This window comes from uncultured Bacteroides sp. (assembly GCF_949298305.1).
GTDB lineage: Bacteria > Bacteroidota > Bacteroidia > Bacteroidales > Bacteroidaceae > Bacteroides.
On sequence record NZ_CASFWU010000007.1, the window covers coordinates 1 to 57,671 of the forward strand.

Sequence of the window (57,671 nt, forward strand, 5' to 3'; positions counted from 1 at the left end):
ATTATATGCTATCGTTTTGATTTTCACACTATAAAGATACATATAATAGAGCATTCTAACTAATTTTCAAGCATATTTCTTATCCAAAACTCAGGTTATAAGTAGTTTGGCGATTACTTATAGGTCGTTTCATCATAACGGCAGGAGCCACTCGGACTTTCGGATGTCCTTGCTTTCACATCGCTTAAGTCCGGGGATGGCAGATGAATTGTTTGTGTTTGATCAATGAAATTCTCCATATTTCTGCACCCCTCAGATTGCTCGCCTGGTGTTAGCCCTGACGGCCTATCTGAACCTGTATGTCTGCCTTTACAATTACCGGGCTAATCTGAACACTTTTGTGCGAAGTAATTCCTGAGGTGCAGGTCGCATCTCTGGTGAACACTTGCATTCTGTTCGGTGGAGGCTTGCATGGTTCACGCTGGACACTTGCACGGAATATGGTGGATGCTTGTATTTTCTAAGCGTTGATTATCAGTAGGGTGATATCCTTCTGTAAGAGTCTGGAGGGACTGCCTGTGCCCTTGCTGGCAAGGAACTGGTTTGGAGGTGAGATGTAAAAGCCTGAATACCGACAGCTTGGGTCGGGGGCTCATGGGAGGCACGGATTCACGCAACGTCCTGGGATGGATTGGGTGTACTCCGTGCCTGTATGGTAATGGTTAGGTGTCTGTCAGAGGAAATTCAGATGCGGTCGAGGACGGTCTTGATGAGCGTGTCGATGGTATTCTTGTAACCCGTGTTGGCTTCGTGTGCCAGACGGTTGGCTATAACCATACAAACGGTGGTTGCCTTGTGTCCAAGTAGGCGGCAGAGGCCGGCGAGGGCTGAACTCTCCATTTCAAAGTTTGTGATGCGTAAGCCTTGATACTCAAAACGCTCTATCTTTTCGTTCTGGTGTGGGTCTGCCAGTGGGATGCGGAGTTCGCGTCCCTGCGGGCCAAAGAAGCCTCCGGCAGCTATGGTGACGCCTCTTACCATATCAGTGCCGGCAATGCGTTCCACCAGCTCGGTATCAGCATCGATGACGTATGGAGCAGGGGCGCAGAGGTTGCCCGTCCATCCCATGTGGTTGAGGAAGGCACGTTCCATGCTAAGGTCGCACACGGCGTTACGTCCTGCATAGAAGTTGAGCAGGCCGTCGAAGCCGATGGATTTGGCAGAGCAGATGAACGTTCCCACGGGTGTATAGGGCTGAAGACCACCACAAGTGCCGATGCGTACTACCTGAAGTTGCCGGAGTTGGGGCTTAACTTCGCGAGTCTGGAAATCTATGTTGGCTAAGGCGTCAAGCTCGTTCATCACGATGTCTATGTTGTCACATCCGATGCCGGTTGATGTTACAGTGATGCGCTTACCCTGGTAGGTACCTGTCACGGTACGGAATTCGCGGCTTTCAACCTCGTATTCTCTGTTCTCGAAGTGGGAGGCTACGAGCGACACACGACCAGGGTCGCCCACAAGGATAACCTTGTCGGCCAGCCATTCGGGTTTCACATGCAGGTGGAAGATAGAGCCGTCTTCGTTGATGATGAGCTCGGATGAAGGAATTTGTTTTTTCATAATGGGACTGGTTTTGGAGATTAGTGAATGATGTCTGGCTAGTTAGCCGATTGATAAGTGGAAGTTAAGGAGTTAAGATGTCCAGTCGTTAAGCAGACACTTGGGGTAAGGGATATTCAATATATGCCCTAACTGATGAAAGTCGTATGCCTTCAATCGTTGTGTCCGCTTAATTGCTGACTTCTTAACTCCTGGCTTATATTTCGGTGTAATCACTTATTCAGCGGCGTGTTGCTTCCGCCCGTGGCGGGACGAGCGATGGTCTCGCGCATGGTGGTGTCGGCCTCGATGTTTTTCATGCGGTAATAGTCCATAATGCCCAGATTGCCGTTGCGAAAAGCTTCAGCCATGGCTTTGGGTACTTCGGCTTCGGCCTCTATTACTTTGGCGCGGGCTTCCTGTGCCTTGGCTTTCATTTCCTGCTCGCTGGCCACGGCCATGGCGCGGCGCTCTTCGGCCTTTGCCTGGGCAATGTTCTTGTCGGCGTTGGCCTGATCCATCTGGAGGGCGGCACCGATGTTTTTGCCTATGTCGATGTCGGCAATGTCGATGGAGAGGATTTCGAAGGCCGTACCGGCGTCAAGCCCCTTGCGAAGTACGAGCTTGGAGATGGAGTCTGGATTCTCAAGCACCGACTTGTGACTTTCGCTGGAGCCGATGGAGGAGACGATTCCTTCGCCTACGCGTGCCAGCACTGTGTCTTCGCCAGCGCCACCTACCAGTTGGCGGATATTGGCACGTACCGTGACACGCGCCTTGGCAATGAGCTGGATGCCATCCTTGGCCACGGCAGTCACGGGCGGGGTATCAATCACCTTGGGGTTGACAGACATTTGTACGGCTTCAAATACATCGCGTCCTGCCAAGTCGATGGCGGTGGCCATCTGGAAAGAAAGGTCAATGTTGGCTTTGGCTGCTGATACCAGAGCGTGTACTACTTTTTCCACGTGTCCGCCCGCCAGGTAGTGGGCTTCCAGACCGTCGCGGGTGATATTGCTCAACCCTGCTTTGTGGGCTTCTATGAGTCCAGGTACAATTACATATGGTGGCACATTGCGGATTCGCATCAGAAAGAGTTGCACCAACGAGATGTTGACGCCCGACACTTTGGCCGAGAGCCAGAGGAAGAAGGGTACGTAGTGGAAGAAGAGCACCAGAAAGATGATACCTCCCACAACGAGGAAACCGGTCAGATAGAGAGAACTTGTGTCCATGGTTTGAGATTTTAAATTTTTGAGATTATAAATTTCTGAGTTGGTTAGCCGTGTGACAACAGGGGCATACGATAGTTACTTGTTGCGCTGGACGAAGACAGTACCGTTGACAATGCGGCTGACCACGACGGGGGTCTTTTCGTCCAGGAAACCGTCGGCAGAAGTTACCTCTACCAGATTCCCCGCTATTTCAGCTTGTCCCACCAAGGCCAGACGTGTTCTGGTGATGCCTGTGTCACCCACCTTGACGTGGCGTTCGGCTGTGCGGTCGACCGTGCTCTTGATGTCTGTTTTTAGTGAGAGGCGGTCCAGGGTTTTGGAACGCATGAACCACACCAGTGAGCCTATGCAGGTCACTGCCGAGACAGCCAGTGTGACGAATCCACCTGTAAGGCCCAGATGGGTGAAGGCATAGTAATTGGCATAGACGATACAGCCGCCTGCCAGGATGCCGGCAATGCTGATGCCAGGTATGACAAAGAGTTCCACTAGAAACAGAATGGCACCAGCAATAATGAGGAGGGTGATAATAAGTATATCCATGATTGGGGCTATTTGAGGTTGGCCTTTTCCAGATTCCGTACCTTTATGGCAGTTTGTTTCAGTTCGGCGGATAGTTGTTCCATACGCTTTTCCAAATCCAAAATGCCCGGGGTCATTCGTTTTTTATCAGCATCTGTTGCACGCATGTATGCATTCCGTTGATTCTTAAGCTTATTTCCGGTCTGTTTGAAATTCCTTTCCAAACGGCGATAGACGTTGAATGTTTCTTTAGCTTCTGCCGAATGGAAATCTGTCAAGTGATAATAAATGGTTTGATCATCTATGATAAACTCAAAGTCATGTTCCTTTTTCTCAACTGACTTTTCGGTGCTCAACAATCGCAATCTTTGTCGGGCGTCAGCCACGGTATTGTTGTCTGTCCAGCTTTCACGGATTGAGTGCAGGCTTGCCAGACGTATGAGCTTATCCTTCTCGGTATGCTCGTAATCGTACACCCGCTTGGATGCATTGGGAACAAAGGTGTATATGCACACTTTTCCTTCTGGTTGATAGCGGTCTGAAGCAAACCAGCCCAAATTGTTATATTCGTCTACTACGTACATGTAGTCGTTAAAGGGTGAATTGAATGGCATACCTACATTTTCAGGGTTCAGATAGGTATCGTTGGATGTATTATAACGTGTTACAAAAATATCATATCCACCGAGCGAACCTGGTCCATCGCCTGCATAGTACACAGTGATTCCATCGCTCATCACATAAGGGTAGTTGGCATTGACACCCTCGTTTACCGCTCCTGGCAATGGGCTCTCTTTACTCCATCCGTCAGCCATTTTGCTGCGGGACAGAATGTTATAGGTGGTGTCTCCTTGAATTTTAGCATAATAGATACGGTTTCGCAGTTCGGTTTCAAACACAGTGCTTTCTTGCTCTGTCTCGTCCTTAAAATAAGCATTGTACATGAATATGTGTCCTGATTCTGGGCCGTTTCGGTAGGCACTTAGGAAATTTTTCTTGTCCACCACTATGCTGTCCACTATACATACTTCTTCTACTCCTTTCAGCAGCCTTTGTGCCTGTTTGCTTTTGGCCAGCAGAGTCTCGGCTTCGTCAGTGGGGCGTTTGCGCCGTATCAGTTCGGCAATGTATTCTTCATACACTTTGACTGCATCGTCGAATCGGTAGACATTGTGATAAGCTTGTGCCAAATAGAGTTGTCCGCTGGGGATGCGTTTTTTTACAGCTGTTTCCAAGGGTTTCACTGCTGCTGCTGGCTCTCCTGTTTTCAGGCAGCACACACCATACCACAGGCAGTAGTTTCCATTGGCAGGTTGTTGTTTAATGAATTTCTTGAAAACGGGTTTGGCTTGGTCGTACCGTCCTTCGTCATACCATTTGCGTGCTTGGGTCAGGGTTTGTCCAATGGCGGTAACGCTTGTCATCAAGGTTAGGATAATAAGGTATATCTGTTTCGTAATCACTTTCATACGTGGATAGTCTTGGTCATTTGCCTCCAAAGATACGAATTTATCGCATATTATTGCGCTTCAGAGGTGCTTTTCTTCCTCAATTCATTCTTTTGCATTACTTTTGCGGCCGCAAAACAGAACATTATGGCAGTATCTACGGAAGAACAACAGCTGATGCGCCGCATTGAGAAGAGACTCATGAAGGGCATTGTGGACTACGGACTGATAGAGGACGGAGACCACATTCTTGTAGCCCTTTCAGGCGGGAAGGATTCCTTGGCTTTATTGGAGCTATTGGCGCGTCGTGCCCGTATTTATAAGCCTCGTTTCACGCTTCATGCTGTCCATGTCGTGATGAAGAACATCTCATATCATAGTGATGAGGACTATTTGCGAGAATATGCAACGTCTTGTGGCGTTCCTTTTATGCAGGTCGAAACCTCTTTTGACCCTGTTTCCGACACCCGCAAGTCGCCTTGCTTTCTTTGTTCTTGGAACCGGCGTAAGGCTCTTTTCACTGTTGCTCAGCAGTTGGGCTGCAATAAGATTGCCTTAGGGCATCACATGGATGATATTCTGGCAACCTTGCTAATGAATCTTACTTTTCAAGGAGCTTTTTCTACCATGCCTCCCCGCTTGGTGATGAGAAAGTTTGATATGACTATTATTCGTCCCCTATGTCTGGTACACGAGGCGGATCTTCGTGAGTTGGCTCACATACGGGGCTACAAGAAGCAGGTGAAGATTTGTCCCTATGAACACTCCTCCCACCGTGCAGACATGAAGGAAGTAATGGAACTTCTGGAACAAATGAACCCTGAAGCCCGGTATAGTCTCTGGGGAAGTATGAGCAATGTGCAGCAGGAGTTGCTGCCGGCCGAAAGAGAACCGGACTTAGGCTCTACCCCTGGCCCCTATGCCAAAGAGAGAAAGGATGCGGACGGATAATCAATAACTTAAAATTCATTGACAAGAACACATGTCATGCCTTAAGGGATTGCTCACATGCCAACTTAAAAAAATAAAAACTCAAACTTATAAACTCAAAACTGATGAAAGCATTCTACACTATCCTGTTACTTGTTATCTCCAACATCTTTATGACATTTGCCTGGTACGGCCATCTCAAGCTTCAGGAAATGAAAGTCATCTCAAATTGGCCTCTTTACGCCGTTATTCTCTTTTCTTGGGCCATTGCTTTGGCCGAGTATTCCTTTCAAGTACCTGCCAACCGCATTGGATTTGTGGAGAATGGAGGCCCTTTTTCCCTGATGCAACTTAAGGTCATTCAAGAGGCCGTTACTCTCATTGTCTTTACTCTTTTCACCACAGTATTTTTTAAAGGTGAGGCCTTGCACTGGAATCACTTTGCTGCCTTCGTTTGCCTCGTCTTGGCTGTTTACTTTGTGTTTTACAAGTGACAATCGCCTTTTTCGAATTGATTCATCTAAAACGAAACGGCTGATACATATTTCGCAGCGCTATCGTGATGAGCAATCTGTGAAATATGTGTCAGCCGGTTTGGGCTTACTAAAAAACAACTAATGATGCAGTTGAGAGCCTTTTGTGTGGTCTGGTAAATACTCGTTGTACGTTTTTTTTAATGGGAAAGGGTCGCTCTACTTTGCGGCATACTGTTTCATACCAGATGTCATGTAGGTTTGATAGCGGCCTGTCGAATCTGCGTATATGAAGTAGGCGTCCAGGTCTGGGCGTGCTTCGACAAATGCCTGGGCGCTTTCCATCCCCATCACCATGAAGGCGGTTGCGTAGGCATCGGCGCTCATACAGTCGGCGGCCACAACGGTGGCCGAGAGGATGCTGTGCTGTACGGGGTAACCGGTTTGCGGGTCAATGGTGTGTGCATACTTCTTTCCGTCCCGATAGTAGTAGTTGCGGTAGTTGCCCGAGGTTGCTATACCTGCGTCAGTGATGCTGAGCACTGTTTGTAATTCTTGGTTGAGGGCCAGTGAGTCGTCTACAGGCTTATTGATACCTATACGCCAGCGTTCTCCTCGTGGATTTTGACCTTTAACCACCACTTCGCCTCCTATGTCTACCATGTAGTTCTTCACTCCTTTGCGGGCGAGCAAGGCAGCTATGGCGTCTACGGCATAGCCCTTGGCTACGGCGCTGCAGGTAAGCATGAGTTGCGGATCTTGTTTGATGATTTTACCGTCTGGGGTAAGCGTAACCTTGTGATAGCCAGTGATGAGTAGCAAACTGTCCACAGTAGACGAATCGGGGAAGGTACCTTGGCGGAATCCGAATCCCCAGGCATTGACCAGAGGTGCCACAGTGATGTCGAAAGCGCCGTGGGTCTCCTCTGATACTTCCATACTGCGGCGGAAAACACGGGTGAAGAAACTATCGACTTTGATGTCTTCGCCGCGGTTGATACGGCTGATGACGGAAGTATCGTTGAATGGCGAAAGCGAACCATCCAGACGCGCCAGTTCGCGGTCTATCTCGTCCTGCAAATTTTCAGGGTGTTGATAGGTGATGTTGTAGAGAGTGCCGAAGATACGTCCGTGATCGGCCTGATAGGGAGCCGGTTGGTTGTGGTGCGCCAATATCCAGACTGTGGCCAGCAACAGAAGGGCCACCCAGAGGAAATTACGTTGTACTTTTTTTTTATCCATAATGTTGTATTAGATGTTCGATGAGTATCTTTGTACCAATAAGTATTAGAATGACACCTCCCCAGCGTTCTGCTTTCAACCGTCGGGCGAAGCCACATCCGAAGCGGATGCCAAGTCCCAATCCGGCCATGGACAGGACAAATGAAACAAAGCCTATGATGCCTACGGGAGAAAGAATAGTCTGCCAATTCTTCATGCCTAAGAAGGCGAAAGATACACCCACGGCCAGAGCATCGATGCTGGTAGCTACGGCCAGCACTAAGACTACACGCAGGCGAGTCGGGTCGAAGTCTTGCCTACAGTCGGCTTCCTTAAATGATTCTCGCACCATGCGCCCGCCCAAGAAGGCCAAGATGGCAAAGGCTATCCAATGGTCTATATTCTCGATGAGGTGACTGAAGGTGCTGGCGCAGCCCCAGCCGATTAGAGGCATCAAAGCCTGGAAGAGTCCGAAGAAAAAGGCCATGGTCAGCATGGGACGCAAAAGAGCCCGCCTGAGCAGAATGCCACTAGCAATGGAGATAGCGAAGCAATCCATAGCCAGTCCTACGGCCAGAAGCCAGATTTCAAGTCCTGTCATAATGTCAGAAGGGGAGTTTATAGGTTATCGTATAAGTTACGCCGATAGTACTGGAACCATACTTGCCGTAACCGGGCACGTACCACGGATCACCGTATTGGCCCGTGGTGGCAGACAACTTGTATTTGAAGCGTATGGCCCAACCCATGTAAAGGCTGGGAGTGATGCGCGCTCTGAGGCCTGTGCAGACCTCAATCCACTTCATGGAGCCTTTCATACCCGGCTGGTTATAGGGCAGGCTGCCTCCCCAGATGTCGTCTTCCAGGTTGGGATTGCCCACAGTACCGCCATAGATGGGATCGTCCAGACCGATGGCTTCTATGTCGTACTTGAAATTGGTAACTCCGTAGCGCAGACCGACAGTTATCATGTGTCCATGTTTGCGCTTGTAGAGGGCGTTGTAATCCAAACCGATGCGAAAGTAGGGAGCTTGGGTCTTGTATCGGGTGCCGATGTCGCCGTCGGCATTACTCTGTGCATATCCTATTTCTGCTGTGGGCAAGAAGCGGTTGTAGAGATTGACGTTCACGCATACTTCTGCACTTAGGTTTTCGCCTCCCAACAGTTTGCTTCCCACGCCCCACAAATCCACACCGACTGATACTCCGTTATAAAGCGGATATTCCATCTCGGTGGGTTCCAGCTTCTTTGGCTCTTTCTTTTCCTTTTTTTGTTCGGGCGAATTGGCCCGATTGGCAGACGATTGAATGCTCTGCCCGAACGCAGGCAAAGAAAGCAGGCAACAGAGCAGCAGACTAATAGAACAGTTTGAGATTCTCCGTGCCATAGATGTCTGCTTCTGGGTTCGAAATGTATATGGAGTCGAGCGTGTGTCGGGTATAGGTGCAACCCGTAATCGCCTGCTTCATCTGGTATCCGCAATCCATTGAAAGGAAATAGGGAGTATTGGTGTGGCGCAAGATGATTGTATCTTCATTGCCTTCGGGATAGTGGAAAACCAGTACGGTGGAGTCCACTGTATAGCGCAGGGGCAGGCTGAGATTCTTCACCTCGGTCTGGTTATTGATGATGACGGAGTCGGTAGCGAAAGCGGTTACGGTGAGCGATGCCAGCGTGTCCTTCAGTACGTTTCCGCTCTCTGGGTCGACGGTGAACAGGTTGCAGTTCAGCATGGCACGGCCGGCCAAGGTGCAGTCGGCTTCTTCGGAACACGATGTTACTGCGTGGATGGTGGGCAGGAGAACAGTGGCCAGCATTAGAAGTCTGATGAGCTGTTTCATAATTAAATTGTTTTCTCTATTTGATACTTGTTGCGTTCGGTGGAATTGCGCGAAATCAGTTCACCCAGAAAACCTGCTACGAACAGTTGGGTGCCGATAATCATCGAGGTGAGTGACAGATAGAAATATGGAGATTCTGTCACCAGACGATAGGGCATTCCATTGTGCATGTAGTATAATTTGCTGATGCCTACGATGAGTACTGCGATGAAACCGAATACGAACATCAATGAACCCAGCAGGCCAAAAAAATGCATAGGCTTAACGCCAAAGGTGGACAGGAACCAGAGTGAGATGAGGTCCAGATATCCATTAAAGAATCGGTTCCAACCTCCAAACTTGGTCTTGCCGAACTTACGGGCCTGGTGGTGAACTACCTTTTCACCAATCTTCTTAAAGCCGGCGTTCTTGGCTAAGTAGGGGATATAGCGGTGCATTTCGCCGTAAACCTCGATGTTTTTTACCACCTCCCGACGGTAAGCTTTCAGACCGCAATTGAAGTCGTGCAGGTTCTTGATGCCTGATACTTTGCGGGCAGTGGCGTTGAAGAGTTTGGTGGGCAGAGTCTTTGAAAGGGGGTCGTAGCGTTTCTTTTTCCAACCCGAGACAAGGTCGTAGCCCTCTTCGGTAATCATGCGGTAGAGTTCAGGAATCTCATCGGGACTGTCCTGCAGGTCTGCGTCCATGGTGATGACTACATCTCCTTGCGCCTGCTCAAATCCGCAGTAGAGAGCTGGTGATTTGCCGTAGTTGCGGCGGAATTTAATACCCTTAACTTGGTTGGATTTTGCGTGCAGTTGCTCAATAATCTGCCACGAACGGTCGGTGCTTCCATCATTGACAAAGATTACTTCGTAAGTGAAGCCATTGGCTTTCATCACTCGCTCTATCCAAGCGTACAGTTCCGGAAGAGATTCTTCCTCATTATATAAAGGTACAACTACTGATATGTCCATGTGTATGCTATGTTTTTTGATATATCCTTTTATTCTATCCGTTCTTCTTATTCTTTACTCTCTGTCTGTCCGGCAACTCCTTCATTTCGTCGCCTCATGACAAACAGGGCGGTGGGTATAGCCAGTAGTGAACCGTAGAATACGTTCTGCGACAAAAGTTGAATGGTTATATCTGTCGGAGTGAGTGCCCCCATCAGGTCTATGGCTTCACTCAATTGTTCAAGATAGGTTTCGACACCTGGTAAGTCGCTGGCGCGTACGTTGGCCAGCATGGTTTGATAGGTGCTGATGATAAAACCCTGGTCAATGAAGCGGAAATAAATGTAATGAGCTATGGCGGTGAGCATGGCAGCGAACAGATAAACCAGCACAGTGAATGCCCAAGCACGCAAGAAACTGATGCTTCCTCCACAGATGCGGTCGCGGAACATCTTGACGTAGTAATAGCCCATGAATGGTACGCAGAGAGTCAAGCCTAAAAACAGCAGAAACAGGAAAGGTGTATTCAGCCCCAAGGGAAAGAATGCAAATTTCATAATCCAAAATACACCCATGTATGTACCGAGCAGCATTGCATAGCGCTGCATGTAACCTCTATTGTCTGCCATTGCGTTGCTTCTAAAGAAAGTAAATAATCGAAAGGAGGTCTACCTATATGGCCTTATTGGAGGCAGGCGGCAGACGGCCTTTCTGAAAAATAATGCCGCAAAGGTATAAAAATATTAGATGTAAAGCCTTGTATTCTTGTTAAAGTTGAAAAAACTTTTGTGATTCTATTGCGAAATTAAAAATAATACCTACCTTTGCATCCGCAAAAACGGGTAAGTCCTATACGGCCAGCTCCCTTCGAATCCTCCAGGGCTTGATCGCAGCAAAGGTAGTTGGTTGTAGCGGCGCGATATAGTAAGCTTACCCACCCGCCTCTTTAGCTCAGTTGGCCAGAGCACGTGATTTGTAATCTCGGGGGGTCGTTGGTTCGAATCCGACAAGAGGCTCAAGATAAGCAGGAAGATTCTTACGGATTTCTTTCCTGCTTTTTTTGTGTTCGGCATGTGTATGCTAATTGAGGGGTCGCAACGTAAACGGTTGAATTTTTCTGTTTGTTTTTTTGTTTGTTCTTTTGATTTGTGTGACTTTTTAACCCGTGTAACGAATGTTGTTGGTAATAATATAATGCATGAAGTTCCTAGTGCTTGGTGGTTGTACTACCACACTCTGAGCAGATGCCTTCTATTTCATCAAGCATTGACTTGCCGGAAAAACGTATGCGCGCATACCGAAGTTTTTTCTTGATACGCCAATGCCGCCAGCCGGGGATATCCGTTCCTCCGTAAATCTTAGGTGCGCCCTTATCAGTTACATTTTTTTTAATATCATTGGGGATGTATAACTATTTGACGGTAAAATAAGCTCTGTCGGCTGTTACTTGTATTCGTTTGATAGCTATTTGTAAGAACTGTGTAGAGTTAATACAGTGATTTCAGGCCAAGCTCCGAGGCGAAATGGCAATCCTACGTACCCGATGCCTATGTTGACATAAAGCGCCCGTTCTCCTTCGTAATACATTCCTGACCATTCAGGGTATTTAAGAGCTGCCAATGAGTGACCGAACAGTTCCATTTGCATGGCGTGAGTATGGCCGGACAGAGTTAGTTCTATGTCAGATTCTGGCAATACCTCGCGTCTCCAGTGTGTCGGGTTGTGGCTGAGCAGGACGCGGAACATGTTGTCTGTGCCCTTCATGGCACGTCTCAAGTCGGCGAATTGCGAAAAGGGCGGTTCGCCGTCGTTTTCCACGCCTATCAGGGCGATGCTGTCGCCGTTGTGGTGCAGAATGTCGTGTTCGTTGTTCAGCAGTTTCCAGCCCATTTCCTCCTGTTTCCTGACCAAATGGTCGATGTTGTAGATTTCGTCCTTCAGGCTTTTCCAGTGGTAGTAGGTGCCATAGTCGTGGTTGCCTAGGATGGAGTAGACGCCGTCCGGTGCGTGCAAGTGGGAGAGTGCTTCCATGAAGCCGTCCAGTTCATCGGCCCTTTGGTTTACCAGGTCGCCTGTGAAGACAATGAGGTCGGCCTGCTGCCGGTTTATCAGTTCCACCAGTTTGGCGATAACTTCGGGTTTCTCTTTCCAACTGCCGAGATGCAGATCGGAAATTTGGACAATTCGGTAGCCGTTGAATCCTTCGGGAAGGTGGGCGGAGGAGTATTCCACTTGTTTCACCTCAAAACGGGTGATACCCACTAGGGCACCGTAGAGAATGTTGAAGAAGCTGACCGTTGCCACCATCATCCCTACCAGGTTGAAAGGCGCACGCGGGCAGCGGCGGATAATCAGGTGGACGATGACGCCTGCCAGCGAGCAAATCATGAACAGTATTTTTGGGGCGGCAAACAGCAGGGTGGCCACGGCCAGGCAGCCGATGCTGTGTGAATGGTCGGACAGGACGTTGTTTCCGCTCAATCCGATGAAAAAACCGTATCCGGCGAACAGCAGGATGGTGGGAACCCAATAGGTAAAGCGGATGAGCTTGTTCTTCGTTCGTTGTATGATGTGTACGAAGTAGATGTATATATCCGGGATGAGGATGAACAGCAGCAGGGAGTATATTATTCGGTACATATATCTTTCAGTTCTTCAATATTTTTTTTGATGTTTTCCAGATGTCTGTAGATGAATCTCTTGTAGAGCAGGTAGATGAATACGGCGCCGATACCCAGAAACAGGGCGATGATGGTGGCCTGCCTGGCGGCGGACGCCAGGTAGTAGTCCATAGCCCAGTAGTCCAGGACGTAGAATGCCACAGCCCAGATGCAGATGGCTATGATTTCGTATTTGAAACATTGCCGGATGGCTGTCATGCGGCGGCTCACTTCCACAATGGGCATTTCGTCTATGCGGATTTGATGTATCCGTCGGCAGATTCTCCAGTCCCACCAGAAGCCGACCAGGATGCTGGCTCCGATGAAGATGAGCAATACCGACATTTTCTTTTGCAGCCTGTCGCTCTCGATAAAGGTGGGCAGGAGCAGGCCTGCGAGCACGAGTGCAATCAGCACGACGACTCCGGTCAGCAGTGAAATGCGCTGCAGGTTGGCCAGACGCCCCATGCTCTTGCGGGTGTTGGTCTTGTAGGCGGCTATAAGCCGCTTTATCTGCTTCTCGTCGGTCACCGCTCCTTTTTGAAGGTGTTCTTCCAAGGCGTTCCACGACTTTTTCAATTCGTCCAGTTCCATATTTTTGTCAGTCTTCTACGTTCATTTTCCTTAGTTTCTCTTTGGTGCGGCTGAGTTTGGTGGCCACGTTGGTCACCGTCAGTCCGGTGATTTCGGCAATCTCTTCATAGCTTTTCTCCTCCAGGTAGAGCAGGATGATGGATTTCTCCAGTTGTCCCAAGCGGTTGATGAGGCGGTAGAGCTTGCGCAGCATGGCTTGGGTGGCGTCCGCTTCGTCCGCGCGGTCGGCTTCACAGGTCAGGGTGACGAACTCCGGGATGTTCTTTTCTTTTCGTATGAAGCTGATGCAGGTATTCAGTACGATGCGGTAAATCCAGGTGGATATCTTGCACTCGCCGCGGAACTTGGGAAAAGCCTTCCACAGATTGATAACTGCTTCCTGATACAAGTCGTTCAAGGTAGCATGGGGAGTGGTGTACAGATAGCATACTTTGTATATGATCCGTTCATATTCCCGTATGACAGATACGAATTCCTGTTCTAAATTTTCCATGCTACTCGTCTTTTCCAACATTTGCCAGTTAGGCTCTGTATGATTGCAGGGTAGTATTTTTTGCTCACCCTCTCAATAAAAATCATTTTTTCTTTTAAAATAATCTGTTGCAATGTTACCAAAAAAATCACAAAGTAATGAGCTTATTTTATTTTTTTATTTATACTTGATAAAAGTGCATGATTAATGCCTGTTGATAGGAGATGGGGCTTATTGGGAAAGGCTGTACTTGATACAGAACAAACATTACTGTCGAATGTTGATGATTCTGCATATTTGTTCGGCTGTCCGTCGTATGTTAGTGCAGGCATTTTCCCGATTCACGGCTTGTTCCAAAGAGATAGGAAAGGGTGTTGTAGAAAAAACAGCGTGAAATCCTGCTTGGTTCAACTCTTCGGTATCTTCTATGCTGCCGGAGAGTAAAATTACTGGAATCTGTTGTCGCCGAGCCTTTGCTAAAATACCGTAAGCTGTTTTCCCCATAAGGGTTTGTCTGTCAGATTTTCCTTCTCCTGTGAATATGAAGTCTGCATCTTTGATTTGTTCTTCAAAATTGAGCATTTCAGCTATCAGGCCGAAACCTGATTTTAGTTCGCTGTTCAAGAATGCCATCATTCCTCCACCCATGCCTCCTGCTGCACCGCTTCCCGGTAGATGGGAGATACTTTTACCTGTACATTTCAATATGGTCATCGAGAGATGTCTTAATCCATTGTCCAGTTCTTCTGTCATGGCTGGGGTTGCCCCTTTCTGAGGGGCAAATACGTATGCTGCACCATTGGACCCAAAGAATGGATTGTGTACATCACACGCACCTGTAAAATGAGCAGAAAATAGCGATGGAAGTGCGGATGAAGTATCGATGAAGTCTATATTTTTCATCATTTTGCCGTTGATGGCCGTATCCAAGCCTAATTCCATTTTATTTTTGCTGAAAAAGCGGAATCCTAAGGCTTGCAGCATTCCCATGCCTGCATCGTTGGTGGCACTACCCCCCAGTCCTATGATGAAGCGGGTGCATCCTTTTTCAAGTGCATCCCGTATCAGTTCGCCGGTGCCATAGCTGGTAGTCAGCAGTGGGTTACGTTTTTCAGGCGGGAGGAGGGGCAACCCGCTGACGGCTGCCATTTCGATGAATGCTGTTTTTTCATCCGCAGCAATCCCGTATCTGGTATCAATGATTTCCATAATCGGATTATGGGCCCGGATTGGAATATATCGGCCTTCTGTGGCCGAGACCAGCGCATCCAACATTCCTTCTCCGCCATCCGCTACGGGCAGGCAGACAGTTTCACAGAAGGGAAAGATCCGACGGATACCTTGTGCTGCAGCCTCTTCTGCTTCTCTGGAACTGAGGCATCCTTTATAGGAATCGATGGCTAGAACTATTTTTTTCATTTTCTATCTTGGTGTGTAGTGGTTATAATGATATGGACAAAGATAGTATTTTGTTTTGATAGGACGTTTATTGTAGAAATGTGAACCTGATTTGTGGGTTAATTTTATTCTGATAATCATATTTTTTAACCGAATAGTTCTTAAAACGTCCATTTTAGTGGGTTTATGGTAAAATAACGTTTTAATTTGTCTTAAAAAGACTCTATTTTTGTCACTGTAATAATCAAAATACAAACGTTATGAAAAAGTTATTTTTAGTAGTATTGTTGGCAATGGTATCAACAGTTACTTTTGCCCAGATTTCTTGGAATGTACAAGCAGGTGTTAACATGAGTAATTTGAGTAACATCGAAGATTCAAAGATGAAGTTTGGTTATCAAGTTGGTGTAGGTATGGAATATGCCATTGATGACATGTGGTCTATCCGTCCTTCTCTGCAATTCATTACGAAAGGTGCAAAGGCTGATTATTCAGAGGAGGGAGCAAGTGTTGAAAGTTCTATGAATCCGATGTATCTTCAGTTGCCGGTTATGGCCGCTGCCGGATTTAATATTTCGGATAATATGAAGGTCGTTGTAAAGGCTGGCCCTTATTTCGCATTTGGTATTGGTGGCAAGAGCAAAGATTCTTATTCTTATGAAGGTGTATCGCAGGAAGAGGAATATGACATCTTTGGTGATGACGGTGCAAAACGCTTTGACTTTGGTTTAGGAGTTGGTGCAGCTCTTGAATTTGGAAAGATGTTTGTAGGACTTGATGGCTTGTTCGGTCTTACAAAAATGTATGATGGTGACGGAGCACCCAAAAACACTACAATTGCTTTGTCTGTAGGTTATAAATTCTAATTGGGTATGGTGTAAGAAAGGAGAAGCTTGCCTTTCTTCTCTTTTACCAAATTATGATTTGTAGTTCGAACCTTATCGACGATGAGAAACGGACTGAAATAATTTATAGCCCGTGAGGGGTTCTACTTTTGAATACTGTGTTTTACAGAGACTGTCCCAAATTTAATTTGAGACAGTCTCTATTTTTTAAGGTTTTTTTTAAAGTTTCTCTCCTGTAATCAAAGTCTGTACGATGCGTTCAGCTGTCCGTCCGTCCCAACGGTCGGGTAGTGTGGCATGTTTCCATTCGCCGTGCAGTAATTTATCCAGTGAGGCGGAGAGTGCGAACAGGTTTTCACCTACCAGCTCGTTGGTGCCGATGCGCCATGTTTCGGGATGTTCGGCGTAGGTGTTCAGGGTGATGCAGGGAACGTCGAGGAAGGTGGCCTCTTCCGCAATATTGCCCGAATCTGTCACAATGCCTTTGGCCTGATTAATCAGAAAACCAAAGTGCAGGTAGCTTTGCGGCGGCAGGATGTGCAGGTTGGGGGCTTCAAACTCCAGTGCCTTGATGGCTTTTTCTACGTATGGATGCAACGGCGCCACGACAGGCATCCCATTCGCTTTTTCCAGTACGGTCTGAACCAGCGAGTGCAGTACAGCTTTCTTTTCCAAAAGATCGTGGCGGTTGAGAGTGAGAAGCAGGTAGTTGCCTTTTTTCAGTCCCATGGTAGAGAACCATACGGGTTGCAGGAAGCGGTGGCGGTTGAAGCGGATGGTGTCTATCAGAATATTGCCCACATAGTGGATGTAGTCGGGTATCATGCCTTCCTGATTCAGGTTGCGGTTGGCTACCATGCCCGCCGTGAACAGGTAGTCGGAGATGGCATCTACGATGGTGCGGTTCACTTCGCGTGGCATGTTCATGTCAAACGAGCGTGTACCTGCAATGACGTGTGCCACTTTCAGTCCCCGTTTCTTGGCCACGATGGAGCAACTCATGGTGGCAGTCAGGTCATCCACAACCAGTATTATCTGCGCAGGGTGTGCATCCAGCTCTTTTTCAAAGGCCAGCATGATGGCGGCGGCCACTTCGGAGTGGTTGTGTCCGCTCACTCCCAGATAAGCATCGGGTTTTCTCATGGCCAGATCCGAGAAGAGGGAGGCTTCCAGACTGTTGTCATTCTGCAGTCCGGTATAGACAACTCGGTAAGACAGATTTTTTCCACGTTCTTTGGCTGCGTCAATGGCGCGGCAGAGTGGGGCAATTTTCATGAAATTGGGACGTGCACCCGCTACAATAGTTATTTTCATGTTTGGTCAGAAATGAAAAATGATGAGACAAAAATACGTTTTCTTAGGGAAATTATTTGTTACTTTGCTGATAAAAATGTTTTTGTGCTCCTGAGTTTTTGAGTTTTTAAGTTTTTAAGTTGAAGTAAGGCACAGACTTATGAGCCCATAAACACAAAAACTAAAGAACTAAAAAACTCAATAACTAAAGAGCTTAAAAACTCAGAAACTCAAAAACTCAAGAACTCAAAAACTTAAAACTCAAATTCTTATGCCAACATTCGTTCAAATACTTGATTTTGTGGGCACCTTCGCCTTTGCCATCAGTGGTATCCGTCTGGCTTCGGCCAAGCGCTTTGACTGGTTTGGGGCATATGTTGTGGGTTTCGTGACGGCCATCGGAGGTGGTACCGTGCGTGATTTGTTGCTCGATGTCACTCCGGGCTGGATGACGGACCCCATTTATCTGATATGTACCGGTTTGGCTTTGTTGTGGGTAATTTTGTTCGGAAAGCATCTGATTCACCTGAACAACACGTTTTTCATCTTCGACAGCATCGGCCTGGCTTTGTTTACTGTGGTTGGTGTGGAAAAGAGTGTTGCGTTGGGTTATCCGTTTTGGGTGGCTATCATTATGGGTAGCATTACCGGAGCGGCGGGCGGTGTCTTTCGCGACGTGTTCATCAACGAGATTCCGCTCATTTTCCGCAAGGAAATCTATGCGGTGGCCTGTGTGGTGGGCGGTACAGTCTATTGGCTTTGCAACCTGCTGGGGATGGAGGCCTACGTATGTCAGCTGACAGGAGGCATGTCGGTCTTCCTGGCCCGCATCCTGGCGGTGAAGTACAAAATCTGTCTGCCCATTCTTTCGGGTGCCGGCAGTGAAGAGGCAAAGGAAGGGCGGCAGGACTGACGCCGAGTATATGATAGGATAGAGATTTACGGACGCGGATAGCGGGGACTTCTTGTCGCGCTATTCGCGTTTGTTGTGTCTGGTGGCGGTGGACGTTTGCAGTCCGTTCGGTGGATGCTTGCACGGCCCGCGGTGGATGCTTGCATGGCCCGCGGTGAATGCTTGCATGGCTCGCGGTGAATGCTTGCACGGTCTGGTGGGGTATTGCAGCCTTCTGAAAATAGTTCAGGCACGGAATTACATGGAGTTCCATAGGGCTTACTCCGTGTCAATCCGTGCCTGAATTAGGTTGGGATGTCTGGGGCATCCTCCCCTTGGATTAGAACAACGTGTCTTTCGTGTTGAACAGCTTGCGTTCGTTCACTCTTACGACTTTGCCGTACTTTTCCAGCTTTTTCACGTCGATGTCTTTGGGGTTACCCATGATGCCTATGCAGTAGGGTTTGCCTTTGATGTTCTCTTCGTAGAACTTCACGATGTCGTCGAAGGTAAGTGCATCAATCTTGGGCAGGTTCTCCTTGGCTGGGTCATCCGTATAGCCGATGCGTTCAAGGGCGTCAATCGTTTCCGCCTTGTTGCGGAAGGACGGGTGAGTGGTCAGCGCCTCTTGCCGCATGTAACTCTTGATGTTGTCTATGCGCTCGGCGTTTTTAGGCATATCCGTTACCAGTCCCATGAATACGTCCAGCGCATCGTTGGCCTTGTCGTTTTGCGTACCGATGTTGCCGAACAGATAGGTCGGGTTGCCGGGCAGGGCCGGAGTTCCGATGTAGGCTCCTGCGGAGTAGGCCATGGAACGCTTTTCGCGGATTTCGTTCATCACCAGTCCGTTGAATCCGCCCGAGAAGTATTGGTTGAAGGCATCGCGAAGCACGTCGTCCTTCTTGTCATAATTGCCTATGGGCATGAAGAACCAGATTTGAGCCTGTTCGGCATCCGAGTTGGGCAGGAAATAGACGGTATTCTCCGTAACGGGTGCCAGAGGCTTGTCTTGAGGCGAAGTGGACGGCTTTTCGTTGGCTACAAGCGGCAGGTTCTGGCTCAAAATGGTGTAGGCGTTGTCGAAGGGCATGGTGCCGCAATAGAAGATTTCGGCTTCGTAGTTAGCGGCGCGGTTAATGTCGCCGGTCAGTTCGGAGATGGACAGTTCATAGATTTCCTTGTCTGTCAGTTCGTCTATGTAGCTTGACTTGTCCTGGTAGACCATGTATTGCATGAGGGCGTTGGACAGGGTGTTTACATTGTCTTTGCGCTGCTGGCGTGCGCCCAAAAGCGACCCCTTGATACGTGCCAGCTGCTTTTCGTCCAACTGCGGCATCAGTATCTGGCGCGACAGCAGCTGGCAGGCTTGCGGCAAGGTTTCTTCATAGCCTTCCATGGTGATGTAAAGGTAATTGTCGCTGGCGCTCACGCTGCAGGTTGCGTTCAGCTTGCTCAGTTCCTCCTTCAGTTGCTGGGGTTCGTAGGCGCCCATGACGCCTGCGTCATTCATCAGCTGTGCGGCGATGCCCAGCTTAGGGAACTCGCGTTCACCCACGCCGTATCTCAAGGTAAGGCTGAATACGTTGTTTTCGGGGTTGGTGGAATAATACATTTTGGAGCGGTCATTCAGCTGCTTGGTCTGTACGTCGGCAAAGTTGATGAACTTCTCTTCTACCTGGCCGATGGGCAGGTTCTTGAACTGCATGGCATAGAGTGACTGCTTGCCTACGGGCGGCTCGATGGGCTTATATCCCGGTTTCTTGATTTTAGCATCTTTGTCCAGTTTCCCTTTTTCTATATAGATGGCCAGATAGTTGTCCGTCAGGTATTGTTTGGCCACCCGCTTGATGTCGTCGATGGTGATGGCCATGATTTCGTCCTTGTAGTTGAGCACTTTGCCCAGATCTTCTTCGTTGACGAAGGCATCCATCAGAATCATGGCCTTGTTGGTGTTCGATTCCATCATCAGGTCGTAGTCACGGCACATGTTGGTCTTGATGGCATCAATCTGCCAGTTCTCAAATTCGCCGTTGGCAATCTTTTCGATGGCTTCCAAAGCTTTCTTTTCGGCACTTTTGTTCGATTCGAAGCGGCGCTGGTTCTCGTCGTAGAGAGGGATGGCATACACCATGTTACGTCCCTGTTCGCGGCGGAAGTCGGTGCTGGCACCGCAGCTGGTCAGTTCACCGTCCAGGGTCAGCTTGTCCAGTGTGCCGGTGTTGCTGTTGTTGTGCAGCAGCGACATGGCTATCTCAAGCGGCTTCTCGTCAGGATGTCCCGAGGGTACTCCCTTGTAGGCCAGGCAGACCATGGGGTAGTAGCCTACCTTCGCAGTATATTGCTTGCGGCCTTTTATGTCGAGGTCGGGGTAAGTCTTGCGTTCGGGGGTGGGGCGTTTGGGCAGGCGTCCGAAGGTGGCGTTGATACGTCCGCTCACCTGTTGGGCGTTGACGTTGCCAACCAGGATGAGTACCATGTTTTCGGGCGTGTACCAGTTGTTGTAGAATTCAATCAGCTTGCTCAGACGCGGGTTCTTCAGGTGCTCGGGCAGGCCGATGATGGGGCGTGCGTAAGGGTGTCCTTCAAACGCCTTGCTGGAGATGAATTCGTTTTGTACGCTGTTTGGGTCGTCCTGATACATGTTGTATTCTTCGTACACGCTCTCCAACTCTGTCTGGAAAGTGCGGAAGACGGGGTTAATCATACGTTGCGAGTAAATTTCCAGCCATTTGTTGATTTGGTATGGAGGAAACGAGTTGTGGTAGAAAGTGACGTCGTAGCTGGTTCCTGCGTTCAGTCCCTTTCCTCCCATGCTTTCTATCAGATTCATGAATTCGTTGGATACGCTGATTTTTCCCGCTTCGATGGTCAGGTCGTTGATTTCCTTTCCGATGGCTTCTTTTTTGAGGGGGTCAGCTTCTTCGGCCATTTCGTCATACTTGGCGATAATCTGTTCATAGATGGGTTTTTCTTTTTCCCAGTCCAAGGCTCCGATTTTGTCCGTTCCCTTAAACATGACGTGCTCCAGATAATGGGCCAGGCCGGTATATTCGGCAGGGTCGTTGACCGAACCTGTGCGGCATGCCACGATGCCAAACACGTCCGATTTACTGTTGTCTTCCCATATATATACGGAAAGGCCGTTCTTCAGCTTGAATGCTTTCAGGCCTTGTGCCGAGGCGGGTAATGCCAGGAACACAAGAGCCAGCAGAACGATTGACTTTAAATTGAGTAGTCTCATAATAAATGTGTTTTTATAAAAATAGTGTTTTCTTAGTTTGTGGGCAAAGCTATGAAAAAATCACAGAACGGCTACGATAATTTCGGAAAAAAGTGGCGGGCCCGAATGGAAAAGAACGCTGCAAGGAAGGTGGTGCTGACAATATGATATATAACATATCTTTCGGGCCAAAGAAAGCTCCCTGTTTGTTGTCGATATGTCAGAACAATCTGCTATATTTGTCTATTGCAAGTTAACCGAACAAATAATACTTCAATTCCTTAGACATTATGAAAAAAGAAATCAAATTCAGTCTTGTCTATCGTGACATGTGGCAGTCTTCCGGCAAATATCAGCCGCGGGTGGATCAGTTGGTCCGCATTGCTCCAGTGATTGTAGAAATGGGATGTTTCGCCCGCGTGGAGACCAATGGCGGTGCTTTCGAGCAGGTGAATCTCCTTTATGGCGAAAACCCAAACAAGGCCGTCCGTGCGTTTACCAAGCCCTTCAATGAAGCGGGCATACAGACTCACATGCTTGACCGCGGGCTGAATGCCTTGCGCATGTATCCCGTGCCGGCCGATGTGCGCCGACTGATGTATAAGGTAAAGCATGCCCAGGGCGTGGACATCACCCGAATATTCTGCGGACTCAACGAGACGCGCAACATCATTCCCTCCATCCGCTATGCGCTCGAGGCGGGCATGATTCCCCAGGCTACTCTTTGCATTACCCATTCACCTGTCCATACAGTTGAGTATTATACGGGTATCGCCGACCAGCTGGTCGAGGCGGGTGCACCCGAAATCTGTCTGAAAGACATGGCCGGTATAGGCCGTCCGGGCATGTTGGGGCAGCTGACCAAGGCCATTAAGGAACGCCATCCCGAGGTCCTTATCCAATATCACGGCCATAGTGGGCCGGGCCTTTCCATGGCTTCCATCCTAGAGGTGTGCGAGAATGGGGCCGACATCATTGACGTGGCCATGGAGCCTCTGTCGTGGGGCAAGGTGCATCCCGACGTTATCTCCGTCCAGGCCATGCTGCGCGACAAGGGCTTCCAGGTGCCCGACATCAATATGAAGGCCTACATGAAAGCCCGCTCGCTGACACAGGAGTTCATCGACGACTTTCTGGGTTACTTCATGGATCCCACCAACAAGCACACTTCGTCCCTGCTGCTCAAGTGCGGACTGCCCGGCGGCATGATGGGTTCCATGATGGCCGACCTGAAAGGCGTTCATGCAGGCATCAACCTGATACTGAAGGGAAAAGGAAAATCAGAAATGAGCATTGACGACCTGCTGGTGATGCTCTTTGACGAAGTAGAATACGTGTGGCCCAAGCTGGGGTATCCTCCACTGGTCACTCCGTTCAGCCAGTACGTGAAGAATGTGGCATTGATGAATGTCATGTCGCTGGTCAAGGGTGAGGGACGCTGGACGATGATAGACAACAACACCTGGGGTATGATTCTGGGCAAGAGCGGACGCCTGCCCGGTAAGCTGGATGACGAGATTGTGGAGTTGGCACGGCAGAACAACTACGAGTTTACCGAGGCCGATCCGCAATCCTATTACCCCGATCAGCTGGACGAATACCGCAAGGAAATGAAGGAGAATGGCTGGGAGACAGGCGAGGACGACGAGGAACTTTTCGAGCTGGCCATGCACGACCGCCAGTATCGCGACTATAAGTCGGGGGTTGCCAAGAAACGTTTCGAGGCCGACCTTCAGCGCGCCAAGGAGGCAGCTTTGTTAGGCAAGGGATTCTCCGAAGAAGACGTAAAGAAACTGAAACGAGCCAAAGCCGAACCCATCATGGCTCCCGTGAGAGGACGCATTATTTGGGAGCTGGACGTGGAAACTCCCTCTATGCCGCCTGCCGTTGGCCACAAGTACGAGCCCGAAGACACTTTCTGCTACATTACCACTCCTTGGGGTAGTCATGACAAGGTGACGGCTAATTTCAGCGGACGCATTATCGAGGTATGTGCCAAGCAGGGCGCACTGGTCAATAAGGGCGATGTCCTGGCCTACATCGAAAGGGGTGAGGAGCCGGCATAGTGGCCCGATCTTCGCGATTTTTCCCACGTACCGTTTCCACCGTGGCGGCCGGCGAGGTAATTCATACCTTTCACGGCACAGAGGTTCATGAAGAGGAAATAATAGGGGATAAACAGAAATCGGTTCTTAATCCGTTTCCTTGCCAGATGCCGTCCCCGAGCCGCCATGAGGTAAAACAGCAGTTGCCCGGTCCACAAGAGGGTGTAAAGAACTGTTCCCTCCGTGCCGAAAATAAGAATGGCGTTCAGGGGAAGCAGGGCAAGCAGCAGGAGAGGAGCCGGAAACCAGCGCAACACGCGGTGGGAGATGTATTGCAGGCTGAAGACGCCGTAGCGCAGGGGATTCATCAGTTTCCGCAGGCGCCACACGGCCTGCAGGCCTCCCGCTGCAATCCGTACCTTGCGTTTTGCTTCCTCGTGCATGTCGGCCGAGCCTGTTTCTGTGGCGTAGGCATCGGCGCAGTAGGCGGTCTTGTAGCCGCGTGTTACTGTGCGTAGCGACAATGTGAAGTCGTCGAGCAGCGTGTCTTCGGGCAGCTGTTCGTACAGTTCTCTGCGGATGGCAAACAGTTCGCCTGCCGCTCCAACAGCCGAGTACAGGCGTCCGTCGAGGTCCTTGAGATACGACTCGTATTTCCAGTAGATGCCTTCTCCGCCATTGGCTGCGTCGGCCTTGTCCGAAGCCTCTATACGTTTTTCGCCCGCTACGCATCCCACTTCGGGCGTTTCGAGCATTTCTACCATCCGACGCAATGCCTCTGGATTGAGGTTCGTATTGGCGTCCGTAAAGACTACGATAGGAGTCTTCACGTATTCCATGCCGCGGTTCATGGCCGCTGTCTTGCCACGTCTTTCTGACTGGTGGACCACGATAGCTTCTTTCCATCGTGCCAGGCGTGTCAGGGTACCGTCGTCGCTGCCATCTGTCACCCATAGGATGTGCAGCTTCTCCGCCGGATAGTCCAGACGGAGGCAGTTGTCCATTTTCTCGTCTACGGCGTCTTCTTCATTATAGGCCGTGATGAACAGGGTGAGGTGGGGGAGTTCGGCTTCAGCGAGGGCGGGACGAGCCTTTTGCGGGCAGAAAAACTCTTTGATGCCCACCAGCAGGTGCAACAGCAGCCCATAGCCTATGTACGTGTAGAAGAGGACGGACAGGCTGAGCCAAAATAACAGTTCGAGCGTTTTCATGAAAATGGGGGGGGTAGCAGGTTGTTGTTATAGGAAGTTATCACTTCGTTGAAGTTAGAGCCGATAGGGGCGTAAAAGAAGAACAGACTGTTGCAAGTTCTATCGGCCTTTAACTTCCAATCCTGCTTCCGGGTGATGATTCTCTTTAATTTCTTCAGGTTAGGCTTGGCCGATTTCCATTCGGCCAAACCGAAACCCGACTAAAATGCCTCTGTCATGTTGAAGTAGAACAGCGTCTGGTTGTTGACCGTGTTCTTGCCCAAATCCAGACGTACGTTCATCCGTGGCTGTACCTCGATACGCAGTCCAACACCGTAGTTGGGCAACACGCCTTCTATCTTACCCATGGTGGGCCCCATGAATCCGCACCCTGTCCATGCTACGAAGCCCAGGTGGTGAATCATGCGTTTCAGCCACGTGCTGCGGTCGGTGTTGAACATCTGGCGGTACTCGGCCATTACCACGTGCGACGAATTGTCGCGATACTGCCCCATGTAGTATCCCCGCAGGTCGAAGGGAGTCCCCGTCAGGGCATATTGGGTCAAGGGTACGTCGCCGAAGACGTTTTTCGTCTGTGCCGTCCAGGCCAGCACCTTTCGGTTGCCGAGCGATTTATACTGGCGGTAGTCTATCTCCAGACGGTAGAAGTTCTGCTGGCTGCCTATGATTTTGGAGTAGGCCATGCCGCGTACGTCCAGATAGACTCCTTTGTAGGCGTTGGCCGGTACGTCGCGGCTGTCGTATGTCAGCAGGAAGCCGATGCCCGAGCTGAATCTTTTGTAGCCCTCCTCCGTGCCGCCTGCTGCCTTGTATGAAGGTTCATTCACCAGGTCTCTTGCCGGGTCGGTCAGGTGGTCGTAGTTGATGTCAATCTGTGGGCCGGCAAAGAAGTTGCTCTCGCCCAGACGGAACAGGAACCAGGGATTCACCTGCACGCCACTGTACCGGTACTGGCTGGTCGTGTCGCTCCGTACGTAGTCGCGGTTGGTGCTGTAGCCCAGACCATAGAAGTTTTCCTGCGTGTTCTTGTAGGAGAATTTGCCGAACAGGCGAAAACGGTCACCTTTGAAGAACAGTTGCGGTTTGGAGAAAAGGTTGATGCCTCCGTTGAACATGAAGGCAATGGCCACTGGCACTACCGAGCGCCGCAGTGTGGTGTCGGCCGGATTCATGCTGAAAGTCAGCAGACCGCTTCCACCCACTACCAGTCCGAAGTCTGGCGTATAGCTGGGGCCGCCCAATATGTTGTAGTGCAGGTTCCTTTGCTTGATTTTCTCTTGATGAAGGCTTGTGGCAGATGCCGTCTGCGTGGAGTCTGTATGTGAGGAAAGCCGGGCTTCTTGAGCGGAAAGGTTGGCAGTCAGCAGCAGGAAAAGTAGAATATATCGTATATTTTGTTTCATAATCGTTTGAATTGCGGTGCAAAGAAAACTATTTAAGACGAATCAGTTTCCAATTTAAGAGACAATATTTCTAAAGACAGTACTAAAAATCACAAAAAAGATATTATTTTTGTCTGTTATTACCATAGAACCGTTTATTGACGGCAGGCCATTCATGCCTCCGGCCATTTTTTTCGGGAGGCTTCTGTTGTTGATAGAAACAAACTAACCAATTAACCTCTTTTATTAACTTATACCGTTATGAAGAAACAAATTTTACCGGCAATTGTTTTGGCAGCTGCCACATTCCTCACCGTCCATGCACAGGACGGCGGGATAACTCCCGCTATGCTCCAGCAAATCCGTCAGAGTTATCAGGGCACACCTGCCGACAAGGCGTTGCGTAACGCCATCGGCAACAACGACATCCGTCGGCTGGCCCTTAATCAGGAGAACCTGACAGGCATGGACACTCACTTCTCCGTCCGTGTCAAGTCCAATGGTATCACTGACCAGAAGTCATCCGGCCGATGTTGGCTTTTTACAGGGCTCAATGTGATGCGCGCCAAGGCCATGGCCCGCTACGGTTTCTCTTCGTTCGAGTTTTCAGAAGTCTATCCCTTCTTCTGGGACCAGTTGGAGAAGTCCAACCTCTTCCTTCAGGGGGTCATCGATACAGGTAAGCTCCCCCTGAGCGACCAGACCGTCGAGTGGCTTTTCAAGCATCCGCTGAGCGATGGCGGCACCTTTACGGGAGTGGCCGATATCGTGTCCAAATACGGCCTGGTGCCTGCCGAGGCCATGCCAGAGACCAACAGTAGTGCCAATACTTCGCGTATGGCTTCGCTCATCGGCCTGAAGCTGAAGGAGTACGGTCTGCAACTGCGCGACATGGTGGCACATGGTACCAAAGCCGACGAGATAGAGAAAGAGAAGACCGCCATGCTGGGTACCATCTACCGTATGCTGGTGCTCAATCTGGGCATGCCGCCTGCAGAGTTCGACTACGTGCGCAAGGATGCTCAGGGAAACCCTGTGGAGACTGAACACCACACGCCCATGAGTTTCCTCCAGAAGTATGGTGACACCAGTCTGCTGACCAATTACGTCATGCTGATGAACGATCCCACTCGCGAGTTCTATAAGACCTATGAGATAGATTACGACCGCCACCGCTACGACGGCCGTAACTGGACTTACGTGAATCTGCCCATCGAAGATATCAAGCAGATGGCCATTGCTTCTTTGAAGGACAGCGCTATGATGTACTTTTCTTGCGACGTGGGCCAGCAACTCAACTCCGAACGTGGTCTGCTTGACGTTGACAACTACGACTACGCTTCGCTCATGGGCGTCACCTTCGGCATGGACAAGAAGCAGCGCATCGCCACTTTCTCCAGCGGCTCCAGCCACGCCATGACTCTGGCAGGTGTAGATTTGGATAAGGATGGCAAGCCTGTGAAGTGGCTTGTAGAGAACAGTTGGGGACCGTCGAGCGGCTGGCAGGGACATCTCATCATGACCGACCGCTGGTTCGATGAATTCATGTTCCGCCTGGTTGTAGAAACGAAGTACGTCCCCGAAAAGATACAGAAGCTTTTCAATCAGAAGCCTGTCCGCCTGCCCGCCTGGGACCCTATGTTTGCCGGCGAGGAATAGGAAAGATAAAATGCTGTTTTAAGTATAGATTGTACCGGCTTTGCGGATATTTCCGTTTCATGCCGTGCAATTTCTGTCTATTGTGAAATAAAGGCTGCACCGTCTTAGGCTGTTGGACAAACCTCTCCAACTCTCACCGAGTGACTGTCGCTTTTTGTCCGGTCTTTGTTGTGGAAAACGGCTTGAAAACAATAAGGCTACATTTTTCAGATGCAGGTGAAGCGTTTTTTTCTCCTCTATACCGGGGTGAGATTCACAGAAACCGTTTCAACTGCATCTGTTATTTTGCTCTCATTCAACTTCATATTTTCGGGAATATCCGCTGGCCCCAATTTTCAATTTCATTATTATCCGTTGACGGAATAAGACGAAATGCTTGCACGGTCTATTGAGAATGTAAGCATGGCTTGTGGAGGAAGCTTGCATGGTCTGCGGAGGAAGCTTGCATGGTTTGTGGAGAAAGTTTGTATGTTCCGCAGCAGCTTCTCCTTACTATCTACTTTGTCCGCCTAACTATCTACCTGGCATCGCTAAAGTACCTGTTTACGCTTGCAGGGTGAATGATTGCTGCGGGTTGAAAGCAATAATGGGGCTGAACAGGCAATGGGTTCAACGGAAAAGTGAGGAAGTGTAAAACTGTTTCACGCTTTCATTTGCTTTCAATGTATTGATTTACAGCAAGATTGTGTGAACCCAAATGCTTCACTACGAATTATTACAGATTGTCCCTTCCCATCATTCGTACCCATCTGTGTAATCTGCGGTGATAAGTCCTCCTCCCTGTCCGTAAGGCATTCTTTTGTTTTATCGGAAAATGCTTAAAATGAGCGGTTTATGGTGAACCTTTACGCGGCAGACCACGCAAACCTTGTGAAAGGAATCAATTGGTTGAAGGGGCTCAACAATGTCGGAATTTGAGTTCGGTTATTTGCGTTAATCTGCGTTTCAGCAACCATCTGCCATTATTCATCAGCCATTCATCATTATTTATCGTTCGGCTTCTTTGTTGAATTCTTCAATCGCCACAACGGATTTAACTTCTGAAACTTAAGTTTTTTTATTATGCGCAGTAGCAGTGGAATGGCGAATGAAATGGCATCTGTGTTTGCCTCTACATGAGGCTGAAAAGGTTCCGTGTGCGTTAACGGATGATATTGCGGAAATTTCTCCTTAATTCCTTTCAGTTTTTACTCTTTATTCACATTCTTTTTTGTTACTTTTGCGGCTAAATTAATGAAACCATTATTTTATATAAACGCATGGCAAATGTAATTAAGTTACGCAAAGGCCTTGACATCAACCTGAAAGGTAAAGCTGCGGAAGAGTACGTTACCGTGAAAGAGCCGGGATTCTATTCGTTGGTTCCCGATGATTTTACGGGCATTACTCCGAAAGTGGTAGTCAAAGAACAGGAGTATGTGATGGCCGGAGGACCCTTGTTTGTAGACAAGAATCATCCTGAATTGAAGTTTGTTTCGCCCGTAAGCGGCGTAGTGACAAGCGTAGAGCGCGGAGCACGCCGTAAGGTGCTGAACATTGTTGTCGAAGCTGCCAAGGAGCAGGACTATGAAGAATTCGGCAAAATGAATCCGTCCAAGATGAGTGCACAGGAGGTGAAAGACGCCCTGTTGCAGAGCGGCATGTTCGCTTTCATCCGCCAACGTCCCTACGATGTAATCGCAGACCCGTCGGTGGCTCCGAAAGCGATTTTTGTTTCTGCTTTCGACAGCAATCCGCTGGCTCCCAGCTTCGAGTTCGCATTGAAAGGCGAGGAGGCAAACTTCCAGACAGGACTTGACGCTTTGGCAAAAATGGCCAAAACTTATCTGAGCGTCAGTGTGAAACAAAAGGCTGCCGCCTTGACGCAGGCAAAGAATGTGACCATCACGGTGTTCGACGGCCCGCATCCTGCTGGCAACGTTGGTGTGCAAATCAACCACATTTCGCCGATTGTGAAGGGTGAAACCGTGTGGACCATCGGAGCGGAAGCCGTTATCTTCATCGGTCGCCTGATGAATACCGGCCGCGTGGACATGACCCGCACAGTGGCTGTTACGGGCAGTGAGGTGAAGAAACCCGCTTACTGCAAGCTGAAAGTCGGTGCTTTGCTGACCAATGTCTTCCAGGGTAATGTCACGACGGGTAAGGACCTGCGTTACATCAGCGGCAACGTGCTGACTGGCAAGAAGGTGTCTCCCAACGGCTATCTGGGTGCTTTCCACAACCAGCTGACTGTCATTCCCGAAGGTGATGAGATTCACGAAATGCTGGGTTGGATTATGCCGCGTTTCAATCAGTTCAGTGTGAACCACTCCTACTTCAGCTGGCTGATGGGCAAGAAGGAATATGTGTTCGATGCCCGTGTGAAAGGTGGCGAACGCCACATGATTATGTCCAATGAATACGACCGTGTGTTCCCCATGGACATCTATCCCGAATATCTGGTGAAGGCTATCATTGCCGGCGACATTGACCGCATGGAGGCGTTGGGCATCTATGAGGTGGCTCCCGAGGACTTTGCCCTCTGCGAATTCGTATGTTCGTCGAAGGTAGAAGTGCAGCGCATTGTGCGTGCCGGTCTGGATATGCTTCGTGCTGAAATGGCATAAGATTGTAAGTTGTAAATTGCTAAATTGAAATAGAATTAAATGAAAGCGTTAAGAAATTATCTCGACAAGATAAAGCCGAACTTTGAAGAGGGCGGCAAATTCCACGCATTTCGTTCGGTGTTCGACGGCTTTGAGACATTCCTGTTCGTGCCCAACACCACTTCGAAATCGGGAACGCACATTCATGATGCCATTGACAGCAAGCGTATTATGTCAATGGTGGTCATTGCGTTGATACCGGCTTTGCTGTTCGGTATGTACAACGTGGGTTATCAGCACTTCCGTGCCACAGGCGTTGAAGGTAGCTTCATCGAACTGTTCGGCTATGGCTTCCTGGCTGTGTTGCCCAAAATCATTGTTTCTTATGTTGTGGGCTTGGGCATTGAGTTCGTCGTTGCCCAATGGAAGAAGGAGGAAATTCAGGAAGGTTTCCTGGTTTCGGGTATCCTGATTCCGATGATTGTCCCCGTTGACTGTCCGTTGTGGATGCTGGCTGTGGCTACAGCCTTCTCCGTTATTTTTGCCAAGGAAGTGTTTGGCGGTACGGGTATGAACATCTTCAACGTGGCTCTTATCACCCGTGCCTTCCTGTTCTTTGCCTATCCGACCAAGATGTCTGGCGACTCTGTGTGGGTGGCCGGCGACAGCATTTTCGGCTTGGGCGGTGATAAGTTTGTAGACGGATTCTCGGGTGCTACTGCTTTGGGTGTGGCTTCCGTGGCTCCTACGTCCGACGGCTATCTGCCTTTCTCGTGGGACATGGTGACGGGCTTGATTCCCGGCTCTATCGGTGAAACCAGCGTTATCGCCATTGCTATTGGTGCTGTTATCCTGTTGTGGACAGGCATTGCCAGCTGGAAGACGATGTTCTCCGTATTCGTGGGCGGTGCCTTCATGGCTTGGATTTTCAATGAGTTCGGTCCCGATACGGCGATGGCCCGTATGCCTTGGTACGAGCACCTCGTGCTGGGCGGTTTCTGCTTCGGTGCCGTGTTCATGGCTACAGACCCTGTCACTTCGGCCCGCACGGAGACAGGTAAATACATCTTCGGCTTCCTGATTGGTGTAATGGCCATCATCATCCGTGTGCTCAACCCCGGCTATCCCGAGGGCATGATGCTTGCCATCCTGCTGATGAACATCTTTGCTCCGCTCATTGACTACTGCGTGGTACAGAACAATATCAGCCGCCGCGAGAAACGTGCAATCAAGTCTAACAATTAAAATACCGAATAGAAATGAATACCAATAGTAACAGTTATACTATCATTTATGCTTCGGTAATGGTTGTTATCGTGGCATTCCTGCTGGCATTCGTCAGCTCTTCACTGAAGGAAACGCAGAACAAGAATGTGGAGATGGACACCAAGAAGCAGATTCTGGCTGCCCTGAACATCCGCGACGTGAAGGATGCCGATGCCGAATATAATAAATATGTAAAGGCCGACATGCTGATGAACGCCGACGGCACACTGACTGAGAACACCGGCGCTTTCGCTACCGGCTATGAAAAGGAAGTGAAGGAAAACAACCGCCTGCATGTGTTTGTATGCGAGGTGGACGGTGCCAAGAAATATGTGTTCCCTGTTTATGGTACAGGTCTTTGGGGTGCCATCTGGGGCTATATTGCCTTGAATGACGACAAGGACACCGTTTACGGAACTTACTTCTCGCATGCCAGCGAGACTCCGGGTCTGGGCGCTGAAATCGCTACGGATCACTTCCAAAACGAGTTCTTGAACAAGAAGACGCTGGAAAACGGCGAGATTGCCCTCGGCGTAGTAAAGAACGGCAAGGTGGAAAAGGCCGACTATCAGGTGGACGGCATTTCGGGCGGTACCATTACGTCACTGGCCGTAGATGCCATGATTAAGGGCTGTCTGGGCAATTACAAGAGTTTTTTAACCAATAATGTGGAGGAATAAGAATATGGGACAGTTATTTTCAAAGCAGAATAAAGAAATATTCTCTACTCCATTGGGAATGAACAACCCTGTCACCGTGCAGGTGTTGGGTATCTGTTCGGCCTTGGCCGTTACGGCCAAGTTGGAGCCGGCCATCGTGATGGGTCTTTCGGTAACGGTCATTACGGCATTCTCCAATGTAGTGATTTCGTTGTTGCGCAAAACCATCCCCAACCGAATCCGTATCATCGTACAGCTGGTGGTTGTGGCCGCGTTGGTTACCATCGTAAGTGAAATTCTGAAGGCTTTTGCCTATGACGTGAGTGTACAGCTCTCTGTTTACGTCGGTCTGATTATCACGAACTGTATCCTTATGGGACGTCTGGAAGCGTTTGCCATGCAGGCCGGTCCGTGGGAATCTTTCCTGGACGGTGTAGGCAACGGCTTGGGCTATGCCAAGATATTGATTATCGTGGCCTTCTTCCGTGAGCTGTTGGGCTCGGGTACTTTGCTGGGTTTCAACATCCTCAATTACGAACCTCTGAAGCAGTTGGGTTATCAGAACAACGGTTTGATGCTGATGCCTCCCATGGCGCTGATTATCGTGGCCTGCATCATCTGGTACCAGCGTGCCCGTCACAAAGAGTTGCAAGATAAATAATATATAATGAAGAATGAAGGTTGGGAAATAAAGAATTCGCAATGGCAATTCTTGGTTCTAATCCTTAATTCTTAATTCAAAGCAAGTTATGGAACATTTTTTTACTTTGTTAGTCCGCTCCATTTTTGTGGATAACATGATATTCGCTTTCTTCCTCGGCATGTGTTCTTACCTGGCCGTGTCGAAGACGGTGAAGACTTCCGTTGGCTTGGGTATCGCCGTGACCTTTGTGTTGGTGGTTACTCTTCCGGTCAACTATTTGTTGCAGACCAAAGTGCTGGGTCCTAACGCCATCATCGAGGGTGTAGACCTCAGCTTCCTGAGTTTTATTCTTTTCATTGCCGTCATTGCCGCCATCGTTCAGTTGGTGGAAATGATTGTGGAGCGCTTCAGCCCCTCGCTCTATGCTTCGTTGGGTATTTTCCTGCCGCTGATTGCCGTGAACTGCGCCATCATGGGTGCTTCGCTTTTCATGCAGCAGCGCATCAACCTCGGCATGAGCGACCCCAAGTACATTGGCGGCATCGGTGATGCCATTTCCTATGCACTGGGTTCGGGTATTGGCTGGATGCTGGCTATTGTCGGTCTGGCTGCCATCCGTGAGAAAATGGCCTACTCCGACGTTCCTGCTCCGCTGAAGGGCTTGGGCATCACGTTCATCACCGTAGGTTTGATGGCCATTGCGTTTATGTGTTTCTCTGGTTTGAACATCTAATAAAGAAAGGAATATACAATGGATATGAATATGATATTGGCAAGCATTGGAGTATTCCTTGTGGTGGTTCTCCTGCTTGTTGTAATCCTGCTGGTCGCCAAGAACTTCCTGGTGCCCTCAGGCAATGTGAAACTCACCATGAACGGCGACAAGGTGCTGGACGTAGCTTCCGGCGGTACGTTGCTGAATACGCTGGCAGTCAACGGCGTCTATCTCTCTTCCGCTTGCGGTGGAAAAGGTTCGTGTGGCCAGTGCAAATGTCAGGTTGTAGAAGGCGGTGGCGAAATCCTGCCTTCCGAAGTTCCCCACTTTAGCCGCAAGCAGCAGAAAGACCACTGGCGTCTGGGCTGCCAGGTGAAGGTGAAAGGCGATATGGCCATTAAGGTGCCCGAAAGTGTATTGGGTGTGAAGGAATACGAATGTACCGTCATCTCCAACAAGAATGTGGCTACCTTCATCAAGGAGTTCAAGGTGCAGCTCCCTGCTGGTGCCCACATGGACTTCTTGCCGGGTTCGTATGCACAGATTAAGATTCCTGCATTCACCATGGACTACGACAAAGACATCGACAAGGGTCTTATCGGCGACGAGTATCTGCCCGCATGGCAGAAGTTCGGCCTCTTCCCCTTGAAGTGCGTCAACCCCGAACCTACTGTCCGTGCTTACTCCATGGCCAACTATCCGGCAGAGGGAGACGTGTTCATGCTGACGGTACGTATCGCCACTCCTCCGTTCAAGCCCGACCGCAGCGGCTTCATGGATGTCAATCCGGGTATCGCTTCTTCTTATATCTTTACCCTGAAGCCGGGTGACAAGGTAATCATGAGTGGTCCTTACGGAGATTTCCACCCGCACTTCGATTCCAAGAAGGAAATGATTTGGGTAGGTGGTGGTGCCGGTATGGCTCCGCTCCGTGCGCAGATTATGCACATGACCAAGACGCTGAACACGCGCGACCGCGAAATGCACTACTTCTACGGTGCACGTGCACTGAACGAGGTGTTCTATCTGGACGACTTCCTCGGACTGGAAAAGGAATTCCCCAATTTCCACTTCCATCTGGCACTCGACCGTCCCGATCCTGCAGCCGATGCAGCAGGCGTGAAGTATACTCCGGGTTTTGTTCACACAGTAATGTATGATACTTACCTGAAGAACCACGAAGCTCCTGAGGACATCGAATACTACATGTGCGGCCCCGGCCCGATGTCCAATGCCGTGGTCAACATGCTCGACAGTCTGGGTGTTGAGTCATCCAGCATCATGTACGATAACTTCGGCGGATAATTTCGCATTTGTTTTTATAGTGATTGAGCCGGACAGCTATGGGCCTTACCATTGGTTGTCCGGCTTTGTTATTTGAGGCTTTGGAGATGTAGTAAAAGAGGCTCGGAGGGGTTGCCAAAGAGGCTCGGAGGTAAAGATGAAGGTGTCGGTGTATGTGTCGATATGTGGGTGTGTGTCTTACACTCTATAAACATTCCTCTTCTTTCTTTAGAATATATTTATTTCCTGTTTAGGCGCAAATTGCTAACTTTGCGACCTGATTATGATTTTGTATGAAGTATAGATATTCTGTTTTCATCCTTTTTTTGTTACTTCTTCTCCATTCTTTGGGGATGTCTGCTCAGATTAAGGGTGTGATTACCGACTCACTTACCAATGAACCGTTGATGTACATCACCGTGCAATATGAAGGTAAGGGTATTGGAACCATTTCCAATGGGGCCGGTGAGTATCAGGTCGAAACTCCCAAAGGATTGAATGAATTGACCTTTTCTGCCATAGGTTATGTGACGAAGCGGGTGAAGTTTGCCCCCGGTACCAAGGTGCTGGACGTACAGCTGGCGCCTGCTGACGTGATGTTGTCTGAAGTGGTGGTGAAACCCAAGAAGGAGAAATATTCGCGCAAGAATAATCCGGCTGTGGATTTCATGCGTAAAGTGATAGCGCATAAGAAGGCTCTGAAGCTCGAGGAAAATGACTATTACCAGTATTTGAAGTATGAGAAGATGAAGATGTCGCTCAACGATGTCACTCCCGAGAAATTGGAAAAAGGCATTTACAAGAAATTTTCCTTCTTTAAGGATCAGGTGGAGGAGTCACCGAAGACCAACAAGATGATTCTTCCCATCTCCATCAAGGAGACAGCCTCGCGCACTATTTACCGGAAAGATCCCAAAAGCAAGAAGACTATCATCGAAGGCATGAACTCCTCGGGCATTGAAGAGTTCTTCAATACCGGCGATATGCTGGGTACTATTCTGAACGATGTGTTCTCGGATATCAATATCTACGATGACGACATCCGCCTTCTGCAACGTCGTTTTGTCAGCCCCATCGGGCGCGGAGCCATTACTTTCTATAAGTATTATCTGATGGACACCCTCATGGTGGACAAGCAGGAGTGCGTACACCTGACGTTTGTGCCACAGAATCCGCAGGACTTCGGCTTCACAGGCCATCTGTATGTGGTGCGTGACTCTTCCTACGCCGTGAAGCGCTGTACCATGAACCTGCCCAAGAAGACGGGTGTGAATTTTGTGGAGAACATGGATATTGTGCAGCAGTACGAGCAGATGCCGGACAGTACCTGGGTGTTGACCGATGATGACATGACAGTGGAGCTGACTTTCGTGAAGGGCATTCAGGGATTGGAGGTGCAGCGCACGACGAAATATACCGACTATAAGTTTGACGAGATAGAGCCCCGTCTTTTTCGTCTGAAGGGTAATGTCATCAAGGAGGCAAATATGATGTCTAAAACCGACGAGTATTGGGCACAGGTGAGGCAGGTACCGCTTACGAAGAAGGAGAGCAACATGGACTTGTTCATGAATCGCATTGAGCAGATACCGGGCTTCAAGTATGTCATTTTTGGAGCCAAGGCGCTGATTGAGAACTTCGTGGAGACGGGCAGTAAGGAACATCCCAGTAAGGTTGACATCGGCCCCATCAACACCATGATAACCAGTAATTACGTGAATGGAACCCGTTTCCGCCTGAGTGCCATGACTACGGGTAACTTGCATCCTCACTGGAGTTTCAGCGGCTATGGCGCTTACGGTACCAAGGACAAGAAATGGTTCTACTCGGGAGAGGCAGCCTATTCGTTCAACAAACGGGAGTATGTCTTGTGGGAGTTTCCCAAACATTACCTGGCTTTCAAATACACGTATGATGTGATGTCGCCCATGGACAAATACCTCATGACGGATAAGGACAATATGTTCGTCGGCTGGAAGTGGGCAACGGTAGACCAGATGTCCTACATCCGTGATGCGACCCTGACGTACGAGCTCGAGACCAATACCGGCTTCTCCATGATGGCCATGGCCCGTCACCGCAACGACCAGCCGGCCGGTATCTTGCAGTATTGGAAGAATAACGGTGCCGTAGCAGGGCAGTTGGATGAGACGAATACTCTGGTTCATGACATGACCACCGCCGAGTTGGGCGTGACCCTGCGTTATGCGCCCGGTGAGACTTTCATCAATACGAAGCAGCGGCGTGTCCCCGTTTCACTGGATGCGCCGGTGTTTACCCTTTCTCATACCATTGGTTTCAAGGGAGTGTTTGGGGGAGAATATAATTTCAATCTGACGGAGCTTGGTTTACGCAAACGTTTCTGGTTCGGTTCGTGGGGGAAGATAGACATTACAGCCAGGGCAGGAGCTCAGTGGAATACGGTGCCTTTCCCCTTGCTGAATCTTCCGATGGCCAACCTTTCTTATATCACCCAAAATAACGAGTCGTTTTGCCTCATCAATAACATGGAGTTTCTGAATGACCGTTATGCCTCGTTGGCTTTGAGCTATGATATGAATGGTAAGCTGTTTAACCGTATTCCACTCATCAAGAAGCTGAAGTGGCGTGAACGGTTCAGAATCCGTGGCCTTTGGGGAACGTTGACGGACAAGAATAATCCCTATAAGAGCCATAATCCAGACCTCTTCCTGTTTCCGATGCGTGATGGGATGCCGACCAGCTACGTGATGGGCAAAACTCCCTATATAGAAGCCAGTATAGGCATATACAACATCTTCAAGCTGTTGCATATAGAATATGTCCGTCGTCTGACTTATACCAATATGCCGGGAGTACAGAAGGATGGAATACGCTTTATGATATTGACGATATTTTAAGAGAAGGAGAGAGCAAAGTGCAACCGTTGGCAGAGCGGCTTCGGCCCAAGACATTGGATGAGTACATCGGTCAGAAACATTTGGTGGGACCGGGTGCGGTATTGCGCAAGATGATTGACGCAGGACGTATTTCTTCGTTTATCTTGTGGGGACCTCCTGGGGTAGGAAAGACTACGCTGGCACAGATTATAGCCAACAAGCTTGAGACACCTTTCTATACGCTCAGTGCTGTGACCAGTGGTGTGAAGGACGTGCGTGACGTGATAGACCGGGCGAAGAACAACCGTTTCTTTTCGCAGGCAGGCCCTATTCTTTTCATTGACGAAATCCATCGGTTCAGCAAATCACAGCAGGACTCTCTCTTGGGGGCGGTGGAGCAGGGAATAGTCACCTTGATAGGCGCTACTACCGAGAACCCGTCATTCGAAGTCATCCGTCCCTTGCTTTCACGTTGTCAGCTCTATGTCCTGAAGTCGCTTGAGAAGGATGATCTGCTCGAGCTGCTCCAGCGTGCCATCACTACCGATGTCGTGCTGAAGGAGCGCCGGATTGAACTGAAAGAGACAACCGCCATGCTGCGTTATAGCGGGGGGGATGCCCGCAAGTTGCTCAACATCTTGGAACTTGTGGTGTCGTCAGAGTCGGCTGACCCGGTGGTGATTACCGACGAGTTGGTGACCGAACGTCTGCAACAGAATCCCTTGGCTTACGATAAGGACGGTGAGATGCACTATGATATCATTTCTGCTTTCATCAAGTCCATTCGAGGAAGCGACCCCGATGCTGCCATTTACTGGCTGGCGCGCATGGTGGAAGGTGGTGAGGATCCTGCTTTCATTGCCCGCAGGTTAGTCATCTCAGCCTCGGAAGATATCGGCTTGGCCAATCCCAACGCCCTTCTGCTGGCCAACGCTTGCTTTGACACCGTTATGAAGGTAGGGTGGCCTGAGGGACGCATCCCTCTGGCTGAAACGACCATCTATCTGGCTACCAGCCCCAAAAGCAACTCTGCCTATATGGCTATCAACAATGCTTTGGATTTAGTGAGGCAGACGGGCAACCTGCCAGTCCCCTTGCATCTGCGCAATGCCCCTACCAAGCTGATGAAGCAGTTGGGCTATGGCGACAACTACAAGTATGCACACGACTATCCCGGCCACTTCGTCCGCCAGCAGTTCATGCCCGATGAACTGAGAGACCGCCGCATCTGGGAACCTCAGGACAATGCTGCCGAGCAGAAACATAAGGAACGTATGGTGCAACTTTGGGGCGACCGCTTTAAAAAGTAGGCCGACAGACAGATTTTGACAAACTCTATATAATATGAAAATTGTAGTACTGGACGGCTATGCCGCCAACCCCGGAGACCTTTCCTGGGATGAACTGAGAACTTTGGGCGAATGTGTCATCTATGATCGTACTGCACCCGAAGAAGTATTGGAACGCGCTGCCGGCGCTGAAATTCTGCTAACAAACAAGGTGCCCCTGTCCGCAGAAACCATGGCAGCTTTGCCCGATTTGAAGTATGTCGGTGTAATGGCCACGGGGTATAACATCATTGATGTGGAAGCGGCCCGCAATCGGGGTATTGTGGTGACCAATATTCCTGCATACAGCACAGCCTCGGTTGCCCAAATGGTCTTTGCTCACATTCTGAACATCACCATGCAGGTACAACATCATTCTGACGAGGTTCATCAAGGACGTTGGACCCGCAATGCTGACTTCTGTTTTTGGGATACTCCTTTGATTGAGTTACACGGCAAGAAGATAGGCATCGTCGGCTTGGGTAATACGGGGTTTGCTACGGCTCGTGTAGCCATAGGCTTCGGTATGGAGGTCTATGCCTATACTTCCAAGTCGCCTTTTCAGCTCCCACCTGAAATCAGGAAGATGGATTTGGACCAGCTTTTCCAGGAGTGTGATATCATCAGCCTGAATTGTCCGTTGACTGAGGCTACGCGCGGTATGGTTGATTCCCGCCGTCTGCACCAGATGAAACCTACTGCCATCCTGATTAATACAGGACGTGGGCCGCTGGTGAACGAACAGGATTTGGCAGATGCTCTCAACGATGGTGTCATCTATGCCGCTGGTGTTGACGTGCTTTCTCAAGAACCGCCGCGTGCCGACAATCCCCTCCTGACGGCCCGTAACTGCTTCATTACTCCCCATGTGGCTTGGGCCACTACCGCCGCGCGCGAACGTCTGATGCAAATACTGCTGGATAACATCAGAGGTTATCTGGATGGTAAGGTTATCAATAACGTGGCCCGCTGAGGGTGAGGGGCTACAGTCGGTTGTTGCCTGGTCTTTCTTAAGACTGGAAGAGTTTTGGGAAGGCTTTGAGAGGAAGCTAATGGCTGAAAAGAGATGAAAACGTACTAACATTCTGTTATTGCCTTCGTTTCAAACCTATTATGACAATTGATGCTAAGTGTAGCCTGGACAAAGTGAAGAATCTCGAATACAGCTGTTGATGTTATGAATATATTCACTTTGTCCAGGATGGCATTGCGTTCAGACTTTGATACAGTCTCTACACAATTCTGACATGTAGGATGTTTGGTGGTCAAAATTTATAAATCGTAATTAGTCTGGATAAATCATCCTCCCATAATTCTTATCGGGGGCTTTTTGATGAGTGTCAGTCCTCAAACAGCTTGTTTCTGGAAAGCAGGCACGTACCGGTTACTCCGGCCTTATCTTGCAGTTTGGAGAGTTCGATGGCTGAATCTTTGTTAACCAGATTCAGCGAATACTTTCTGACGGCGCTCTTGACGGGTTGCAGGATGTAGTCGCCCGTCAGAGCCAGTGTACCTCCAATGATGACAAGCTCTGGATTCAGCAGGTTGATGAGTCCTGCAACATAGCGTCCCAGTTTACGCCCGATTTCTTCGACCAACTCAATGCAGAGCACGTCTTCCTTGTTGGTGGCATCTACAATCTCGTCCAGCATCAACGGTGTCTTGTCAGTCAGAATACGTTGGGACAAGATGGACGATTGCCCTTTTCTTACCCGTTCGCACAAGATGCGGTGCAGAGCCATGCCCGACACTTCGGTTTCGAGGCATCCCTTCTTGCCGCAGTGGCAGATGATTTCATTGTCGAAAACATTGAAATGTCCGAATTCGCCCGAAAAGCCTGAATGTCCTTTATGAATTTTTCCGTCAATAATCAAGGAAGAACCTAACCCCCAACTGATGTTGATGTATACAATGTCCTTTTGCCCTTTGACATTACCTTTTAGCATTTCACCATAGGCCATGGCGCGGGTGTCGTTGTCTATGCAGACCGGATAGTTCAATTTCTCGCTTAGAATTTCAGCCAATGGACGCTCATTGAAGTTAAATGTGCTGAAGCTATATCCTTCGTCCGGATTGACTCGCCCTGAGATATTGATGCCTATTTGTAGTATTTTATCTTTTACCTCGGAGTTTCGTTCGATAAATTCCCTGATGTGTCGACAAAGCAGTTCTAACCCTTCGGGAGTATTTTCCAAATGGCATTTGATACCCATTTTCAAATCCACCCAATCACCCGTGAAATTCATAAGCCCTATGTGCAGGCAATAGGATTTGATATCCACCCCAACCAGATACCCAGAGTTGGGGTTTAGCCCGTATAAGCTGGGTGGTCTGCCTTCGCTGGTTTCTTGCTTCCCATAATTGACGATGTATCCTTCATCACACATTTCAGTGATGAATTTGGTTACTGTGGGGACGCTTAGGTCTATTTCTTTGGCCAGGTCGGGTATGGTGGAGAAACTATTGTATAAGTAATGTGTAATGATTTTCTTTCGGGTCATCATGCTTTTGGATCCCTTTTCTATTTCTCCAAATAATCGTTGCGCCATATTATGAATTAGATTTTATTTATTTCCCTGTTTTGTCATTCCTGTTGAAAGCCTTGAGCATTATGTTGGCTTTTTACAAATATACGACTTCTCTTTTAAAATTCATTCTTCTATCTGACTTTTTTTATGCTTTGTGTTGCTTCTTAAATGATTCCTGCTACTATGCCTGAATAATCTGTATTTACGGTTGGCCGGTATTTTAACAGGTCGGGAGTTGGCTTTATCGGGCATAGGCAGGAGTTCCGGATATACAGGGGCATATAATTGCAGAAAAGTAAAGAGAGGAGAGAACAGTTGGGGCATCTGTTGTAGGGAAATCTCTGTATAGATTAGCATTATTTTACAGAATGAAACGACATACGTTTGAAGGAATCTTAGTACTTTTGTCTGGCTTTTGTCGGGATGTTTTGAAGGGAATGTTTGCCGTTTCTGATTTCAAGTTACAATAATCATATTTCCGCTTCTTCTTCATTCTTATTGTGAAAAGAAGGAGCAGATGTATAAACAATAAGAAGTGATATGAACAATTTTATCTTTTACAGTCCTACCGAGTTCGTTTTCGGCAAGGATACAGAGAAACAAGTGGGTGGCTTGGCCGTGAAGTATGGTGCAAGCAAGGTGTTGGTGGTTTATGGTGGTGGTTCGGCCAAGCGGAGCGGTCTGTTGGACCGTGTAAAGCGGTCATTGACCGATGCCGGTACGGTGATTTACGAACTGGGAGGCATACAGCCCAATCCGGTAGATACCAAGGTCTATGAGGGCATTGAACTGGCTCGCCGCGAAGGGGTGGAGATGCTGATTGCCGTAGGTGGCGGTTCGGTCATCGACACGGCAAAGGCCATAGCGGCCGGTGTGCCCTACGAAGGTGACTTCTGGGATTTCTTCCTGGGCAAGGCCGAGGTCAAGAAGGCGTTGAAGGTGGGTGTGGTGCTCACGATTCCTGCTGCCGGTAGCGAAGGTTCGGGCGACAGTGTGATTACCAAGGTTGAGACCCTTCAGAAGCTGGGCATGCACGCACCCGAGGCATTGCGTCCTGTTTTTTCCATCATGAACCCTGAGCTGACCTATACGTTGCCTCCTTTCCAGACGGCTTGCGGCGTGGCTGACATGATGGCGCACATCATGGAGCGCTATTTCAGCAATACGAAGGAAGTGGAAGTGTCCGACCGCCTGTGTGAAGGTGTGCTGAAGGCTATCATTGAAGAGGCCCCCAAGGTGATGGCAGATCCTCACGACTATGATGCGCGTGCCAACCTGATGTGGGCCGGTATGGTGGCACACAACGGGACGTGCGGCGTAGGATGCGAAGAGGACTGGGCTTCACATGCCATGGAGCACGAGGTGAGCGCTCTCTATGACGTAGCCCATGGCGCCGGTCTGGCTGTCATCTTCCCTGCGTGGATGACGTGGATGACTACGCACAACCTCCACAAACTGGTACAATATGCCGTGCGCGTATGGGATGCACCTGCCGAGGGCAATCCTGAAGCGGTCGCCCTTGAGGGTATCCGCCGTCTGCGCCGTTTCTTCTCATCGTTGGGACTGCCCATCACGCTCAGGGAACTGGGCATTGACCATCCGGACATGGACCGCATGGTGGAGAACCTGCACCGCAACAAGGGCGAGCTGCTGGGAAACTATGTGAAGCTGACCCGCGAGGACACCCGGGAGATTTATCGGATGGCCTATTAGTCGGCATTCTGTTCGCTGTATTTGGAGGGTGATACTCCAAATTGTGCCATAAAGTGTTTCCGTAGTGTACGTGTGTCGTTGTAGCCTACCATTTCGGCTATCTCCTGCATGCTGTACCGGTCTTCGAGGATGAGCGCGGCGGCTTTGCTCATGCGTACACTACGGATCATGTCAATGGCTGCCAGTTCGCTGCGCTGCTTGATTTTCCGGTAGAGGGTGGGCTGGCTCATGTGAAGCTGTTCGGCCAGCATCTTCACGTTAAAGTTCTCGTCTGCCAGGTTGGCCTCTATCACTTGTATCACCTGTTGCATGAAGTAGTCTTCTTTCTCTGTCTTTCCCTGTTCTTCTTCCTTCAGTCTGAGTGTGCCGGTATAGAGGCGCTTCAGTCTTTCCCGTTGTTTAATCAGGCTACGTACCCTTATCTTCAGCATTTCGGGGTTGAAGGGCTTCATCATGTAGTCGTCGGCTCCGATGCCGAAGGCGTGTATCACGTCCGCATCTTCAGACTTGGCGGTGAACATCAGCACCGGTATGGAGGCCGTTTGCGGCGATTCCTTCAGTTCGCGGCAACACTCCAGTCCGTCCTTGACGGGCATCATGATGTCGCAAATGACGAGGTCGGGCATGCATTCGTGTGCTTTCCGTACCCCTTCCTCTCCGTCGGTTGCTTCTATGATGCTGAATTCGCCCTCAAAGAGGTTGGCTATGTATTGCCGTATGTCGGCGTTGTCTTCCACAATGAGTAGTCTTCTCTGCATTTCTTCACTTTCTGTACCTGTTCCGTCGGTCAGGGGCGTGGCTTCGGCGGCTGTCGCCTTACCGGAGGATACGAGAGTCACCTTTTCATTCTGCGGGTCGAAGTGTCGGTTGCCTTCGGGTATGTACAGGCTGATGATGGTGCCGTGTCCGTTCCTGTCGGCGGTCTTGACGTAGCCGTGGTGCAGGTCGGTGATGTTTTTTACGATGCGCATCCCGATGCCTGTCTGGGTGGAGTGTACGGGGGTGTTCACGCCCGTGGTGAAGGGCTCGAACAGGTGTTTTTTCACCTCCTGGGGGATGCCTGCCCCTGTGTCGCTGACGGTGATATGGCAGAAGGGGTGCCTGTCTATGGTCGTGCGTCCCAGTGTCAGTTCCACGCTGCCTTGGGGTTGGGTGTACTTGAAGGCGTTGGACAAGAGGTTGCGCACGGCCGAGGCCATCTTCTCCGCATCAATCCACAGCGCCAGCGGTTCGGGCAGGAGGTGGACGTGAAACTGATAGTGCCCTTTTTCGGCTATGGCTTTGAAGGGCTCGCACACGTTGTCCACCAGTTGGTTGATGTCTGTTTCGGACACCTTGAGCCGCACCATGTTGGCTTCCATCTTCTGAACGAACAGCAACTGGTCCATCAGGGCGTGCAGGGACTTGCTGTTTTCGAAGGCGGTGCGGAGCTGGCGGACCACTTTGTCGGGCAGTCCCTCTGTGTGCATGAGTTCCTGCAGGGGAGCCAGTATCAGGGTGAGCGGCGTGCGCAGCTCGTGGGCTATTTCGGTGAAGAAGCGTTCGCGCTCCATGCGCAGCTGCTTCTCCTTGTCGCGTTCCACGTTGGCGGTGAACACTTCATGCTCCAGCTGCATTTCGTGTTCCAGCCGTTTGGCCCTCAGCCGGAATCGTCTGATGATGTACAGCACAATCAGCACTACTGTCACGAACACGCAGAAGCGGAACCAGACGCTGTTGCTCCAGTGGGGGGCAATGTCAATGTTCAGGGCGGTTATTTCGTTCGGGGCGTTGTCGGGGTGGACATTCTTTATTTCGAAGACGTACTTGCCTTGTTGCAGGTTGGTGTATGACACCTTCTCCTCTCCCTGTGTATAAATCCATTCCTGCTGGTAGGGATAGAGGCGGTAGGCATAGGTGTGCAGTTCGTTGGAGTAGGACAGGTCGCTGAACGTGAGGGAGAAGTTCCGGTTTTTATAGCTGAGGCTTATGTCGGACAAATAGGCGATGTTGCAGGGGAGGATGTTCTGTCCGTTGACGGGGCTGTTGATTTCCACCGGCCGATTGTTGACCTCCAGTCCTGTTATCACTACTTTCTGGGGAACCTCAAACTGATTGCTCTTGTCGGGTTTGAAATACGTCAGGTTCTTGTTGTTGCCCCAGAACAGGGCCTCTTTCCAGAACAGGGCCGAACGGTTGCTGCCCGAGATGTAATAGTTGTAGAAACGTTCCTGCTCTTTGTCGTAGCGCGATATGCCCGAGTTGGAGCCTATCCACACGTTGCCTTTGTCGTCCTCGGCAATGCAGCCCACGAAGTCGTTGCACAGTCCGTCCTGCGTGGTGTAAGTGCGTACGATGCGGTTCTTGCCGGGCGACACGACGGCCAGGCTGCTCATGTAGCCTGCGTAGAGCTGTCCGTCGGCCGAGGCCAGCAGCGAACGGATGGAGTGGTTGGGCATGTTGGCCCGGGTCTCGTAGCCGGCTTCTATGCGGTTCCGCATTTCGTCGTAGCGGTAGAGGCCGTTGGTGGTGCCCAGCCACAGGTGTCCGTCGGCCGTCTGTGCCAGTGCGCGTATGAAGAGTGGGGGAATCTCTTTGCCGTCTGGTCCCTTGGGGGCGACCTTGCGGCAGCGTTGCGTCTCCAGTTCCAGCACGCAGAGTCCCGTCTGGGTGCCTATCCAGAGGCGTCCCTGCCCGTCGGCCAGCAGGCTCCAGACGGACATGCGGTTGGTGAATCCTTGCCCGTCTGTCAGTGTGCTGACGCTGAACTGCCTGTCTTTCGGGGTGTAGCGGGTCAGTGTGCCGTCGGCGTTGCCGAACCACAGGTCGCCCCGGGTGTCGCGCGTGCTGCACAAGACGGTGCGCCGCCGTTTGGTCTTTGCCGTGCCGACCGGCTCGAAGTCCAGGTCCTTGTCTGCCTGGAAGGGCCGGCGGCTGCGCAGGATGCTGCCGTGGAAGGTGGTGAGCCAGAGGTAGCCTTCGTCGTCGCCCAGGATGGAGCAGATTTCGTTGTGCCTGTTCTGGTAGTATCGGTTGTAGAACTGCTCCCGCAGGTCCGACCAGATGACGCCTCCCCCGGCGGTGCCTATCCACAGGTTGCCTTGGGGGTCGTAGTAGGCGGTTGTCATGCGTGTCTCTATGTCGCGGAAGACGTAGGAGGTGGTGTTGTTGAAGATGCGGGTAGTCATCCGGTCCGGGTCGTCAGGGTCCAGCGTAATCAGCGTGTAGCCGTTCCAGGTGGTGGCCAGGTATCTGTTTTTGTCCAGGCAGACAATCTCGAAGACGTCGGTGTGCGACAGTTGGTTCTCTGCCTGCGGGTTGTGGTAGTTCAGGCGGGTGGTCTTGCCCGTCAGGGTGTTGTATCGGGTGATGCCGTGCAGCAGGGTGGTCATCCAGATGCTCCCCTCGCCGTCGTAGAGGAGGTGGTTGATGTCTATCGGCTGTCCCGGTCCGAGGCCGATGATGCGCCCGTGTTCCACGTCGTCCGTGTCGGCCACGAAAACCCGGCCATGCCTGTCTGCCACGCAGATGTGTCGCTTGTCGGGGCTGAGGGACATTCTGGTCAGGGCGCTGCCCGGCTGCTTCCACTGCGAGTAGCGTTTCAGTACACGCAGGCAGACTGTGTCGGCAGCGGCCTTTCCGCTCCTTTCCAGCAGCATCAGCCCGTCATGGCTCAACGTCCACAGTACGGAGTCGTTGACGGCCGCTGTGGCTATGGCCCTGATGGCTTTGCCGTCTTCCGTCTGCAAGGCGGTGAAGGTTTCGCTTCGCAGGTTGAAGGCATGGAGGACTCCCATGCTCTCAAAGCACAGCAGTTCCTCGGATATTTGCTTCAGGTCTGATATGTTGGAGCTGGCGGGGTCGAAGAAAAACGGTTTGACCTGCTTGCCGTCGTAACGGTTCAGCGCATCGCGGGTGCCGAGCCAGATGAATCCGTTGCGGTCTTTGCAGATGGAGTGGATGGTGTTGTCCGAAAGGCCGTTCTTCATGGTCAGCACATGGAGGTCCTTTTCAAAGAACGCCTGGCCGGGGAGTGCATGGAGACAAAGGCTTATGAGGAGTGTATAGAATAACTTAAGGTTCATGCTCAATCTATGAATTAGATAACGCAAAGAAATGAAAAATAACTTATTTATCGAAATAAAATGTGAAGAAGTTTGTCTTTCCTTTCTTTGGGTCGGGCTGCTTTCCGACTGCCGCCGTCGCCTGCGGCGTCGCGTCCGGAGAGGGGGCTGTCTTTGACCGCTTTGTCAATTTTTATACAATCTTGGAGGGACTTTCCGATATGCCTGGTTTACAGCCGGTTAGTGATGGCCTGTCTCACGATATAACTGAGGTACCCTAAGTATAGGACTGAGGCTGCCTCGGTATAGGACTGAGATACCCTCGGTCCTGTGCCCAGCCCCCCTGTCAAAGGCGGGTGTACGCATTTTTCAATATGATGAAGCGCCTGCGCCCATCCGGCATTGTGCGGTGCCCGCTTGTGGGGCGGAGGAAAATCCTGCCTGTGGGGCTCTCTGATACTTGGAATGTGCCTGTAAGTGCTTGAATAATGCGGGTTGTATTAAACGTGTATGCTGAATGAAATGGTTGTGCAGCCGTTGTCTGGTTTGTGTTATTTACTTTTGCAAAAGCGAAAACCTCATTGTCTAACTTTAAAAAGGAAAAACATGAAAAGAAACCTTATTTTCTTTCTGATGCTATGGTGTTGTATTTCCATGCATGCCCAGCATCTTACTATTACAGGTAAAGTCACAGACAAACAGAATGAGCCCATTATTGGTGCCAGTGTGGTTGTCAAGGGCACTTCCAACGGTGTGATAACCGACTTGGAAGGTTCGTTTACCATTAAAGATGTTCCGTCAAACGGAGTCTTGGCCGTTTCCTATATCGGCTATAAGGAGGTTGAGATTATAATCAATCCTTCGCAGAAATCCTATTCAGTCACATTGGAAGAAGACAATCAAATGCTGGACGAAGTGGTAGTGGTTGGTTTCGGTACACAGAAGAAGGTGAACCTGACGGGTGCCGTTGCTTCGGTGGACACCAAGAAGCTGGAATCCCGCCCCGTTACTTCAGTAGGACAGGCCTTGCAGGGTGTTGTTCCGGGTCTGAATGTCAGCATGCCTGATGCTGGTGGTAAGCTGGATGCCAGTCCTTCTTTCAATATCCGTGGTACGGGTAACTTGGGTACAGGTTCCAGTGCCTCACCTCTTGTCTTGATTGACGGTGTGGCCGGTGACATTAACCAGTTGAATCCGCAGGACATCGACAACATCTCTGTATTGATGGATGCCGCTTCGGCTGCCATCTACGGTTCGCGTGCTCCGTTCGGTGTGATTTTGGTAACGACCAAGAAAGGTAAGCAGGGAAAGACAAGTATTTCTTACTCCAACAACTTGCGCTGGTCTCGTCCGACCAATATTCCTGACATGATGGATGCTTATACCTTTGCCCAGTATTTTAATCGTGGTATGGATAACTCTGGTACGGGTGCTGCCCATTTCTTCTCTGACATTACAATGGAGCGCATCCAGCAGTACATGCGTGGCGAAATCACCACGACGGCTGACCCCTCTTTGTCGCAGAACGGTAACTGCTTCGCTTTCAACCAGAACTCCAATGACAACCAGAACTGGCCCCGTAACTTTATCGACAAGACGGCTTTCGGACAGGAACATAACTTGAGCCTGTCGGGCGGTAACGAGAAAGTGCAATATTATGTATCGGGTGCTTTCCTGGACCAGGATGGTCAGATGAACTATGCAGACGATAACAAGAAACGCTACAATGCCAGTGCGCGTATCAGTGCAGAGATTACCAAGTGGATGCGTCTGGAATTCAATAGCCGTTTCATCCGTGAAGACATTGGCATGCCTACCTTCCTGAAACTGTATGGTGACCGCTTCTTTGCCGAAACAACCAAGCTGCATCCCAATATGCCGCTCTACGATAACAACGGACACTATACCCGTAATCCGAAGCTGATGCAGCTGACGTCGGGCGGACGTTCCAACACGCAGGACGACACGTACTTCACACAAGGTAGCCTGATTCTGACTCCCGTGAAAGGTCTGACCATTCATGGCGATTTGGCCATCCGTACCGGCAGCTACGAGCATGTCTACAACGTAGCCCGAGTTTATCTGTATGACAAGAATAACAATCCTGTCCCCGAACAGTGGCTGGGCGGTGATGCCGACCTGGCAGCCGGCAAGACATGGGCCTACAGCGAGCAGCAGCGCGAAACGATGATCACTTCGTCGGCTTATGCAGACTATAGCCTCAACTTCCTGGAGAAACACAATCTGAAGGTGATGGTCGGTATGAACAGCGAAAGTTACCGATACAATAATGTATGGGCCAAGCGTTCGGACGTGATGAACGACAGCAATCCTGACGTCAACACTTCTACCGGTACGCAGAGCAACGGCGCCTACCGTGGCGAATGGTCTTCTTTGGGATACTTCGGCCGTTTGAACTATGATTTCGACGGACGCTATCTGTTCGAATTCAATATCCGTCGCGACGGTTCTTCCCGCTTCCGCGCCGACCAGCGTTGGGCTACTTTCCCCTCTGTATCGGTGGGTTGGAACATTGCTCGCGAATCCTTCTGGGAACCACTGTCCCAGTGGGTCAACACGTTGAAGCCCCGCTTCTCCTATGGTAGCCTCGGTAACCAGAATACCAATTCCTATTATCCTACCTATGCTATCCAGAATGTAACCGTAGGTAGCCCCGATGCCGGTGGACGTTGGTTGCTTACTACTGACAGCAAGTCGAACATTGCAAGTGCCCCCGGACTGGTAAGCTCTCTGTTGACTTGGGAGCGTGTGTACAGCTATAACTACGGTGTAGACTTCGGCGCCTTCAACAACCGTCTGAGCGGTTACTTCAACTACTTCATCCGTGACACCAAGGACATGGTAGGTCCGGCACAGGAAATTTCTCCGATTGTTGGCGCATCGGCTCCCAGCCGTAACAATACATCTTTGCGTACCAAGGGGTGGGAACTTCAGCTGAACTGGCAGGACCGTATCGGTGATTTCAACTATAATGTTGCTTTCAATTTGTCGGATTCCCGTACACATGTAACTGAATATCCCAATGCCAGCAAGACTCTGAGCACTTATTATGAAGGTCAGGAATTGGGACAGATTTGGGGTTATGTAACAGAAGGTATGGCTAAAACAGATGAAGAAATGGCTGCTCATATTGCCAAAGTAGATCAAAGTCAATTAGGTGGAGGCAGTGCAGGCTGGAAGGCTGGTGACATTATGTATGCCGACTTGGACGGTGACGGTAAGATTACTACAGGTGAATATACGGTAGACGATCCGGGTGATATGAAAGTAATAGGTAATAGTACTCCTCGTTTCCGTTTCGGTTTGAATCTTGGTGCAGAGTGGAAAGGATTTGATTTGAGTATTTTCTTCCAAGGTGTGGCTAAGAGAGATTATTGGTTGGATGGTATGATTTTCTGGGGTATTAACGGAGACGAATGGAGTTCTACCGGTTATGTGGAACATTGGGATTTCTTCCGTCCGGAAGGCGACCCGTTAGGCGCTAATACAGATGCTTATTATCCCCGTCCTATTCGTGCAAACAACCAGAACCATTATACTCAGACCCGTTATTTGCAGAATGCTGCCTATATCCGTCTGAAAAACCTGCAGATTGGTTATACCCTGCCTAAGGCATGGACCAATAAGGCCGGATTGGAGCGTGTCAGAGTATTCTTCTCGGGTGACAACCTGTGGACTGGTACATCCATCAGCAAGAACTTCGACCCCGAATCCCTGTATCAGAACGGTATGACTTATCCGTTGAGCCGTACGCTCTCTTGTGGTATTAATGTAACATTGTAACCTATAAAAGCATTTATGATTATGAAATTGAAATATATATTCTTGTTTTCTGCAGCCTTGCTGATGGGTACTTCCTGTTCAGACTTTTTGGACAAAGAACCTATTTCGGACAATGTGGACGGTAACTTCTTCACGGCCGAAAATCAATTGGAACCTTATTGCAACAACATGTATGGTCTGTTGCCCGACCACGGTACGGGTACGGGTACCTTCGGGTATTTCACGACGGACAACAACAGCGACGACATGACCACGGTCAATCAGGTGGATAACTTCCTGCCGCAGCGTGTTCAGGTGCCTTCCAGCGGTAGCTATGGTAGTTTCAGTACCATCCGCACTTGCAATCTCTTTCTGGAGCGTACCCAGGAAAACCTGGATAACGGAACGTTGAGCAATGATGACAACGTAAAGCATTATATTGGCGAGATGTATTTCTTCCGTGCCTATGTTTATTTCAGCTTGCTGAAGGCTTATGGTGACTTCCCCATCGTGACCGAAGTCTTGACTGACGGCGATTACGCAGCCAATGTGGAGGCTAACAAGCGCAAGCCCCGTAATGAAGTAGCCCGTTTTATTTTGTCTGATTTGGACAAGGCTATCGAACGTCTGTATCCTAAAACCAATAATTTTACAGCTCATCGCCTTAATCGTGAATGTGCTTTGCTGTTCAAGTCTCGTGTGGCTTTGTACGAAGCTACTTGGGAGAAGTATCATGCAGGTACGGCACGTGTGCCGGGCGGACCTGGCTGGCCGGGCGATGCCGCTTCTTTCCATACGGATCTGAACACTGAAATCAGTTTCTTCCTGGACGAGGCCATGGCGGCTGCCAAGGAGGTGGGCGACGCTTCTTCCTTGATGCCGGATTATGCGGGTCTTTACAGCAAAACAGACCTTTCGGGGCAGCGCAACGAAGTCTTGTTGTGGCGCATGTACAGCGAGGATGCCAAGGTGCAGAATCAGGTCGTAGGGGCCACGCATGGTTATGGTTCTGTTCAAACTGAAAATGGAACCTATATTTTTGTACATGGCGACAATACGGGCTTTACCCGTTCGCTGGTCGACAGCTATCTGATGGCCGACGGTTTGCCTATTTATGCTTCTTCCAATTATCAGGGTGATAAGAGTCTGGTGAGTACGATGGCTGGTCGTGACCAGCGTTTGGTGACTTCGGTTGCAAAACCCGGTGACAAGATTATGACATACAACGGTCAGAATATTATGTATCAGTATCCCGGTCTGACATCGGCTGCCGGAGGTATCCGTGTGACCAGTACCGGTTATATTCCCCGTAAAGGTTGGATAGATAACGATGTGGTGTACAACAATGCCTATCCGTTGGCATTACCCATCTTCCGTGCTGCCGAAGCCTATCTGAATTATATTGAAGCCTATTATCTGAAGAACAATTCACTGGATGACGCTACGCTTGACAAATATTGGAAGGCATTGCGCAGCCGTGCCGGTGTGGATACGGATTATAAGAAAACTATCGCTGCCACCGACCTGACGAAGGAAATCGATCTGGCCCGCTATTCGGGTACTCAGTTGGTGGATGCTACACTTTACAACATCCGTCGTGAGCGTCGTAGCGAACTGATTGCAGAAGGTATGCGTAGAGATGACCTGTATCGTTGGCGCTCTCTGGACATGATGCAGAATTATTGGATGGAGGGTATGAACTATTGGGACGAATTCCATGTAGAGTTTGAGAATGCCTGTACGGTCTGCAAGTTGTCCTATTCCGCTCCCAACGAGGCTTCCGTCAGCAAGTATCTGCGTCCTCAGGGTAAGAACGAACTTGTGAAAAAGCACAACGGTTATTGTTTTGAAACAGCCAATTACCTTTCACCGTTGTCCTATGATGTATTCCGTTTGTCGACCCCCGAAGAAGGAGGCGATGTTTCAACCTCCGTTGTCTATCAGAATCCGGGTTGGCCGGTAGAAGCAGGTGGCTTTGCCATCCAATGACGACATCATTTTTATGTATGGCTGTCCGATGAAGCCTCAAAGCGGTTCGGAATAAATTTGGGGTTACATCGGACAGCAACGAACCTTTTAGAATCGATTATTAACCAGGTGTGTCAGGGATTGCACTTTTTTTCCTATCTTTGGCACACCTTTGTTTTTCAATGGGTAAGAGTCTGCATAAATGAATCTATGAATATGGACGGCGAGTTTCGGATGACGCCTTCCTGGCGATCGGACGGAATCGTTATCTCCTTGCTGCCGGGAGCAAGCCTGATATAAATGCCCGAGGTGAACACTGACCGGACTGAACTGCCCGATGGCAGAGAAATAGGTATGAATCAATATAAAAATGTGACAGATTAAATAGAACTGATTATGAAAAAGATTATAGGGTTGTGTTGTCTCTTTGGGATGGGGCTGGCTGCTTTTGCCCAGGAAGTGTCCCGTCCCGTTCCCGCCCCTCACCAGCTGAAGTGGCACGAGGCGGAGATGGGGGTTGTGTTCCATTATGACCTGCATGTGTTCGACGGGTTGGTGTACGGGCAGGGCAACAACCGCATCAATCCCATCGAGGACTATAACATCTTCAATCCCACCCAACTGGATACAGATCAGTGGATTGAAGCGGCCAAGGCGGCCGGTGCCAAGTTTGCCGTGCTGACGGCTACCCACGAGACCGGCTTCGGCCTGTGGCAGAGCGACGTGAACCCTTACTGCCTGAAGGCCGTGAAGTGGCGCGACGGCAAGGGCGACGTGGTGCGTGACTTTGTGAATTCCTGCCGCAAGTATGATATCCAGCCGGGCATCTACATCGGCATCCGCTGGAACTCCCTGCTGGGTATACATAACTTCAAGGCCGAAGGTGGGGGAGAGTTCGCCCGTAACCGTCAGGCGTGGTACAAGCGTCTTTGTGAGAAAATGGTAACAGAGCTCTGTACCCGATACGGCGATTTGTTTATGATTTGGTTTGACGGCGGTGCCGACGACCCGAAAGGATTGGGACCTGATGTGGAGCCTATCGTGAACCAATACCAGCCGGAGTGTCTGTTCTATCACAACGTGAACCGTGCCGACTTCCGTTGGGGCGGGTCGGAGAGTGGAACGGTAGGCTATCCCTGTTGGTCCGGCTTCCCTTATCCTTATAGCCACAGCAATGCCAATGAGGGTGTGAAGGATCACAATAAACTGCTGGCTCACGGCGATGCGGACGGAGCGTACTGGGTGCCCGCCATGGCCGATACGCCCCTGCGTGGGTACAACGGCCGTCACGAATGGTTCTGGGAACCGGGCGATGATGACAAGGCTGTCTATCCGCTGGAGAACCTGATGGACATGTATGAGAAGTCGGTGGGACGCAACGCCACCCTGATTGTGGGCCTGACGCCCAATCCGGACGGAGTGATACCCGAAGGCGATGTGAAGCGGCTGAAGGAATGGGGGGAGGAGATAGCCCGCCGCTTCGGTACGCCGCTGGCGCAGACTTCAGGTAAAGCCAAGAAACTTACGCTGAATCTGAAAGACAGGCAGACGGCCAACTATTACATCCTGCAGGAAGACATCACCCAGGGAGAACGCATCCGTGCCTATCGGGTGGAAGCCCGGGTCGGCGGGAAGTGGACAACCGTGGCCAAGGGTATTTCGGTGGGACACAAGCGCATCGAGAGCTTCGAGCCCGTGGAGGCTTCTGCCTTCCGTCTGGTGGTGGAGAAGTGTACCGATACTCCGCAAATCAGGGATTTCAGCATATATTCTAATTAAATTTAAGTTTCGGTTTTACCGAAACTTGCAGGAGTTAAAGGAGTTAGAAGGAGTTATCGCCCGTCTTGGACGGGCTTAGGAGTTAAAAGCCAATAGAAAACTTAACTCCTTAACTTCTTAACTACTTAACTACCAGAGAAATATTAAATCCGAAACTTAAGTAATTAAACGGAACTTTTGACGGCCTGCGGTGAATGGACAATGGCAAGTAGTCCTCCGGATGAGTTTTGAATGGCTGACCGCTCGTCGCAGGCCGCTAACGAATACTAACCTTTAATCACAAAAACAGTTATGAACAGATTCTTGTTGACAGCATTGTCTCTGACACCTTTGGCTCCAATGTCAAACGGATGGGGGACAACAAAGAACCAGGCTGCAGAAGAGCAGAAACGACCCAACATCATCTTGTTTATGGTGGACGACATGGGGTGGCAAGACACATCCCTGCCATTCTGGACGAAAAAGACGCATTATAATGAGGCGTATGAGACTCCGAACATGGAACGGCTTGCCAAGCAGGGGATGATGTTCACACAGGCATACGCCTGTAATATCAGTTCGGCCACCCGTTGCAGCCTGATTACGGGTGCCAACAATGCCCGTCACCGTGTGACCAACTGGACATTGGAACGTGACAAGCAGACCGACCGCATGAGCGAAACTGTAGAACTGCCGGACTGGAACTATAACGGAGTCAGTCAGGTGGAGGGTATGAACAACACGTATGTGGGCACTTCTTTTGTTGAGTTGCTCCGTCAAAGCGGTTATCACACCATCCATTGCGGAAAGGCTCATTGGGGCTCTATCGACACCCCGGGAGAGAATCCTACCCATTGGGGCTTCGAGGTGAACATTGCCGGTCATGCCGCCGGAGGTTTGGCCACTTACCTGAGCGAGCAGAACTATGGCCATACGCGCGACGGGAAGGCCTATTCGCTAATGTCTATTCCGGGTCTGGAGAACTATTGGGGTACAGGCGTCTTCGCTACCGAGGCCTTGACGCGCGAAGCCATCAAGGCGTTGGATAAGGCGAAGAAGTACAATCAGCCTTTCTATCTCTATATGTCACACTATGCCATTCATGTGCCCATTGACAAGGACATGCGTTTCTTCCCCAAATATGTGCGTAAAGGCTTGTCTGACAAGGAAGCTGCATACGCCTCACTCATCGAGGGAATGGACAAGAGCCTGGGCGACCTGATGGATTGGCTGGAGAAGAACGGCGAGGCTGACAATACCATCGTCATCTTTATGAGCGACAATGGCGGCCTGGCTGCCGAACCGGGCTGGAGAGACGGTGAGATACATACGCAGAACTATCCGTTGAACAGCGGTAAGGGCTCGTTGTACGAAGGCGGCATCCGCGAACCGATGATTGTCAGTTGGCCGGGTGTCGTAAAACCGGATAGCCGTTGCGACAAATACCTGATGATTGAAGACTTTTATCCGACACTGCTCGAAATGGCCGGTGTGAAAGACTACAAGACGGTAGCGCCGCTGGATGGCGTCAGCTTTGTGCCTTTGCTGAAAGGAACGGGTGACCCCTCGAAAGGCCGTGCATTGGTATGGAACTTTCCTAACATTTGGGGCAACGACGGTCCGGGCATCAATCTGGACTGTGCCATCCGCAAGGATGATTGGAAACTTGTGTATTATTACGAAACAGGTAAAAAGGAACTGTTCAACATTCCCGAGGATATAGGAGAGAAGAACAACGTGGCAGCCCAGCATCCCGACATCGTACGCCGTCTGTCCAAAGAGTTGGGTGAGTATCTGCGTAGAGTGGATGCCCAGCGCCCCACCTTCAAGAAGAGCGGCAAACCTTGTCCGTGGCCGGACGAGTTGTAAGGATAGGGATTTACCTTCGGGAACATGCAATTGCCCGTTAAGTATAGTAAACTTGTGAAAAAGCGGCGGATTCCGTGAGGAATTCCGCCGCTTTTATTATTTCGTTTCAATCTCTTCCTTCATGTCAATCTCCTCGCCTTGTGGGTCGTAGAAGATGTATTGCAGAAACGCAAGTTTCTGGTTGGGGATGATCTTGATGTTGAATCCGTACTTCATTTGCCATTTCCGTTTCAAGGAAACCAGTCCTTGGTTCACGTAGGCGGCAACGTACGGATGGATGTGTAACGAGAATTTCTTTATCTTCAATTTGTTGACCAGGTAGTCAATTTTACTCTCTAAAGTATCTGTAAACAGGATGGACGATTTGATTTTGCCTTTCCCGAAACAAGTGGGACAGGTTTCCATTGTGTCAACGTCCATAGCCGGGCGTACCCGTTGGCGTGTAATCTGCATCAGTCCGAATTTACTGAGGGGCAGAATGTTGTGGCGTGCTCTGTCTTTCTGCATGTTTTGACACATGCGTTCGTAGAGCTTTTGTCTGTTTTCGGCTTCATTCATGTCGATGAAATCCACCACGATGATACCACCCATATCTCTCAGTCGTAACTGGCGTGCCAGTTCGTCGGCTGCCCCCAGGTTCACTTCCAGTGCGTTAGCCTCCTGCCCGTTGGCATTTTTGGTGCGGTTACCGCTGTTCACGTCTACTACGTGAAGCGCCTCAGTATGCTCAATAATCAGGTAGGCACCACTTTTGTATGAAATGGTTTTGCCGAATGACGATTTGATTTGCTTGGTGATACCGAAATTGTCGAAGATGGGGAGCTGCCCTTTGTACTGCTTTACGAT

At 49.9% G+C, this 57,671-nt stretch carries 41 protein-coding genes and 1 tRNA gene (1 of these 42 running past the window's edge); 21 read left to right on the plus strand and 21 right to left on the minus strand.

Translation table 11 applies throughout. The annotated features are described in order from the left end of the window. Positions 1-684: 684 nt before the first annotated feature. The 4 genes from Q1Y74_RS01660 to Q1Y74_RS01675 all read right to left on the minus strand — a co-directional run bounded on the left by Q1Y74_RS01660 (position 685) and on the right by Q1Y74_RS01675 (position 4,759). Positions 685-1,563 (minus strand): nucleoside phosphorylase, encoded by an 879-nt coding sequence (locus Q1Y74_RS01660; protein WP_300811965.1) that lies wholly within the window; start codon positions 1,561-1,563, stop codon positions 685-687. 212 nt (positions 1,564-1,775) lie between these two features. Further along, positions 1,776-2,777, minus strand: coding sequence for a flotillin-like protein FloA (gene floA / locus Q1Y74_RS01665; protein ID WP_300811966.1), 1,002 nt, complete (start codon positions 2,775-2,777; stop codon positions 1,776-1,778). 75 nt (positions 2,778-2,852) lie between these two features. Continuing rightward, positions 2,853-3,320: an NfeD family protein gene (locus Q1Y74_RS01670; RefSeq protein ID WP_300811967.1), complete on the minus strand. Its 468-nt coding sequence runs from the start codon at positions 3,318-3,320 to the stop codon at positions 2,853-2,855. Between the two features lie 8 nt (positions 3,321-3,328). Continuing rightward, on the minus strand, positions 3,329-4,759 hold the full coding sequence (locus tag Q1Y74_RS01675; RefSeq protein ID WP_300812011.1) for a tetratricopeptide repeat protein: 1,431 nt from the start codon (positions 4,757-4,759) through the stop codon (positions 3,329-3,331). 135 nt (positions 4,760-4,894) lie between these two features. Between Q1Y74_RS01675 and Q1Y74_RS01680 the strand changes: the two genes are divergently transcribed. Then, positions 4,895-5,698 (plus strand): ATP-binding protein, encoded by an 804-nt coding sequence (locus Q1Y74_RS01680; protein WP_300811968.1) that lies wholly within the window; start codon positions 4,895-4,897, stop codon positions 5,696-5,698. Positions 5,699-5,802: 104 nt separating this feature from the next. Beyond that, positions 5,803-6,171 (plus strand): DMT family protein, encoded by a 369-nt coding sequence (locus tag Q1Y74_RS01685; RefSeq protein WP_300811969.1) that lies wholly within the window; start codon positions 5,803-5,805, stop codon positions 6,169-6,171. Positions 6,172-6,369: 198 nt separating this feature from the next. On the opposite strand, the gene Q1Y74_RS01690 is transcribed toward Q1Y74_RS01685, so the two are convergent. From Q1Y74_RS01690 to Q1Y74_RS01715, 6 genes are read right to left on the minus strand one after another with little or no spacing between them, the layout of a single operon-like run. Beyond that, positions 6,370-7,392 (minus strand): FAD:protein FMN transferase, encoded by a 1,023-nt coding sequence (locus Q1Y74_RS01690; RefSeq protein WP_300811971.1) that lies wholly within the window; start codon positions 7,390-7,392, stop codon positions 6,370-6,372. Beyond that, positions 7,385-7,972, minus strand: coding sequence for a manganese efflux pump MntP family protein (locus Q1Y74_RS01695; protein ID WP_300811972.1), 588 nt, complete (start codon positions 7,970-7,972; stop codon positions 7,385-7,387). Before Q1Y74_RS01695 ends, Q1Y74_RS01690 begins: the two co-directional genes overlap by 8 nt. Positions 7,973-7,976: 4 nt before the next feature. After that, positions 7,977-8,759 (minus strand): DUF6048 family protein, encoded by a 783-nt coding sequence (locus Q1Y74_RS01700; RefSeq protein WP_300811973.1) that lies wholly within the window; start codon positions 8,757-8,759, stop codon positions 7,977-7,979. Then, positions 8,728-9,213: a DUF6452 family protein gene (locus Q1Y74_RS01705; protein ID WP_300811974.1), complete on the minus strand. Its 486-nt coding sequence runs from the start codon at positions 9,211-9,213 to the stop codon at positions 8,728-8,730. Before Q1Y74_RS01705 ends, Q1Y74_RS01700 begins: the two co-directional genes overlap by 32 nt. A gap of 2 nt (positions 9,214-9,215) precedes the next feature. After that, a complete protein-coding gene (locus Q1Y74_RS01710) occupies positions 9,216-10,169 on the minus strand; it encodes a glycosyltransferase family 2 protein (RefSeq protein ID WP_300811975.1) in 954 nt (317 codons plus the stop codon). Positions 10,170-10,216: 47 nt separating this feature from the next. Continuing rightward, positions 10,217-10,777 carry a DUF4199 domain-containing protein gene (locus Q1Y74_RS01715; protein ID WP_300811976.1) on the minus strand — a complete coding sequence of 187 codons (561 nt, stop codon included), beginning with the start codon at positions 10,775-10,777 and terminating at the stop codon, positions 10,217-10,219. Between the two features lie 311 nt (positions 10,778-11,088). Here Q1Y74_RS01715 and Q1Y74_RS01720 point away from each other — a divergent pair. Then, positions 11,089-11,164 (plus strand) — tRNA-Thr (locus Q1Y74_RS01720). Positions 11,165-11,612: 448 nt separating this feature from the next. On the opposite strand, the gene Q1Y74_RS01725 is transcribed toward Q1Y74_RS01720, so the two are convergent. The 4 genes from Q1Y74_RS01725 to Q1Y74_RS01740 all read right to left on the minus strand — a co-directional run bounded on the left by Q1Y74_RS01725 (position 11,613) and on the right by Q1Y74_RS01740 (position 15,293). Continuing rightward, positions 11,613-12,788: a metallophosphoesterase gene (locus Q1Y74_RS01725; protein WP_300811977.1), complete on the minus strand. Its 1,176-nt coding sequence runs from the start codon at positions 12,786-12,788 to the stop codon at positions 11,613-11,615. After that, positions 12,776-13,402 carry a hypothetical protein gene (locus Q1Y74_RS01730; protein ID WP_300811978.1) on the minus strand — a complete coding sequence of 209 codons (627 nt, stop codon included), beginning with the start codon at positions 13,400-13,402 and terminating at the stop codon, positions 12,776-12,778. Before Q1Y74_RS01730 ends, Q1Y74_RS01725 begins: the two co-directional genes overlap by 13 nt. Before the next feature lie 7 nt (positions 13,403-13,409). Continuing rightward, entirely contained in the window at positions 13,410-13,895 is a 486-nt protein-coding gene (locus tag Q1Y74_RS01735) for a sigma-70 family RNA polymerase sigma factor (RefSeq protein WP_300811979.1), read from the minus strand. Between the two features lie 246 nt (positions 13,896-14,141). Beyond that, positions 14,142-15,293, minus strand: a complete 1,152-nt coding sequence (locus Q1Y74_RS01740; RefSeq protein ID WP_300811980.1) for a glycerate kinase — start codon at positions 15,291-15,293, stop codon at positions 14,142-14,144. 239 nt (positions 15,294-15,532) lie between these two features. On the opposite strand from Q1Y74_RS01740, the gene Q1Y74_RS01745 reads away from it, so the two are divergent. Continuing rightward, positions 15,533-16,138 carry a porin family protein gene (locus tag Q1Y74_RS01745; RefSeq protein WP_300811981.1) on the plus strand — a complete coding sequence of 202 codons (606 nt, stop codon included), beginning with the start codon at positions 15,533-15,535 and terminating at the stop codon, positions 16,136-16,138. A gap of 198 nt (positions 16,139-16,336) precedes the next feature. Here the strand turns inward: Q1Y74_RS01745 and Q1Y74_RS01750 are convergent, their stop codons facing one another. Further along, the gene (locus Q1Y74_RS01750; protein ID WP_300811983.1) at positions 16,337-17,431 is read right to left on the minus strand and encodes a UDP-N-acetyl glucosamine 2-epimerase; all 1,095 of its coding nucleotides are present in this window, start codon (positions 17,429-17,431) and stop codon (positions 16,337-16,339) included. A 250-nt stretch (positions 17,432-17,681) separates the two neighbouring features. Between Q1Y74_RS01750 and Q1Y74_RS01755 the strand changes: the two genes are divergently transcribed. After that, the gene (locus Q1Y74_RS01755) at positions 17,682-18,323 is read left to right on the plus strand and encodes a trimeric intracellular cation channel family protein (protein WP_300811984.1); all 642 of its coding nucleotides are present in this window, start codon (positions 17,682-17,684) and stop codon (positions 18,321-18,323) included. Positions 18,324-18,642: 319 nt separating this feature from the next. Here Q1Y74_RS01755 and Q1Y74_RS01760 read toward each other — a convergent pair whose 3' ends face one another. Further along, positions 18,643-21,546, minus strand: coding sequence for a M16 family metallopeptidase (locus Q1Y74_RS01760; protein WP_300811985.1), 2,904 nt, complete (start codon positions 21,544-21,546; stop codon positions 18,643-18,645). Between the two features lie 269 nt (positions 21,547-21,815). Here Q1Y74_RS01760 and Q1Y74_RS01765 point away from each other — a divergent pair, with 269 nt between their 5' ends. Then, complete coding sequence (locus tag Q1Y74_RS01765; RefSeq protein ID WP_300811987.1) at positions 21,816-23,591, plus strand: biotin/lipoyl-binding protein; 1,776 nt, start codon at positions 21,816-21,818, stop codon at positions 23,589-23,591. Here the strand turns inward: Q1Y74_RS01765 and Q1Y74_RS01770 are convergent. Beyond that, the gene (locus Q1Y74_RS01770; RefSeq protein WP_300811988.1) at positions 23,561-24,781 is read right to left on the minus strand and encodes a glycosyltransferase family 2 protein; all 1,221 of its coding nucleotides are present in this window, start codon (positions 24,779-24,781) and stop codon (positions 23,561-23,563) included. The two genes, Q1Y74_RS01765 and Q1Y74_RS01770, sit on opposite strands and share 31 nt — an antisense overlap. 200 nt (positions 24,782-24,981) lie before the next feature. Next, on the minus strand, positions 24,982-26,184 hold the full coding sequence (locus Q1Y74_RS01775) for a BamA/TamA family outer membrane protein (protein ID WP_300811989.1): 1,203 nt from the start codon (positions 26,182-26,184) through the stop codon (positions 24,982-24,984). A 240-nt stretch (positions 26,185-26,424) separates the two neighbouring features. On the opposite strand from Q1Y74_RS01775, the gene Q1Y74_RS01780 reads away from it, so the two are divergent. The 10 genes from Q1Y74_RS01780 (at position 26,425) to Q1Y74_RS01825 (ending at position 40,136) form a co-directional block, all read left to right on the plus strand. Then, positions 26,425-27,822 (plus strand): C1 family peptidase, encoded by a 1,398-nt coding sequence (locus tag Q1Y74_RS01780; protein WP_300811990.1) that lies wholly within the window; start codon positions 26,425-26,427, stop codon positions 27,820-27,822. Positions 27,823-29,081: 1,259 nt separating this feature from the next. Next, positions 29,082-30,431, plus strand: a complete 1,350-nt coding sequence (locus Q1Y74_RS01785) for a Na(+)-translocating NADH-quinone reductase subunit A (protein ID WP_300811991.1) — start codon at positions 29,082-29,084, stop codon at positions 30,429-30,431. A gap of 39 nt (positions 30,432-30,470) precedes the next feature. Continuing rightward, positions 30,471-31,655 (plus strand): NADH:ubiquinone reductase (Na(+)-transporting) subunit B, encoded by a 1,185-nt coding sequence (locus Q1Y74_RS01790; RefSeq protein ID WP_300811992.1) that lies wholly within the window; start codon positions 30,471-30,473, stop codon positions 31,653-31,655. 14 nt (positions 31,656-31,669) lie between these two features. After that, complete coding sequence (locus tag Q1Y74_RS01795; RefSeq protein WP_300811993.1) at positions 31,670-32,356, plus strand: Na(+)-translocating NADH-quinone reductase subunit C; 687 nt, start codon at positions 31,670-31,672, stop codon at positions 32,354-32,356. A 4-nt stretch (positions 32,357-32,360) separates the two neighbouring features. Then, entirely contained in the window at positions 32,361-32,996 is a 636-nt protein-coding gene (locus tag Q1Y74_RS01800) for an NADH:ubiquinone reductase (Na(+)-transporting) subunit D (RefSeq protein WP_300811994.1), read from the plus strand. Between the two features lie 88 nt (positions 32,997-33,084). Further along, positions 33,085-33,711 (plus strand): NADH:ubiquinone reductase (Na(+)-transporting) subunit E, encoded by a 627-nt coding sequence (nqrE, locus tag Q1Y74_RS01805; protein WP_300811995.1) that lies wholly within the window; start codon positions 33,085-33,087, stop codon positions 33,709-33,711. An 18-nt stretch (positions 33,712-33,729) separates the two neighbouring features. Further along, entirely contained in the window at positions 33,730-34,998 is a 1,269-nt protein-coding gene (gene nqrF, locus Q1Y74_RS01810) for an NADH:ubiquinone reductase (Na(+)-transporting) subunit F (protein WP_300811996.1), read from the plus strand. Positions 34,999-35,270: 272 nt separating this feature from the next. Then, complete coding sequence (locus Q1Y74_RS01815; protein ID WP_300811997.1) at positions 35,271-37,856, plus strand: DUF5686 and carboxypeptidase-like regulatory domain-containing protein; 2,586 nt, start codon at positions 35,271-35,273, stop codon at positions 37,854-37,856. Positions 37,857-37,873: 17 nt separating this feature from the next. Next, the gene (locus Q1Y74_RS01820; RefSeq protein ID WP_300811998.1) at positions 37,874-39,145 is read left to right on the plus strand and encodes a replication-associated recombination protein A; all 1,272 of its coding nucleotides are present in this window, start codon (positions 37,874-37,876) and stop codon (positions 39,143-39,145) included. Positions 39,146-39,179: 34 nt separating this feature from the next. Further along, positions 39,180-40,136, plus strand: a complete 957-nt coding sequence (locus tag Q1Y74_RS01825) for a D-2-hydroxyacid dehydrogenase (protein WP_300811999.1) — start codon at positions 39,180-39,182, stop codon at positions 40,134-40,136. 367 nt (positions 40,137-40,503) lie between these two features. On the opposite strand, the gene Q1Y74_RS01830 is transcribed toward Q1Y74_RS01825, so the two are convergent. Next, complete coding sequence (locus Q1Y74_RS01830) at positions 40,504-41,712, minus strand: ROK family transcriptional regulator (protein WP_300812000.1); 1,209 nt, start codon at positions 41,710-41,712, stop codon at positions 40,504-40,506. Positions 41,713-42,231: 519 nt separating this feature from the next. On the opposite strand from Q1Y74_RS01830, the gene Q1Y74_RS01835 reads away from it, so the two are divergent. Beyond that, positions 42,232-43,404, plus strand: a complete 1,173-nt coding sequence (locus Q1Y74_RS01835; protein WP_300812001.1) for an iron-containing alcohol dehydrogenase — start codon at positions 42,232-42,234, stop codon at positions 43,402-43,404. Here the strand turns inward: Q1Y74_RS01835 and Q1Y74_RS01840 are convergent. Further along, the gene (locus tag Q1Y74_RS01840; protein ID WP_300812012.1) at positions 43,401-47,372 is read right to left on the minus strand and encodes a two-component regulator propeller domain-containing protein; all 3,972 of its coding nucleotides are present in this window, start codon (positions 47,370-47,372) and stop codon (positions 43,401-43,403) included. The two genes, Q1Y74_RS01835 and Q1Y74_RS01840, sit on opposite strands and share 4 nt — an antisense overlap. 681 nt (positions 47,373-48,053) lie before the next feature. Here Q1Y74_RS01840 and Q1Y74_RS01845 point away from each other — a divergent pair. From Q1Y74_RS01845 to Q1Y74_RS01860, 4 genes are all read left to right on the plus strand, one after another. Then, entirely contained in the window at positions 48,054-51,251 is a 3,198-nt protein-coding gene (locus Q1Y74_RS01845) for a TonB-dependent receptor (RefSeq protein WP_300812002.1), read from the plus strand. 21 nt (positions 51,252-51,272) lie between these two features. Beyond that, positions 51,273-53,219 carry a RagB/SusD family nutrient uptake outer membrane protein gene (locus tag Q1Y74_RS01850; protein WP_300812004.1) on the plus strand — a complete coding sequence of 649 codons (1,947 nt, stop codon included), beginning with the start codon at positions 51,273-51,275 and terminating at the stop codon, positions 53,217-53,219. A 411-nt stretch (positions 53,220-53,630) separates the two neighbouring features. Continuing rightward, entirely contained in the window at positions 53,631-54,977 is a 1,347-nt protein-coding gene (locus Q1Y74_RS01855) for an alpha-L-fucosidase (RefSeq protein WP_300812013.1), read from the plus strand. Positions 54,978-55,268: 291 nt separating this feature from the next. Further along, positions 55,269-56,825: a sulfatase gene (locus Q1Y74_RS01860; RefSeq protein WP_300812005.1), complete on the plus strand. Its 1,557-nt coding sequence runs from the start codon at positions 55,269-55,271 to the stop codon at positions 56,823-56,825. Positions 56,826-56,921: 96 nt separating this feature from the next. Here Q1Y74_RS01860 and Q1Y74_RS01865 read toward each other — a convergent pair whose 3' ends face one another. Continuing rightward, positions 56,922-57,671, minus strand: partial view of an Rne/Rng family ribonuclease gene (locus Q1Y74_RS01865; protein ID WP_300812006.1) — the final stretch only. Its footprint extends 825 nt past the window's final position; only the last 750 of its 1,575 coding nucleotides appear in the window; its start codon lies off the right edge, out of view — the gene reads right to left on this strand; the stop codon is at positions 56,922-56,924.

What these genes read in the sequence shown, in the direction of transcription:
- Q1Y74_RS01660 (WP_300811965.1), bottom strand. Translation starts at nt 1,563, where the DNA reads ATGAAAAAACAAATTCCTTCATCCGAGCTCATCATCAACGAAGACGGC.
- floA (WP_300811966.1), bottom strand. Translation starts at nt 2,777, where the DNA reads ATGGACACAAGTTCTCTCTATCTGACCGGTTTCCTCGTTGTGGGAGGT.
- Q1Y74_RS01670 (WP_300811967.1), bottom strand. Translation starts at nt 3,320, where the DNA reads ATGGATATACTTATTATCACCCTCCTCATTATTGCTGGTGCCATTCTG.
- Q1Y74_RS01680 (WP_300811968.1), top strand. Translation starts at nt 4,895, where the DNA reads ATGGCAGTATCTACGGAAGAACAACAGCTGATGCGCCGCATTGAGAAG.
- Q1Y74_RS01685 (WP_300811969.1), top strand. Translation starts at nt 5,803, where the DNA reads ATGAAAGCATTCTACACTATCCTGTTACTTGTTATCTCCAACATCTTT.
- Q1Y74_RS01690 (WP_300811971.1), bottom strand. Translation starts at nt 7,392, where the DNA reads ATGGATAAAAAAAAAGTACAACGTAATTTCCTCTGGGTGGCCCTTCTG.
- Q1Y74_RS01695 (WP_300811972.1), bottom strand. Translation starts at nt 7,972, where the DNA reads ATGACAGGACTTGAAATCTGGCTTCTGGCCGTAGGACTGGCTATGGAT.
- Q1Y74_RS01700 (WP_300811973.1), bottom strand. Translation starts at nt 8,759, where the DNA reads ATGGCACGGAGAATCTCAAACTGTTCTATTAGTCTGCTGCTCTGTTGC.
- Q1Y74_RS01705 (WP_300811974.1), bottom strand. Translation starts at nt 9,213, where the DNA reads ATGAAACAGCTCATCAGACTTCTAATGCTGGCCACTGTTCTCCTGCCC.
- Q1Y74_RS01710 (WP_300811975.1), bottom strand. Translation starts at nt 10,169, where the DNA reads ATGGACATATCAGTAGTTGTACCTTTATATAATGAGGAAGAATCTCTT.
- Q1Y74_RS01715 (WP_300811976.1), bottom strand. Translation starts at nt 10,777, where the DNA reads ATGGCAGACAATAGAGGTTACATGCAGCGCTATGCAATGCTGCTCGGT.
- Q1Y74_RS01725 (WP_300811977.1), bottom strand. Translation starts at nt 12,788, where the DNA reads ATGTACCGAATAATATACTCCCTGCTGCTGTTCATCCTCATCCCGGAT.
- Q1Y74_RS01730 (WP_300811978.1), bottom strand. Translation starts at nt 13,402, where the DNA reads ATGGAACTGGACGAATTGAAAAAGTCGTGGAACGCCTTGGAAGAACAC.
- Q1Y74_RS01735 (WP_300811979.1), bottom strand. Translation starts at nt 13,895, where the DNA reads ATGGAAAATTTAGAACAGGAATTCGTATCTGTCATACGGGAATATGAA.
- Q1Y74_RS01740 (WP_300811980.1), bottom strand. Translation starts at nt 15,293, where the DNA reads ATGAAAAAAATAGTTCTAGCCATCGATTCCTATAAAGGATGCCTCAGT.
- Q1Y74_RS01745 (WP_300811981.1), top strand. Translation starts at nt 15,533, where the DNA reads ATGAAAAAGTTATTTTTAGTAGTATTGTTGGCAATGGTATCAACAGTT.
- Q1Y74_RS01750 (WP_300811983.1), bottom strand. Translation starts at nt 17,431, where the DNA reads ATGAAAATAACTATTGTAGCGGGTGCACGTCCCAATTTCATGAAAATT.
- Q1Y74_RS01755 (WP_300811984.1), top strand. Translation starts at nt 17,682, where the DNA reads ATGCCAACATTCGTTCAAATACTTGATTTTGTGGGCACCTTCGCCTTT.
- Q1Y74_RS01760 (WP_300811985.1), bottom strand. Translation starts at nt 21,546, where the DNA reads ATGAGACTACTCAATTTAAAGTCAATCGTTCTGCTGGCTCTTGTGTTC.
- Q1Y74_RS01765 (WP_300811987.1), top strand. Translation starts at nt 21,816, where the DNA reads ATGAAAAAAGAAATCAAATTCAGTCTTGTCTATCGTGACATGTGGCAG.
- Q1Y74_RS01770 (WP_300811988.1), bottom strand. Translation starts at nt 24,781, where the DNA reads ATGAAAACGCTCGAACTGTTATTTTGGCTCAGCCTGTCCGTCCTCTTC.
- Q1Y74_RS01775 (WP_300811989.1), bottom strand. Translation starts at nt 26,184, where the DNA reads ATGAAACAAAATATACGATATATTCTACTTTTCCTGCTGCTGACTGCC.
- Q1Y74_RS01780 (WP_300811990.1), top strand. Translation starts at nt 26,425, where the DNA reads ATGAAGAAACAAATTTTACCGGCAATTGTTTTGGCAGCTGCCACATTC.
- Q1Y74_RS01785 (WP_300811991.1), top strand. Translation starts at nt 29,082, where the DNA reads ATGGCAAATGTAATTAAGTTACGCAAAGGCCTTGACATCAACCTGAAA.
- Q1Y74_RS01790 (WP_300811992.1), top strand. Translation starts at nt 30,471, where the DNA reads ATGAAAGCGTTAAGAAATTATCTCGACAAGATAAAGCCGAACTTTGAA.
- Q1Y74_RS01795 (WP_300811993.1), top strand. Translation starts at nt 31,670, where the DNA reads ATGAATACCAATAGTAACAGTTATACTATCATTTATGCTTCGGTAATG.
- Q1Y74_RS01800 (WP_300811994.1), top strand. Translation starts at nt 32,361, where the DNA reads ATGGGACAGTTATTTTCAAAGCAGAATAAAGAAATATTCTCTACTCCA.
- nqrE (WP_300811995.1), top strand. Translation starts at nt 33,085, where the DNA reads ATGGAACATTTTTTTACTTTGTTAGTCCGCTCCATTTTTGTGGATAAC.
- nqrF (WP_300811996.1), top strand. Translation starts at nt 33,730, where the DNA reads ATGGATATGAATATGATATTGGCAAGCATTGGAGTATTCCTTGTGGTG.
- Q1Y74_RS01815 (WP_300811997.1), top strand. Translation starts at nt 35,271, where the DNA reads ATGAAGTATAGATATTCTGTTTTCATCCTTTTTTTGTTACTTCTTCTC.
- Q1Y74_RS01825 (WP_300811999.1), top strand. Translation starts at nt 39,180, where the DNA reads ATGAAAATTGTAGTACTGGACGGCTATGCCGCCAACCCCGGAGACCTT.
- Q1Y74_RS01830 (WP_300812000.1), bottom strand. Translation starts at nt 41,712, where the DNA reads ATGGCGCAACGATTATTTGGAGAAATAGAAAAGGGATCCAAAAGCATG.
- Q1Y74_RS01835 (WP_300812001.1), top strand. Translation starts at nt 42,232, where the DNA reads ATGAACAATTTTATCTTTTACAGTCCTACCGAGTTCGTTTTCGGCAAG.
- Q1Y74_RS01840 (WP_300812012.1), bottom strand. Translation starts at nt 47,372, where the DNA reads ATGAAGAACGGCCTTTCGGACAACACCATCCACTCCATCTGCAAAGAC.
- Q1Y74_RS01845 (WP_300812002.1), top strand. Translation starts at nt 48,054, where the DNA reads ATGAAAAGAAACCTTATTTTCTTTCTGATGCTATGGTGTTGTATTTCC.
- Q1Y74_RS01850 (WP_300812004.1), top strand. Translation starts at nt 51,273, where the DNA reads ATGAAATTGAAATATATATTCTTGTTTTCTGCAGCCTTGCTGATGGGT.
- Q1Y74_RS01855 (WP_300812013.1), top strand. Translation starts at nt 53,631, where the DNA reads ATGGGGCTGGCTGCTTTTGCCCAGGAAGTGTCCCGTCCCGTTCCCGCC.
- Q1Y74_RS01860 (WP_300812005.1), top strand. Translation starts at nt 55,269, where the DNA reads ATGAACAGATTCTTGTTGACAGCATTGTCTCTGACACCTTTGGCTCCA.